This is a genomic window from Undibacterium sp. Tian12W (assembly GCF_049339405.1).
Taxonomy (GTDB): Bacteria; Pseudomonadota; Gammaproteobacteria; order Burkholderiales; family Burkholderiaceae_D; genus Undibacterium.
Genome location: NZ_JBMPPK010000003.1, coordinates 288,358 through 346,028, shown reverse-complemented (window position 1 = coordinate 346,028; position 57,671 = coordinate 288,358). Strand labels below are relative to the sequence as shown.

46 protein-coding genes (2 of these 46 only partly in view) are annotated in these 57,671 nt (G+C 50.4%); 28 read left to right on the top strand and 18 right to left on the bottom strand.

Going from position 1 to position 57,671, the window contains the following annotated elements; all coding sequences use genetic code 11:
* Positions 1-1,613, top strand: the 3' portion of a protein-coding gene (locus tag ACO0LI_RS05505; RefSeq protein ID WP_423031469.1) for an alpha/beta fold hydrolase. The gene continues 409 nt to the left of window position 1, outside the view; only the last 1,613 of its 2,022 coding nucleotides appear in the window; its start codon lies off the left edge, out of view; its stop codon occupies positions 1,611-1,613.
* On the opposite strand, the gene ACO0LI_RS05500 is transcribed toward ACO0LI_RS05505, so the two are convergent.
* Complete coding sequence (locus tag ACO0LI_RS05500; RefSeq protein WP_422953166.1) at positions 1,596-2,489, bottom strand: LysR family transcriptional regulator; 894 nt, start codon at positions 2,487-2,489, stop codon at positions 1,596-1,598. The two genes, ACO0LI_RS05505 and ACO0LI_RS05500, sit on opposite strands and share 18 nt — an antisense overlap.
* Before the next feature lie 166 nt (positions 2,490-2,655).
* Here ACO0LI_RS05500 and ACO0LI_RS05495 point away from each other — a divergent pair, with 166 nt between their 5' ends.
* Entirely contained in the window at positions 2,656-3,669 is a 1,014-nt protein-coding gene (locus ACO0LI_RS05495) for an NADP-dependent oxidoreductase (protein ID WP_422953167.1), read from the top strand.
* Positions 3,670-3,735: 66 nt separating this feature from the next.
* On the opposite strand, the gene ACO0LI_RS05490 is transcribed toward ACO0LI_RS05495, so the two are convergent.
* Positions 3,736-5,517 (bottom strand): glycoside hydrolase family 44 protein, encoded by a 1,782-nt coding sequence (locus ACO0LI_RS05490; protein WP_422953168.1) that lies wholly within the window; start codon positions 5,515-5,517, stop codon positions 3,736-3,738.
* A gap of 330 nt (positions 5,518-5,847) precedes the next feature.
* Here ACO0LI_RS05490 and ACO0LI_RS05485 point away from each other — a divergent pair, with 330 nt between their 5' ends.
* Positions 5,848-9,192, top strand: a complete 3,345-nt coding sequence (locus ACO0LI_RS05485; RefSeq protein WP_423031467.1) for a S41 family peptidase — start codon at positions 5,848-5,850, stop codon at positions 9,190-9,192.
* Positions 9,193-9,389: 197 nt separating this feature from the next.
* A complete protein-coding gene (locus tag ACO0LI_RS05480) occupies positions 9,390-11,435 on the top strand; it encodes a hypothetical protein (protein WP_423031465.1) in 2,046 nt (681 codons plus the stop codon).
* 5 nt (positions 11,436-11,440) lie between these two features.
* On the opposite strand, the gene ACO0LI_RS05475 is transcribed toward ACO0LI_RS05480, so the two are convergent.
* From ACO0LI_RS05475 to ACO0LI_RS05465, 3 genes are all read right to left on the bottom strand, one after another.
* Positions 11,441-12,481, bottom strand: a complete 1,041-nt coding sequence (locus tag ACO0LI_RS05475; protein WP_422953171.1) for an alpha/beta hydrolase family protein — start codon at positions 12,479-12,481, stop codon at positions 11,441-11,443.
* Between the two features lie 5 nt (positions 12,482-12,486).
* The gene (locus ACO0LI_RS05470) at positions 12,487-13,071 is read right to left on the bottom strand and encodes a TMEM175 family protein (RefSeq protein ID WP_422953226.1); all 585 of its coding nucleotides are present in this window, start codon (positions 13,069-13,071) and stop codon (positions 12,487-12,489) included.
* A 120-nt stretch (positions 13,072-13,191) separates the two neighbouring features.
* Complete coding sequence (locus ACO0LI_RS05465) at positions 13,192-13,572, bottom strand: tautomerase family protein (protein WP_422978289.1); 381 nt, start codon at positions 13,570-13,572, stop codon at positions 13,192-13,194.
* 304 nt (positions 13,573-13,876) lie between these two features.
* Between ACO0LI_RS05465 and ACO0LI_RS05460 the strand changes: the two genes are divergently transcribed.
* Complete coding sequence (locus ACO0LI_RS05460) at positions 13,877-14,590, top strand: substrate-binding periplasmic protein (protein WP_423031463.1); 714 nt, start codon at positions 13,877-13,879, stop codon at positions 14,588-14,590.
* Here ACO0LI_RS05460 and ACO0LI_RS05455 read toward each other — a convergent pair.
* Positions 14,587-15,711, bottom strand: coding sequence for a DUF2855 family protein (locus ACO0LI_RS05455; RefSeq protein WP_423031461.1), 1,125 nt, complete (start codon positions 15,709-15,711; stop codon positions 14,587-14,589). The genes ACO0LI_RS05460 and ACO0LI_RS05455 overlap by 4 nt on opposite strands.
* Before the next feature lie 266 nt (positions 15,712-15,977).
* Here ACO0LI_RS05455 and ACO0LI_RS05450 point away from each other — a divergent pair, with 266 nt between their 5' ends.
* The 6 genes from ACO0LI_RS05450 to ACO0LI_RS05425 all read left to right on the top strand — a co-directional run bounded on the left by ACO0LI_RS05450 (position 15,978) and on the right by ACO0LI_RS05425 (position 21,230).
* Entirely contained in the window at positions 15,978-16,625 is a 648-nt protein-coding gene (locus ACO0LI_RS05450) for a hypothetical protein (RefSeq protein WP_423031459.1), read from the top strand.
* A complete protein-coding gene (locus ACO0LI_RS05445) occupies positions 16,622-17,299 on the top strand; it encodes an ABC transporter ATP-binding protein (protein WP_423031457.1) in 678 nt (225 codons plus the stop codon). Before ACO0LI_RS05450 ends, ACO0LI_RS05445 begins: the two co-directional genes overlap by 4 nt.
* Entirely contained in the window at positions 17,296-18,513 is a 1,218-nt protein-coding gene (locus ACO0LI_RS05440) for an ABC transporter permease (RefSeq protein ID WP_423031455.1), read from the top strand. Before ACO0LI_RS05445 ends, ACO0LI_RS05440 begins: the two co-directional genes overlap by 4 nt.
* A gap of 13 nt (positions 18,514-18,526) precedes the next feature.
* Entirely contained in the window at positions 18,527-19,267 is a 741-nt protein-coding gene (locus tag ACO0LI_RS05435) for an outer membrane lipoprotein-sorting protein (RefSeq protein ID WP_423031453.1), read from the top strand.
* Between the two features lie 2 nt (positions 19,268-19,269).
* Complete coding sequence (locus tag ACO0LI_RS05430; protein WP_422953179.1) at positions 19,270-20,523, top strand: hypothetical protein; 1,254 nt, start codon at positions 19,270-19,272, stop codon at positions 20,521-20,523.
* Between the two features lie 86 nt (positions 20,524-20,609).
* Positions 20,610-21,230, top strand: a complete 621-nt coding sequence (locus ACO0LI_RS05425; RefSeq protein ID WP_423031451.1) for a hypothetical protein — start codon at positions 20,610-20,612, stop codon at positions 21,228-21,230.
* Positions 21,231-21,239: 9 nt separating this feature from the next.
* On the opposite strand, the gene ACO0LI_RS05420 is transcribed toward ACO0LI_RS05425, so the two are convergent.
* The 3 genes from ACO0LI_RS05420 to ACO0LI_RS05410 form a co-directional block, all read right to left on the bottom strand.
* Positions 21,240-22,217 (bottom strand): GGDEF domain-containing protein, encoded by a 978-nt coding sequence (locus ACO0LI_RS05420; RefSeq protein ID WP_422953180.1) that lies wholly within the window; start codon positions 22,215-22,217, stop codon positions 21,240-21,242.
* A 156-nt stretch (positions 22,218-22,373) separates the two neighbouring features.
* Entirely contained in the window at positions 22,374-22,916 is a 543-nt protein-coding gene (locus ACO0LI_RS05415) for a GNAT family N-acetyltransferase (protein ID WP_423031449.1), read from the bottom strand.
* Positions 22,917-22,937: 21 nt separating this feature from the next.
* Positions 22,938-24,044 (bottom strand): HD-GYP domain-containing protein, encoded by a 1,107-nt coding sequence (locus tag ACO0LI_RS05410; RefSeq protein WP_423031447.1) that lies wholly within the window; start codon positions 24,042-24,044, stop codon positions 22,938-22,940.
* A 300-nt stretch (positions 24,045-24,344) separates the two neighbouring features.
* On the opposite strand from ACO0LI_RS05410, the gene ACO0LI_RS05405 reads away from it, so the two are divergent.
* On the top strand, positions 24,345-25,394 hold the full coding sequence (locus ACO0LI_RS05405) for an SAM-dependent methyltransferase (protein ID WP_423031445.1): 1,050 nt from the start codon (positions 24,345-24,347) through the stop codon (positions 25,392-25,394).
* Positions 25,395-25,485: 91 nt separating this feature from the next.
* Here ACO0LI_RS05405 and ACO0LI_RS05400 read toward each other — a convergent pair whose 3' ends face one another.
* The 6 genes from ACO0LI_RS05400 to ACO0LI_RS05375 all read right to left on the bottom strand — a co-directional run bounded on the left by ACO0LI_RS05400 (position 25,486) and on the right by ACO0LI_RS05375 (position 38,856).
* Positions 25,486-28,380, bottom strand: coding sequence for a M16 family metallopeptidase (locus tag ACO0LI_RS05400; protein ID WP_423031443.1), 2,895 nt, complete (start codon positions 28,378-28,380; stop codon positions 25,486-25,488).
* A 207-nt stretch (positions 28,381-28,587) separates the two neighbouring features.
* Complete coding sequence (gene lpdA / locus ACO0LI_RS05395; RefSeq protein WP_423031441.1) at positions 28,588-30,699, bottom strand: dihydrolipoyl dehydrogenase; 2,112 nt, start codon at positions 30,697-30,699, stop codon at positions 28,588-28,590.
* A 14-nt stretch (positions 30,700-30,713) separates the two neighbouring features.
* Entirely contained in the window at positions 30,714-32,054 is a 1,341-nt protein-coding gene (gene aceF / locus ACO0LI_RS05390) for a dihydrolipoyllysine-residue acetyltransferase (RefSeq protein ID WP_423031439.1), read from the bottom strand.
* A 133-nt stretch (positions 32,055-32,187) separates the two neighbouring features.
* Positions 32,188-34,884, bottom strand: a complete 2,697-nt coding sequence (aceE, locus tag ACO0LI_RS05385; protein WP_423031437.1) for a pyruvate dehydrogenase (acetyl-transferring), homodimeric type — start codon at positions 34,882-34,884, stop codon at positions 32,188-32,190.
* Positions 34,885-35,333: 449 nt separating this feature from the next.
* Complete coding sequence (locus ACO0LI_RS05380) at positions 35,334-35,804, bottom strand: DUF4265 domain-containing protein (protein ID WP_423031435.1); 471 nt, start codon at positions 35,802-35,804, stop codon at positions 35,334-35,336.
* Between the two features lie 262 nt (positions 35,805-36,066).
* On the bottom strand, positions 36,067-38,856 hold the full coding sequence (locus ACO0LI_RS05375; RefSeq protein WP_422953191.1) for a TonB-dependent receptor: 2,790 nt from the start codon (positions 38,854-38,856) through the stop codon (positions 36,067-36,069).
* 381 nt (positions 38,857-39,237) lie between these two features.
* Here ACO0LI_RS05375 and folD point away from each other — a divergent pair, with 381 nt between their 5' ends.
* From folD to ACO0LI_RS05345, 6 genes are all read left to right on the top strand, one after another.
* Positions 39,238-40,083 (top strand): bifunctional methylenetetrahydrofolate dehydrogenase/methenyltetrahydrofolate cyclohydrolase FolD, encoded by an 846-nt coding sequence (folD, locus tag ACO0LI_RS05370; protein WP_422953192.1) that lies wholly within the window; start codon positions 39,238-39,240, stop codon positions 40,081-40,083.
* A gap of 1 nt (position 40,084) precedes the next feature.
* A complete protein-coding gene (locus tag ACO0LI_RS05365) occupies positions 40,085-42,148 on the top strand; it encodes a M3 family metallopeptidase (protein ID WP_423031433.1) in 2,064 nt (687 codons plus the stop codon).
* Between the two features lie 17 nt (positions 42,149-42,165).
* A complete protein-coding gene (locus ACO0LI_RS05360; RefSeq protein ID WP_423031431.1) occupies positions 42,166-42,771 on the top strand; it encodes a glutaredoxin family protein in 606 nt (201 codons plus the stop codon).
* 6 nt (positions 42,772-42,777) lie between these two features.
* Positions 42,778-43,197 carry a DNA polymerase III subunit chi gene (locus ACO0LI_RS05355; RefSeq protein ID WP_422978329.1) on the top strand — a complete coding sequence of 140 codons (420 nt, stop codon included), beginning with the start codon at positions 42,778-42,780 and terminating at the stop codon, positions 43,195-43,197.
* Between the two features lies 1 nt (position 43,198).
* Positions 43,199-43,600 carry a hypothetical protein gene (locus ACO0LI_RS05350; RefSeq protein WP_423031429.1) on the top strand — a complete coding sequence of 134 codons (402 nt, stop codon included), beginning with the start codon at positions 43,199-43,201 and terminating at the stop codon, positions 43,598-43,600.
* Positions 43,601-43,764: 164 nt separating this feature from the next.
* Entirely contained in the window at positions 43,765-45,069 is a 1,305-nt protein-coding gene (locus ACO0LI_RS05345) for a D-amino acid dehydrogenase (protein WP_423031427.1), read from the top strand.
* A 242-nt stretch (positions 45,070-45,311) separates the two neighbouring features.
* On the opposite strand, the gene ACO0LI_RS05340 is transcribed toward ACO0LI_RS05345, so the two are convergent.
* Positions 45,312-45,824 carry an Lrp/AsnC family transcriptional regulator gene (locus ACO0LI_RS05340; protein ID WP_162040309.1) on the bottom strand — a complete coding sequence of 171 codons (513 nt, stop codon included), beginning with the start codon at positions 45,822-45,824 and terminating at the stop codon, positions 45,312-45,314.
* A 145-nt stretch (positions 45,825-45,969) separates the two neighbouring features.
* Here ACO0LI_RS05340 and ACO0LI_RS05335 point away from each other — a divergent pair, with 145 nt between their 5' ends.
* Positions 45,970-47,115: a branched-chain amino acid ABC transporter substrate-binding protein gene (locus tag ACO0LI_RS05335; RefSeq protein ID WP_422953198.1), complete on the top strand. Its 1,146-nt coding sequence runs from the start codon at positions 45,970-45,972 to the stop codon at positions 47,113-47,115.
* A gap of 192 nt (positions 47,116-47,307) precedes the next feature.
* Here the strand turns inward: ACO0LI_RS05335 and ACO0LI_RS05330 are convergent, their stop codons facing one another.
* Positions 47,308-47,616, bottom strand: a complete 309-nt coding sequence (locus ACO0LI_RS05330) for a c-type cytochrome (protein ID WP_422953199.1) — start codon at positions 47,614-47,616, stop codon at positions 47,308-47,310.
* Between the two features lie 154 nt (positions 47,617-47,770).
* Here ACO0LI_RS05330 and ACO0LI_RS05325 point away from each other — a divergent pair, with 154 nt between their 5' ends.
* The 4 genes from ACO0LI_RS05325 (at position 47,771) to leuA (ending at position 52,150) form a co-directional block, all read left to right on the top strand.
* Positions 47,771-48,001 (top strand): TIGR04438 family Trp-rich protein, encoded by a 231-nt coding sequence (locus ACO0LI_RS05325; RefSeq protein ID WP_162040306.1) that lies wholly within the window; start codon positions 47,771-47,773, stop codon positions 47,999-48,001.
* An 83-nt stretch (positions 48,002-48,084) separates the two neighbouring features.
* Entirely contained in the window at positions 48,085-49,002 is a 918-nt protein-coding gene (locus ACO0LI_RS05320; protein ID WP_422953200.1) for a LysR family transcriptional regulator, read from the top strand.
* Complete coding sequence (gene lgt / locus ACO0LI_RS05315; protein WP_423031425.1) at positions 48,996-49,799, top strand: prolipoprotein diacylglyceryl transferase; 804 nt, start codon at positions 48,996-48,998, stop codon at positions 49,797-49,799. The genes ACO0LI_RS05320 and lgt overlap by 7 nt, the downstream gene beginning before the upstream one ends.
* Positions 49,800-50,437: 638 nt before the next feature.
* Positions 50,438-52,150: a 2-isopropylmalate synthase gene (leuA, locus tag ACO0LI_RS05310; RefSeq protein WP_423031534.1), complete on the top strand. Its 1,713-nt coding sequence runs from the start codon at positions 50,438-50,440 to the stop codon at positions 52,148-52,150.
* A 3-nt stretch (positions 52,151-52,153) separates the two neighbouring features.
* On the opposite strand, the gene ACO0LI_RS05305 is transcribed toward leuA, so the two are convergent.
* Positions 52,154-53,653 carry a PLP-dependent aminotransferase family protein gene (locus tag ACO0LI_RS05305; protein WP_423031423.1) on the bottom strand — a complete coding sequence of 500 codons (1,500 nt, stop codon included), beginning with the start codon at positions 53,651-53,653 and terminating at the stop codon, positions 52,154-52,156.
* A gap of 104 nt (positions 53,654-53,757) precedes the next feature.
* Between ACO0LI_RS05305 and ACO0LI_RS05300 the strand changes: the two genes are divergently transcribed.
* The 5 genes from ACO0LI_RS05300 to ACO0LI_RS05280 all read left to right on the top strand — a co-directional run.
* Positions 53,758-54,219: an OsmC family protein gene (locus ACO0LI_RS05300; protein WP_422953203.1), complete on the top strand. Its 462-nt coding sequence runs from the start codon at positions 53,758-53,760 to the stop codon at positions 54,217-54,219.
* A 3-nt stretch (positions 54,220-54,222) separates the two neighbouring features.
* Entirely contained in the window at positions 54,223-54,873 is a 651-nt protein-coding gene (locus tag ACO0LI_RS05295; protein ID WP_422953204.1) for an FMN-binding negative transcriptional regulator, read from the top strand.
* Between the two features lie 22 nt (positions 54,874-54,895).
* Positions 54,896-55,360, top strand: a complete 465-nt coding sequence (locus ACO0LI_RS05290; protein WP_422953205.1) for a GNAT family N-acetyltransferase — start codon at positions 54,896-54,898, stop codon at positions 55,358-55,360.
* 106 nt (positions 55,361-55,466) lie between these two features.
* A complete protein-coding gene (locus tag ACO0LI_RS05285; protein WP_422953206.1) occupies positions 55,467-55,847 on the top strand; it encodes a hypothetical protein in 381 nt (126 codons plus the stop codon).
* Positions 55,848-55,959: 112 nt separating this feature from the next.
* On the top strand, positions 55,960-57,671 hold the 5' portion of the coding sequence (locus ACO0LI_RS05280) for a M13 family metallopeptidase (RefSeq protein ID WP_422953207.1). Its footprint extends 364 nt past the window's final position; only the first 1,712 of its 2,076 coding nucleotides appear in the window; the start codon lies at positions 55,960-55,962; its stop codon lies off the right edge, out of view.

Sequence of the window (57,671 nt, the reverse complement as noted above, 5' to 3'; positions counted from 1 at the left end):
TCACGCACCAGTTCACCGGTGTACGTACCAAGGTGGAAGGTAATGAATTGCCGTGGTACACCCATTACCTCGACATTGCCCATGGTTCCAGCTCACCTGATATCTATGTCACGCAAGCTGTGGAAGCAGGCTCCAGCATCTATGACCTGTATCGCCTGAACACCATCACGGGCAATACCGAATTGATACCGCGTCCTGGCAAGGTCAATTCGTGGCTGATAGACAAGGCTGGTGTTGCACGCATTGCAGTCACGACGGAAGAAGACAAATCTGTCATTAACTATAAAGACCCGAAGACAAATGCCTGGCGCAAACTGGCGACATCCAGCTGGACATCGGATGACAGGATTACCCCTATGTTTTTTAGCCCCGAAGGTGATTTATATGTACGCGCCAATAATGGCAAAGACCTGAGTTCCTTGTATCGCTTTGACTTGGAAAAGAATCAGCTCGAAACAGAACCTGTCATTTCATTGAAAGGCTATGACTTTACCGGTCAGTTGATTTACAACGGCCCACAAAAGAAAGTATTGGGTTTGCGCTATGAAATGAGCAGACCTGCGACCGTATGGTTCGACGAGTCCATGGCAGAAAAACAAAAGCAGATTGATGCACTTTTGCCAGACACCCATAACTCCCTGCATTTCCCTTCAGATCTGAAAACCAATATCGCCCTGGTTTACTCTCATTCAGATATCGCACCTGGCACATGGCAACTGTTTGACTTCAGCTCAAAAAAATTGGTACGCCTGGGTGTCAGCAAACCTGACATCAAACCTGAGCAGATGGCAGAAAAACAGATGCTGAATTATGCAGCGCGTGACGGCCTGCAAATCCCGGTCAACCTGACCCTGCCTCCAAACAGCACGGGCAAAAATCTGCCAGCCGTAGTACTGGTGCATGGTGGCCCCTATTTGCGTGGCAATCACTGGAACTGGAATCCGCAAGCACAATTCCTGGCCTCACGCGGTTATGTTGTGATCGAGCCGGATTATCGCGGCAGTACAGGCTATGGTGCAAAACACTTCCGTGCAGGTATCAAGCAATGGGGCCTGGCCATGCAGGACGATGTTGCCGACGCCGCCAAATGGGCAGCCGCTCAGGGTTATGCAGACCCAAAACGTATCTGCATAGCGGGTGCTAGCTATGGTGGTTATGCAACCCTGATGGGTCTGATCAAAGACCCCGACATCTTCCGCTGCGGCATAGAATGGGTGGGCGTGACCGATATCAATCTCATGTACGACATCCACTGGAGCGATTTTTCAGACGAATGGAAATGGTTCGGCATGCCAGTGCTGATTGGTGACCAGGTCAAGGATGCAGCCCAGTTGAAGGTGACTTCACCTTTGCAAAACACCGACAAGCTGACACGTCCCTTGTTGATGGCTTATGGCAAGCGTGACCGTCGCGTTCCCATCGACCATGGTACTCAATTCTATAAAGCCATCAAGGGAAAAAATCCCAATGTCGAATGGGTAGAATACGCAGAAGAAGGCCATGGATTCTTCCTGCTCAAAAACAATATCGATTTTTGGGGTCGGGTAGAAAAATTCCTTAAGCAAAATATAGGTAAAGGCCAGCCGCTGGCAATATCAGACGCCGGTAAATAATCTTTCCTGCAAAAAGGCCACGAAAGTGGCCGTCTTCAAAGCCAGCCAGTCACGCGCTGGATACACTGCATACACTGGTGAGCCGCTGGGCAATTGATAATTGTCCAGCACTGCCACCAACTCACCACTTTGTAAGTGCTTGCTGACGATGAGTTTATCGATCAGCACTATGCCAGCGCCTGAGCAGGCGGCAGCGACCAGAGCAAGACCATTATTGGATTGGAAGTGGCTGCTCACTCTGACCTTTTTCACCTCGCCATCCTGCAGCAAAGTCCATTCATCATTGGCGCGACCCGCATAGATATACAACAGGCAGGCATGTTGTGCCAGGTCCTCTGCCACAACAGGATATCCAGCGCTGGCCAGATAGGCAGGTGATGCGCAAAGTATGCGCTGACTATCGACAAGCTTGCGCGCTATCAGGCTGGAGTCTTCCAGGTGAGAAACACGGATGGCAACATCAATCTGTTCGGCAATCAGATCAACGAGCCGGTCCTCGACTTGCAGGGCAAAATCAATTTGCGGATAGCGCCTGCAGAATTCCATCATGACTGGCACCAGCCTTGACACCGCCGGAATGGGACAAGTAACACGTAAGCGCCCTTTGACTTCTTGCTGGTGTTGCCCCGCCATTTGTTCTATGTTGGCTAAAGCGGTATCGATGCGCTGAGCCTCGTGCAGGACTTGTTCGCCTATCTCGGTCAGGGTCAGCTTGCGGGTGGAGCGCTGTATCAGCCGTGCGCCCAGATCCTGCTCAAGCTTGGCCAGTTGCCGCGATAACAAGGACTTGCCACAGCCCAGCTGTAATGCGGCTTTGCTGATGCTGCCAGCACGGATAATGGTGGCAAATACGGCCAGGTGTTGTGGATTCAGCATGGATATCCTCTTTTTGCTTCGACATTGTCCTGATTAAGACAACAATATTATGCAATATACCTGACTTATCAAGCAACAATAAGTAACCTATACTGCTTTCCATGGTCAGCAGCGTGCTGCCACAATAAATTCCCAGTAAGTCCTCACTAGCCGACAAGGAAAAAACATGAACGCCATCAACTCTCAATTCAAACTTGCAGCCCGCCCACAAGGCAGCGTCAAAGCCAGCGATTTCAATCATGTCACAGAACAGTTGCGTGACTTGCAAGCAGGCGAAGTGCTGATCAAGAACCTGTATATCTCGCTTGACCCTGCCATGCGCGGCTGGATGAATGAGAGCAAAAATTCTTATATGCCACCAGTTGCTATTGGTGAAGTCATGCGCGCGCTGGCCGTTGGTCAGGTGGTTGAATCAAACAATCCTAAATTCGCTGCCGGTGAGCATGTCAGCGGCATACTGGGCATGCAGGAATATGCCTACTCTGATGGCAATGGCATCAGCAAGATAGACCCAAAACTGGCCCCTCTGCCACTGTACCTGAGTACTCTGGGCATGCCGGGCATGACTGCCTACTTTGGTTTGCTCGAAGTCGGCCAACCCAAGGAAGGTGATACGGTCGTGATATCCGGCGCAGCAGGCGCGGTCGGCACCATCGTTGGTCAGATTGCCAAGATCAAGGGCGCACGTGTTGTTGGTATCGCCGGTGGCGCAGACAAGGTTCGCTACCTGACAGAAGAACTGGGTTTTGATGCCGCAATCGATTACAAGAGCGAAGACGTCAGCGCCGCCTTGAAGCAGCATTGCCCTAAAGGTATAGATGTGTATTTTGATAATGTTGGTGGCGATATTCTGGACGCAGCGCTGGCGCAACTGGCCTTTGGTGCCCGCGTGGTGATTTGCGGTGCGATCTCCCAATACAATAATACGACCCCTATCAAGGGCCCATCAAATTACCTGAACCTGATGGTCAAACGCGCCACCATGAAAGGCGTGATGGTATCCGACTTTTACCCACGCGCCATGGAAGCGGCGATGGTCATGGGTGGCTGGATCATGTCTGGCAAACTGAAAAGCCGTGAAGACATCGTCGAGGGTCTGGAAAATTTCCCTGAGACTTTCCAAAAACTGTTCACCGGTGAAAACAATGGCAAACTTATTTTGAAAGTAGCTGCTGCCTAAGTCAGATTGTGCGTCAAATGAAAAGCCACCAGCATGCTGGTGGCTTTTTTGCTTAAGCCTAATTACTTAAGGCTTCAGTACAAAATGCAGCACAGACAAGGCTGGCAATGTATAACTGAACTTGTTCTTGGAGATATTGCTGAGCCCGCTCCTGGCAGTGATATTGCTGCTGCTGCCACTGACACCCCAGACCTGCGCATATTTCAAATTCACAGGGTGGCTGAGTTGAAAGCTGCTCGTGACATTGCTGCTCTGACGGTTAATGGCAATGACGTGGATGACATTAGGGTCATTGAGATCGACCGCTGCATACACTGCCGCATTGCTATTATTGCTGGAAACCGCTTTCACTGAAGTCGCTGGGAAAACAGATTTATTACCGTCATAATTTCTGTAAATTTTAAAACCGGAAGCAATGTACTGCTCTGCATCACCAAAATAAGTCGCCAGATACACGCCTTGTTTGCCAAAAGCACCCAGCGCATCTGCCTGGGCAATGGCACCGGTTATATCGCTCTTGCCACCGAAATCATATTCGGTCACCGCCAGTTTGGTACCAGGATAAAAATCATTGACGGCTTGTTGCAGCTTGGGCAGCATTTGCAGAGAACGTCCATCAGTAAAACCGTTGCCGGATTGAGTAATCCAGCTAGGCTCTACATAAGTTGCATCCCACAGACTGCGTGCAGCCTGCACCCGGTCAGTGGCATTGTAAGAAGCCTGTGGATAGTAATGGAAAGAAAACACGTCGAGCAAACGGCGGCCAGCGCTTTGCGAAGCCTGGTTCATTTTTGCCAGATAGGCATTCGCCATGGCCATGCCGTTGTAACGATAACGGTCACCAGTATTATTGCTGTAATAAGGCTCAACATTGTATTGCGCCCAGTCAGATGGTTGATGCGAGGCTGAACCATCCCACACTGCCCACAGGCTGAACAGACCAAGGTAGCCGCTGATTGCGGGCCCAAAAGTTTCTGCGCTGGCGTCCATGCGTTTGACTGTTGTTGCAAGGCTGATATTTCTCTGCAAGACATCGGTGACCGTGGTCAGCGTTGGATACAGATTCGCATGCGTACCGCTTTCTCCGCTGTTGGTGGTCCAGTGATGCCAGAGATCAGGCTCATTATCGAGCTCATAGCCTTTAACACCATTTGCGGATGCACCATTGCCATATTTCTGGACAAGAAAATTGATTTCTTCATCTATATAAACCACGCCATCATTCAGACCAGGTGCCAGAGTCAGGCCACCAGCCGCAGCCGGTTTGTCATTGACGATATTGACCCAGCGCGCGGTATCCACATTCGATGGCCCGGCAGTGCTCTGCCAAAGCTGGGAACCCATGCAAGTGCTTGGAGGATTGAGGTTGATGATGTCTTTAGGCAGCTTGCCAGCGGCAGGCAATTGCAGCAAGGAATACGTGCCCAGCACCAGCGACTGGTCCTGGAAACTTTGTAAGGCCGCACCAGGCGTGTAGTAGGCCAAGCCATTATTTGAATTGGGATTGCCCGCTCCTGCAGTAGCACTGACGCCAGCATTGGATGAATGGCACCAATCATTACCAGAATTGCTGACGCCGTTTTCCCAGTTATAGCTGGTCATGTTATTGCCACCCAGGCGACGCGAGCGCAGGTTCAGGTTTTGCAAACTGGCTTGCCCGCCCTGATTGGCCCAGCCAGCACGGCCTGTTCCATCGGCATAAGCGTTATAACCATAGATCAAGGGGCTGATGGTCTTGCGCTCTGCCTGGGTATCAATGGAGAATGTGACATTCTGTGCCGACGTTGTCGAAATTTCTGCCGAAATGCCCAGAATTAAAAGAACTTTGCACAAGCTGACTTGTCTCATGAGGCACCCTTGGTCTGCTCGTCAATAAATTATTTCCAAGTGGAAATTTAATATTCAGGGTACTTCATAGTTTTTAACAATTCAAGAAATATCCGACGGGTAAATGTAACCGTAAGACACATTACCCAGGGGCTTGCTTGGTAACAGCGAAAAACTACTTACAGAATGTTGCAAATCCCGTTGTTGATATAACTTTTACCCCAGCCTTTGTATGTACTTGAGGCTGTTTTTGTTTGCAGTACCACTTTGTCATTTGTCTTTTAATTTGTACAAGTATTAATTTGTACAAGTATTTATAAAAACCATCCAAATCCATTTTCGAGAATAACAATGAGACTAAGCAAACTCGCCCTCGCTCTTAGCCTGACCAGTCTGGCAACAACTGTATTTGCCGCACCAGCCTACTATCGTTTCCCCAGCATACGTGGCGATGCTGTGGTATTTACTGCAGAAGGCGATTTATGGAAAGTTGCAAGCAGCGGTGGCCAGGCGCAAAGACTGACCAGCCATCCTGCGGCAGAAACCTTGCCCGCCATTTCACAAGATGGCAAATGGCTGGCGTTTTCTGCGGCTTACGAGGGGGCAACCGAAGCTTATGTCATGCCCATGGCAGGTGGTGTGCCAAAGCGTATCAGTTTTGAAAATGACCAGGTATCCGTATTGGGCTGGACTGCCAATGGTGAAGTACTGTTAACCACACTCAACAGTACAGGCCCGGCATCGCACCGCATCATCGCCGCCATCAATCCACAAAGCCTGACGCGCAGGGTTTTCCCGGTGGCAGATGCGAATGAAGCTGTGCTCGATGATAGCGGCAAGTATTTGTACTTCACCCGCTTTGGCCTGCACATGACCAATGACAACGCCAAGCAATATCGCGGTGGCGCCACTGCACAAGTCTGGCGTTATGACGTACAGGCCAAGACTGAAGCCACGCAATTATTTGCCGACGACAAAAGCAACAACCGCCGCCCCATGCTATGGAAGGGCAAACTCTACTTTATCAGTGACCGCAATGGCGCCTTCAATATCTGGAGCGCCAATCCTGATGGCACAGATGCCCGCGTCCTGACCCAGCACAAGGAATGGGAAGTACGCAACCCCAGCATAGCCGATGGCAAGATAGCCTATCAACTGGGCGCAGATTTGCATGTACTCGACATCAGCAGTGCCAAAGACCAGACCCTGACCATAGACCTGGTGTCTGACTTTGATCAGCAGCGCAAGCGCCAGATCAAAAACCCTATGGAATATGTGTCGAATATAGAAATCGCTGGCAAGGAAGAACGCCTGCTATTCACTGCGCGCGGACGCCTGAGCATAGCGGGCTCTGGCCCGCAAAGACGCATAGATCTACCGGTGCCGGAAAACGCCCGCGCACGCGAAGCCGTGTTTTCGCATGACGACAAATCCGTTTATGCCATCGTCGATACTACCGGTGAAAATGAAATCTGGAAATTCCCGGCCAATGGCCTCGGTAAACCAGAAGTCTTGACGAGCAACGGCGACGTCCACCGCTACCGCATCATCCCCTCGCCTGATGGCAAATGGCTGGCGCATACCGACAAGCGCGGCAGGCTGTGGTTGCTGGATCTGGCGACCAAGACCAATCAGGTCATTGATGATGCAGGCAAGATAGGTGCTGAGAGACAGGAAGAAGTCATCTGGTCACCTGATAGTAAAACCATCGCCGTCGTCAGGGCAGACAACAAATTGCAAAGGCCGCAGATAGGTCTGTACGCTGTCGACAGCAAGCAAATACACTTTGTCACCAGCGACCGTTATAACTCGCACGCACCAGTGTTCTCTCCCGATGGACGCTGGCTGTATTTTTACTCGGAACGCAATTTTCAGGTCAGCAACCGTGCCCCCTGGGGTGACCGCAATATGGGGCCGCATTTCGAGAAGCGTACCGGCCTGTATGCGCTTGCTCTGCAGGTAGGGAACCGCTTTCCCTTCAAGGCAGATGACGAGTTGAGCAAGTCCGGTGACAAGGCAACTGACAAGCCGTCAGATAAAGATAAAGATAAAGAGAAAACTGACGACAAGAGCGCAGACAAGTCAAAAGACAAGCCAGCCGATAAAACTGAAGAAGCCAAGAAACCTGCCAAGCCTGCGCTACCCGCCATCCAGTACGCCGGTCTGGCAGAACGCTTGTATCAAGTGCCTCTGGCTTATGGCAATTACCGTGACCTGGCCATTGATGACAAACGCCTGTATTTCACTGAAGCAGAAGGCACGGATGGTAAGTCCACGTTGAAAACCCTGGCGATCAGCAAGACTTCACCACAACCCGACATTTTTGCTGGCAACATACGCCAGTTTGATTTGTCTGCCGACAAAAAACATGTGTTTTATCGTCAGCAAATTGGCACTGGGCCACAGGAATTCTTTGTTGTCGAAGCCGGAGCAAAACAACCGGGCGATGTCAGCAAATCCAAAGTCAATATGAATGACTGGACTTTCTTCCTGAGCCCCAAACTTGAATGGCAGCAAATGTATGCCGATGCCTGGCGCATGCACAGGGACTTTTTGTTTGACGACAAAATGCGTGGGGTAGATTGGAACAAGGTACGTACCAAGTATGCACCATTGGTAGAGCGTATCACCGACAGGGCAGAGTTGAATGATGTATTGGGCATGATGGCCAGCGAAGTCAGCACCCTGCATTCACAAAGCCGCCCTGGCGATATACGACGTGCAGCGCCGGAAGGGCAAGCTGCCTCACTCGGTGCGGTCCTGAGCCGCAGCAATGGTGGATACCGCATCGACCATATTTATCATACCGAAGCAGAATTGCCATCCGAGCGTACCCCTCTGTCACAACCGGATCTGGACATCAAGGAAGGCGACGTCATCACCGCCATCAATGGTCAGCCTGTGATGGAAGCACGTGATATTTCAGACCTGCTGATCAACCAGGCAGACAAGCAGGTATTAATGCATGTCAAACGTGGCGACCAGGCAGCCCGTGCCGTCATCGTCACGCCTGTCAATATGATGAAGCATGCAAATCTGCGTTACAGCGACTGGGAACAAAGCCGTAGCGAGGAAGTCAACAAGGCATCACAAGGCCGTATTGGTTACCTGCATCTGCGTGCCATGGGTGCACAAGACATCAACAGCTTTGCCCGTGACTTTTACAGCAATATAGAGCGCGATGGACTCATCATCGACGTGCGCCGCAACCGTGGTGGCAATATCGATAGCTGGATCATAGAAAAACTCTTGCGCAAGGCATGGGCTTACTGGGCATCGCCAACCTCTGCGCCTTACACTAATATGCAGCAAACCTTCCGTGGTCACCTGGTGGTACTGGTGGATGAATTGACTTACTCTGATGGCGAAACCTTTGCCGCCGGTATCAAGGCCCTGAAGCTGGGCCCACTGGTAGGCAAACGCACCGCAGGTGCCGGCGTCTGGCTGTCTGACAATAACTCACTGTCAGACAACGGCATGATCAGGGCTGCAGAAAACGCACAATTTGGCATGGATGGCCGCTGGCTGGTAGAAGGTGTAGGTGTAGCACCCGATGTCGAAGTGGAAAATCTGCCACATGCCACCTTCAACGGCAAAGACCAGCAACTGGAGGCTGCAATTCAATTGCTGGAGAAGAAATTGAAAGAGCAGCCGATCAAGGCCATGGTGCCGCAAGTCATTCCACCATTGAAATAAATGACAAGTAAGTAGTTTTTCTTGCTGCATAAAATATCCTCATAGCTAAACACTATGAGGATATTTTTTTGCCTTAAGTGAGGCAACGTACAGAGTATTTACGAAGGCAGAGATAAACTTTAAAGCGTAAAAAAGTAAAAAATAAGATGTATAGAAGTAAGTCGTACAAAAAGAAGTTTATGGAAAGCAGGTATCACATGATCATCTCGCCCATCACTCCAGTAAGCCCATCGGCATTGCAGGTGGTATCAGCAATCAATGCCGGTACGATCAATCCGCTGTCACCCATAATAAGTAGCAATCCAAGCAGCAATCCCGGTTTGCTTGATTCGATACGCAGCGATAACATCACTGTCGATGTTTCTCCCTTGGGTGAATTGCTGGCCTATACCGCACGCCTGCAAAGCAGGCAGGCGGCCAATATTTCAGCAACTTCAGCAAGCTCAGCAACTGCTGATGCAGCAAATCAGACAGAGACAACGCCAGCCAAGGCAGACATTGCCCAGCTCACTGCGATTGCCACTTCATTTGTCGATGCATTCAATCAACTGCAAGCCAGCAATTCCAATCTGACTGAAAACCCCTTGATACCTGACAGCAGCGACAATCTCTTGCAGGTAATGAATGCAGGTGCAAAAAATGCAAATGACAGCAGCCTGTTCGAGCAGTTAGCCGACATAGGAATCAATTTGCAAAATCCCGCCCAGCCAGACAGCAATAGCTTGCTGACGCTGGATGTAAATACTTTTCAAAACGCACTCACTGCAAACCCTGAAGAAACGACAACATTATTGACGCAGGCATTACAGGTATTGGCCAGTGCGGAGAGCACCGTCCTTACACAGAATCAGGAACTGGCTTCTGGCAATCTGCTGGCTACTGTCGCTGCTGATACTACTAATGCGAGTGCGACTGAAAACACTGATGTGGCAAATTCAATTTCAACCAGCAATGCCAATACCACTGATGTCAGCACCACTACCCCATCAGACACTTTGAATGAAGTAGCAGTGAATACACCCGCCACTACATCCACTAATACATCCACGACTTCAGGTACTAACGCAAACACTGCCGCCGATATACAACTGCAACAGACCCTGGAAGATGAAGCATTGCGTGCTGCCATTGATATCACCAGAAATTCGCAGGCAGTAGGCACCAGTGCAAAAACTGAATTCACAAACAATGTAACGCAGGCAGCGCCTGGCATACCGCCAACACCAGCAACAAGTACCGCAGATTTGTCCGCGACCAATAATGTTGCAGCTAGCATTCAATCCAATACAGAGACAACAGATACCCCTGCTGAGGCAACAACGATTATTCCAGCCCCGGATACGAGCACCGCTGCCTCAAGTGCGGCATTGAATACGCAAGCAATAGCTGAGGACACAAGTACAAGTACAAGTACAAATGCGACTGCAACAGCGACAACAGATGCCACTGACCTTGCTGCCAACGCGTCTTCACAGGCACTGAATTCACAAAGCACAACACAAACCACCACGCAAGCCGCCACGCCAACAGCAACACAAACATCGCCATCAGATAATCTGGATAGCACCACTCCGCCGGGTACCCTGGCTGCTGAAAACAAGCTCGCCGCCAACTCCACGACACCATCATCACTGCTGACAGAAAGTCAGCTGGAGAGTCAGGTAGCTGCAAATTCGACAAAATTAAATGAGAGCGCTGCTTCTGACGTAGACAGTAGTGCAACGATAAATAATGGCAAGGCAATGGCTGCCACACCTTCCACATTTGATGAAGTCAGCAAGACGCTGGATACCATCAACCAGGCCACGGCCGCGGCGAATAATATTGCGGCGAACAGTCAGGCGGCATCAGCCAGCCCGGTATCAACAACAGTTGTCACCCCTGTAGCCAACGCTACTACCATTGAACAAGCCACGCCTGTCAGCAATAGCGCAGTAATCACAGCCAATGCGACCACCAGCATACAGGCCAGCATCAATCCTCTGATTTCTGCCGCAGTAGCTGCCTACAGGGTCAAGGACGGCATACAGGCCGACAGTATTGACAAGCCGCGGTCGGCAGAGAGCGACGAAGTCACAGCGCCTGAGCCGGTCACGGTGGTAGAACCCGTCACCCTCGATCTGCATGAACATGCGCAAAGCCAGCGTCATGATGCCGAGGCTGACGCAGCTTATCACCAGGCAGAAGAACTGGGTGAGCCAGAGAAAGAAGATGCGGCCGGTAACATCAACGTCAATATCTGAACAAATCAAGGCATTGCTTTATACGGCAAGCGACTGGTCATGAGATTGCTTTTGACATTGCTTCTGAGATTGCTTTTGAGCCTGTCAAGCAAAAAGGAATTCAGGCCTTTAGTCAATTCAGGGGCCAGTGGCAAGGCCGGATCAGTATAACTAGCCATTTGCTGCGTAGTATCATTGACTATGATTTTCAGCACATGGTTCATATTGTGTATCAACAGGCTTTCGGCATCTGGTTTGGCAAGTTTCAACGCAGTCAATTGCGCCGTATCTACCTGTATGTCTTTGTCGCCCTGTATTAGCAAGACCGGGCAAGTCAATTTGGCTATCTCTTTTTCCGGCGTGTAACGGAACCATGAAATCAGATATGGCTGCACGCTGGCGCGGTACAGTATCTTTAATTCTGGCGGTACTTCAGCATAGGTTTTACCTGCTTGCAAAGCGCTCAGGATTTCTTCATTACTGGCAGCCAGCGCCGGTGACAATTTGCCTTGCAACTGCCACCGCAAGACATCGGCAGCATTTTTCGCCGGGCCTGCCACAGAGATGTATGCTTTGACGGCTTCTTGTTGCGCAGCCAGCATGGCGATCAGCGAGCCCTCGCTATGACCGAGCATGGCCACACCAGAAAACCGTACATCTGCTTTTAGCAGTCTTATCCAGGCCACGGCGTCCTGCACATAGGTTTCAAAACGCAGATCCGCTTCAGATGCTGCAGATGTTACAGCTTCTGCACTGCCGGCGATGCCACGCTTGTCAAAGCGTACCGACGCTACCCCAGCCTGTGCCATGGATGCTGCCAGCATTTTCAGTGAATCATTCTTGCCTTTCAGGCCGACCGTATTGCCATCTCTGTCAGTGGCACCTGAACCTGCAATAATCAATACAACAGGCGGCTTCACCCCATTGGCGGGCATGAGCAGGCTGCCCTCAATCTTGCCACCCGTGGTAGTAAGTACGATATCCTGATCATAATCGGCTTGTCTTGCGATAGCCGATGTGCAAAAAATGACTACCACCAGAGCCACGGCAAATATCATCATGCGCATGGGATTTACTCTTCGTGGTTTTTGAGAACTTTTTCTATGCGGCGGTCAGGTATCAACCATATCAGTGCCATCGCAACATACATTGCCATCGCCAACAGAGGATACCAGCAGGCCAGCATCATGCCTGTAGCATAGACCACTGGCGAGAGCTTGCCCTTCCAGTCTGCGCCCACTGCTTTTTTCAGTAATGAATCTTCACCCTGAGTAGCAATGATCTGCTGTTGCAGTATGAAATAGGCAATCGCCGACATCAGCAAAACCGCACCATACAAGGCTGCCGGGATAGGGGCGAAATGATTTTCACCTACCCAGCCGGTAGCGAATGGAATAAGTGAAAGCCAGAACAGCAAATGCAGGTTGGCCCATAAAATCCCGCCAGTCACCCTGCGGCAGGTGTGCATCATGTGATGATGGTTATTCCAGTAGATGCCAACATAAACAAAGCTCAGTATATAACTGAGAAATACCGGCCATACAGGCAGCAGGATTTCCAGTGTGCCGCCATGCGGTACTTTCATTTCCAGCACCATGATGGTGATCAGGATGGCGATCACGCCGTCGCTGAATGCTTCCAGTCTGGTTTTGCCCATCATGCTTGCTCCGTCTTGTTAAACTTTAATTATTCTGACGGATATGTTTGTCCAGCGCCAGCAAAAAGCTTTGTGACGCCAGAGTAAGCGTGCAGATGCCTGCCTAATGTGGTCAGCGCCTCAGGTGTGCAATAGTCTGCCACCAGCGAACGACCAGTTCTCCCAGGCAGTTTCCCTGAAGCAGACCATGATGTTTTCTGGATTCATGCTCTTGTCGCAAAGACGCTTCATCAGAGTGTCCAGTAACTTTTTCTTGATCTGTACACTGCGCCCGACTGACCACAGTATCTCGATCAGGACAAAGTCCTGGTTCCTGTCCTTGTGCAGATCAGGGTAATGAGTATCAAAGCGGAAGTTTTCTGTATCAAGTTCCAGTATGCGCTGGAACTTGTCTTTCTCTGGCACACCCGCTTCTATCAATGCCGCGTGCACGGCATTCAGGACAGTCTCTTTGAACAGCAGGGACTTGGGTTTGCAGACGGTAATTGTAACGAGGGGCATGATGTCTCCTTTTCTACAAAAACTGCGATTTCTTAAAGAAGCTTATTTCCATCTTAGCAAATTAAATAGCTCTTTTGAAATTCTTTATACTTATTTTAGTTAGGCTTCCCGACATTTAGGTTATGTCAGGCTCCGCTTAACAAATCCTTACCTAAGACAGCTATGCAAGCGCATATCAGCGAAGGTATCATCGCACATCATTTCCGCACGAAAACATTGCATGTCAGATAAGCACCACGCCGTTTTGCTGAAGGCCTCCCGGTTTATAGGGATGTTGCTCTGTATGTGCTGTCTGCAATCAAAAGTGCATGCTGAAACTGTCGTGCCTTTGCTACTCGCAGAAACCCGCGATGAAAATGGTGAAATTGCACCCATCCGGCCAGAGAACCAAAAAATCATTGCCTATTTTGAACGCGCCATGGAGGTGAAATTTGAGGTGCGTCGCTATCCCCTGCCCCGCGTCATAGAAAACATAGGCAAGGGTGAAGGGCTGGGATTTGGTTTATCAAAAAATACTGAACGGCTGAAGACCATGCGCTATTCAGAAGCTGTTTTTTCAGATTTTGTCTGGGTCGTGGCAAGAGACGATACGCACATGAAATATGCTGGCATCAGTGATTTGCAAGGCAAATCAGTCGGCATAGTCAGGGGCATACGCTTTGGCGATGATATCGACAAATTACGCAATGTCATGTTTCGCGTAGAAGAAGATCAGCCACAAAACAGCTCACGTCTGAAAAAACTTTTATCAGGCCGCATGGATGTCATGCTTGTCAATTCACGCATGCCAAATGCCAAAGACCTGGAAGCAGAACTGAATCTTTATCTGGATGAAAAAAACCTGCGCAACGAGACGCAGATGAACTATGGCGTCAAAGTATTTGCCAAGCCCTTGCTGGTCGATCCTATCCATTTCACGACTGGCATCAATACCAGATCAGATGTCATCAACAAGATCAACGCAGCCATCATCAAGGGCAGGAAGTCAGGCGACTTGCCCGCCCTCTGGAAAAATTAATCAGTGTCACCGCTGAGCAGTGTCAGCACATTGCCCTGATCAGGCCGAGCGGCCCCACCCAGCATATCATCATAAACTTGCCTTACTGCAGCCTCACCCTGTCCTTGGATAACCTGCATCCATGGTTTTTCTGCTGACATCACTGGCTGCATAAAAGCTTGCCAAGCTAGTGCCAAACGGGATTGCACACCATTTGGACCCCAGTCTGTCATACGCTTCTTGATTTGCGCCGGTGCAAAGAACAAAGTCGGTTTTGCGCCGGGCAAATTTGATCCACCGCTCAACTCTTCCCAATGCGTACCACCAACTGCACAACTGTATTTCATATTGTCGTTGAAATGATGATGCAACTGGCTGCGTAGTTGCCCATTGCCAGCCATGTCCACATACACAACGCCCTGGTCAGTTGTCAGCTCAGTCACTTGTTCGTAGCTGATAACGTCATCATAGATAGCCATATTCCGCACAAATTCCAGATTACCCGGCGAAGTCAGACCTATGATCTTGCAAGCTTTGTCCTTGCGCAGCGACAGCATGAATGCCAGGCCATAAGCAGTCTTGCTGGAGGCACTGGAGATCAACACTGTCTGTGCACCAAAGAACTGATTGTCATCAAGAAAATCATCGATCATGAATGAGGTGATGAATAAGGGGCGCAGCAAGACCTGCACATCTTCAGACTCTTTGGTGTAGCCAGGATCGGTAGTAGTCCTGACATAATGATTGTACAGACCATGCATGGCCTGCCTGTGTTCTGCACCATCGACAAAACCGCCAGGTGAAACCCGTGTAGCCTGCACTGTCAGATGAGTAGCCATGGGGTAGTAGCCATAAAAGCGCTCGCCCACTGCCACGCCTTCGGCTTTCGAGGCCAGCACATCACCAAAACCCCAGACCGGGATATTGCCCCAGCCTTCATCGGTAGGAAAAAAATTCCAGTAATGCATGGCTGTGCCAAAGGCTGCATAAGTCACGTTATTTGACGTGAAGGCAAAACGCTCTACCTGCAACACGACTTGCCCATCCTGCAATTCAGCTTCCGCAGGTACATGCAGAGGCTTGAATCTGGACTCCAATAAATTGCTTTTATTGACAATAAATTCTTTGGCTGGATTTTTCATGGTCTCGTCGTTTTTATTAAAGAATGTGCATTTAAAATCTAGTATCACATGATTCAGGAAATTTTTCTTGTCTCGTCGATATTTCATTATTGACAAAACATCCTCGCGCAATACTCCTTCCATTCGCGCCGTTTTCACTACCGTTCACGGCAAACTTCTCTGCCTCGTCGCATCTGCATTGAGGGTAATGCTGCCTCTCTTTAATCTCCGTCCTGTCGCAACATCCGAACAAGTACTACCCATATTTAATTTAACAAGAGATCCACATGCGCGCATTTCACATTCCTACTGGCAAAAAAATTCTACTGGCGAGCAGCCTGCTACTGGCATTCACGACTCAGGCCATGGCATTTTCTGAGCCACAGTTTCAAACTGCCTTCCAGCATTTTACCCAGTCTGCCAAGGGTAGTGAAGAAGCTGCGGCGAATGCCTTCAGTGAATTGCTCAAGCAAGACCCGGCCAGCCCCTTGATCATGGCCTATGCTGGGGCCAGCACGAGCAAACTGGCGGTGACCACGATGTTCCCGTGGAAGAAAATGTCTTATGCAGAAGATGGTATGGCCATGCTGGAAAAAGCCCTGCAACTCGCAGCCGCCAATGAAAACGCCCAGGGCCATGGCAGCACCCCAGTGACACTAGAAGTCAAATATGTCGCCGCCAGCACTTTTTTGGCTGTGCCGGCTTTCATGAACCGTGGCCCGCGTGGTGCGAAGCTCTTGAATGAAGTGCTCGAACACAAGCAATTCGACAAGGCAGAGCCAGGCTTTCGTGGTTCGGTGTTGATGCGCGCTGCCAGTCTGGCGAATGAGCAAAAACGCCCTGAAGATGCCAAGCGCTACCTGAATGAAGTGGTCAAACAAAATGCACCACAGGCAGAAGCCGCCAGGGCCATGTTGAAAGGTATTCCATCATGAGCCTGGCACCTTCCATAGAACTGCATGCAGTTCATAAAACTTACCAACTCGGTGCCCACGTCGTCAAGGCCTTGCAAGGTGTAGATCTGACATTACAGCGTGGTGAATTGCTAGCCCTGACCGGCCCGTCCGGCAGTGGCAAGAGCACGATACTAAACCTATGCGGCCTGATAGACCATGCCGATGCTGGCGACATCCTGCTCAACGGCGTCAACATCAATGAATACAATGAAACACAAAAAACCTTGCAAAGACGCGACACTATAGGTTTTATCTTCCAGAGTTTTAACCTCGTGCCTGTCATGACAGTGGCTGAGAATGTCGATTACCCGCTATTTCTGACCGGTGTACCGGCAGCAGAACGACGGGAGCGGGTGGCAGCACAACTGAAGGCCGTTGGCCTGCATGAACATGCCCAGCATTTGCCAGACGCCTTGTCTGGCGGCCAGCGCCAAAGAGTTGCTATCGCCCGTGCACTTATCAAACGCCCCAGCCTGGTGATTGCTGATGAACCCACGGCCAGCCTGGATTCACATACCGCCGACCAGGTACTGGATCTGATGCGTGAACGCGGCCATGCCGAAGGCGTGGCCTTCATCATCGCCAGCCATGATAACCGCCTGACTAGCCGCAGCGACCGCATCGTGTCACTGCTGGATGGGAGATTGCAATGAAACTCAGTTGGCTCAAATTTGCCTTTTACAATACCCTGCGCAACCGCCGCCGTTCTGCCATTACCGTGGTCATCGCAGCGCTAGGTACAGCGGCCATACTGCTGGCCGGTGGTTTTGCCTATTCGACTTATGAAGGCCTGGCGCAGATATCTGCACGCAGCACTGGTCACCTGACCATAGGCAAACCCCAGCACTTTACCAGTGACCAGGATGTGCCCCTGCAATATGGCCTGGAAAATGCAGCAGCCCTGCAAAGCAAGCTCTTGGCTGATCCGGCAGTGCGTTATGTCTTGCCACGCATAGAATATAGCGGCCTGATCAGCAATGGCGACAAATCCACCATCATGATGGCAGTGGGTATAGACCCTGATGCTGAGTTTTCGGTCAAAGGCCCTACCCTGACATTGAAAGAAGGCGAGCTACTGCAAACCGAATCAGCAGAGGCAGAAATCGTCCTGGGTGACGCACTGGCACGCAGCCTGAAAGCCAAACCCGGCAGCAGCCTGACGCTAATGGCCAGCACCACTGACGGTGCACTGAATGCGGTTGATGTCACAGTCAAGGGCCTGGTATCTACCGGTGTGCCTGACCTGGATAAACGCCTGGTGTATTCAAATATCAAGACTGCGCAAAAGCTCTTGAATACCCAGCGTATTTCCAGCCTCGGTGTATTCCTGAACTCCATGGATGCGACCCTGCCTGCGCAGGCCAGACTGGCAAAAGTCTTTCCTGAACTGACGGTACAAAACTGGCTGGAGCAAGCCTTCTTTTATAAATCTGTACGTGATTTATATAACCGCATCTTTGGTGCACTCGGTGCCATCATCAGTGTCATCGTGGTGTTCGTGGTTGCCAATGCCATGGCCATGGCCATCATAGAACGCACCCGTGAAGTCGGCACGCTGCGTGCGATGGGTACCTTGCCAGGGCAACTGATACGCAGTTTTTCTTTTGAAGGAATGATACTGGGCGGCACAGGTGCCATTGCCGGTGCCTTGCTGGCGATCACCGTTGCGTTGCTGCTCATGGTGTTCCCGGTTGAAATGCCACCGCCACCAGGGCGCTCCAGCGGTTACCCCTTACTGATCACGATAGATGCTGCCATGTATGCCATCACCGTGTTCATGATGATTGCCCTGTCCATGCTGTCGTCAGCCTTCATCGCCCGCAAAACCCTGCGTCAACCTATCGTCGATGCACTGGCACATAACTAAGACAGGAAGAAAAATGAAAACAACTATACATATTGCTGCTTTACTGCTGGCAGCAACAACAAGTCTCGCCAGGGCAGATGAAGTCAGTGACTACCTGAAAGCGGCCGATCAGTTCAGGGTCGGTACAGAAAACATGCAGGTAGAAACCGAGATCACTACTTTTGCCAAGGACGGCAGCAAGGAAAAAGAAAGAAATTACCTGGTGTTTTCACAGGTCAATCATCAATCTCTGGTACTCATGAAAAGCCCTGCAGAAAAAGGGCAAAAGGTCTTGATGCTGGGTGATGATTTCTGGATGCTCTTGCCAGGCAGCCAGCGCCCGCTGCGCATCACGCCCATGCAAAAATTACTGGGTGATGCTTCTATCGGCGATATCGCCACCATGAGCTGGTCGCAAGACTACACAGGCAAAATCATAGGCGAAGAAAAATGCGATGACAAACCCTGTGTGCATCTGAGTTTGAATGCCGTGCGTAAATCCGTCGCTTACCAGCGCATAGAGCTGTGGCTGGGTAAGACGCGCCACGAACCTATCAAGGCAGATTTGTATGTGCAATCAGAAAAACTCGCCAAGCAGGCCAGCTTTGTATTGGACAAGCCGCAAGCACCAACTGCGGTGTCTGAAATGATCTTGCTGGATCAATTGAGCAGCCACAAAGAAACACGTGTGCGCTATCTCAGCCGCAAACAAAAGACCGTGCCTGAACAGTGGCTAAACCCCATGTTTCTGGCCAAGAACCCCAGCCTGGAGTAATCATGCGTGATTTGAAAACCCCAGCCTTGGCAAGCTTGCTGGCTACCCTGGTCTGCACGCCTGCTTTTGTCATGGCTGAAGATACAGACTTCAGCGGTCAGGTGCGTGGCCTGGTCAATAGTTACACCAGCAATGGTGCCAGTCCTTTGGCAATTGCCAATCAACTTGTTCCTGGCTTATCCAGCAAGAATTCGCAACTGGGCGTAATGGAAACCGAATTGCGCGCCGGTGGCAAAGGCATTAATGCGGTTGCTACCTTGCAGGGGCAGATCAATGATGGCGGGCGTACCCAGGCCACGGCATGGCTCAATGAACTGTATGGCAGCCTGGGCGATGGCGCATGGCAATTCAGTGCTGGCAAAAAAACCATTGCCTGGGATGTGGGGTATGGCTTTCGCCCGAATGATGTAGTTGCGCAGGAAAAGCGCCGCTCACTGATCAGCACGACTGTCATAGGTAAACCTTTGGCCAGTATTGATTACTTCACTGCGAATACTTCAGCAACTTTGGTGTGGGTCAATCCTGGCCATGCTGCAACGACGGATACAGCAGATGAACAGGCGCTGGCAGCGCGGGTTTATCACCGTGCTGGCGGTGTGGATTTGCATGGCTTTGGCCGTTATGGTCAAAAGAATGGAGGCAGTCTTGGAGCTGCCGCGTCCTGGGTGGCGACAGATGAAATGGAGATACATGGCTCTGTACGTTTCATGCAAAAAAATACAGGCTTGCGCATGAATACAGATCCTGCACTGCTACAGCATAACAACCCCTGGCAAAACAATACACAAAACAATGTCGTACAAGCCATGCTGGGTGCAAACTACACGACAGAGTCGCAGCACAGTTTTTTCCTCGAAGCCTGGTGGGATGGCACTGCCTTGTCAGACCGCGAATGGCAAAACTGGAACAAGCGCAACCTGACTTTGCAGGGCAGCGTCAATTATTTGCCGCAAATGCAGCAAATAATTGGCTATAACCTGGCCTGGCAAAACCAGGCATTGTCTGCCTCTGGCAATATTCGCCGCAAGAATGTGTTCGCGCGCTGGAGCTGGCAAAAGAATGACTGGCAACCCTCGCTGGATATACTCTGGACGCCAGAAGACCATGGCCGCATCATCACGGCTGCACTGGGCTGGCAGGGTGACCGCATCAGCATCAATGGCGGCTTGCGTATTTATGGCGGCCCGAGCAAGGCAATACTGGCGCAACTGCCAGATAGCAAAACGGCATATGTTTCTGCTACCTGGGCATTTTGAATGTAGTGACAGGCAGTTTCAGCATGAATTTCAGCGACGATTTAAGCGATAATGGCGGCTTGCTCCAAATAGCTGAAAGCCGCCCCATGTCAAAATCTCATGTTGATGCCAATTACCGTTTCATCGCCGCCAACCAGGAAGTCAATACCCGCATAGCACAAAGACATCAGGCACTGGCCCTGTATGTGACCCTGGTAGTCAGCCTGCTGGCCGCCCTGGTGGCCTTGAAACCGGGTGAGCCCAGCAGCAAGCTGCCAGTAGAGTGGCTGGTCATGGGTTTTCCTGTCGCATCGATTTGCCTGACATTTTTGAATTACAAGGCAGAACGCTCGATCACCAATTTGCGCCATTTCCTGGCCACACTGGAAAGACTGGAAGATGCCCACCTGCACCTGCCCAGCTACAACACTGATCCACGCTGGGCCAAAAGTGCCAACAAGGCCAGGCGTTTTCAGGATTATGCCTGTGCAGTACTGGTGGCAGCCGCGAATGCCATAGGCCTGGGTGCTGTCATCCATATCTATCCTGAGCGTATTGCAGCGAATCAGTTTGTCATCTGGATCAGTGTCATTACGGCACTGGCTTCGCTGTTTGTATTGCTGTTCATGCCAGCATGGAGTTATCGCCCTGACAGTGAGCTGGAAAAACAGATTGTCGTCGCCAATGACATTACTGCTTCCACCGATCAGCCTGACCAGCAAGCTTGAGCTTGTAGTTCAAACGTTGTCATTGCCAGCCACGCGCACGGCATTGCGCCCGGCCAGTTTTGCTTCATAAAGCATGGTATCAGCACGCTGGAACCATGCCTGGCCATCTTCCCCTGCGATTTTCTTTGCCACCCCTATGGATACAGTAACCGGATAATCACGCAGCAATTGCGCCTTTTCTACCAGGGTGCGCAATTCCTCGGCAAACCTGGCTGCGGCAATATCATCTGCCCCCATGGCAATGACAACAAACTCCTCACCGCCATAGCGGAAGAAACAGTCTGCCGTGCGTATGCGTGAACGCAGCAGTGCGCAAAACTGTATGAGGACCTGGTCACCCACCATATGACCAAACTGGTCATTGATTTTTTTGAAGTGGTCAAGATCAAGTATCAGGATGCAAACATCGGTATGCACTTCATCTTTGGCGCAAATAGTCTGTAGCTGCTTGTCAAACGCACGGCGGTTGCCAGCCCCGGTTAAAAAGTCTTTTTCTGCCTGCTGGTTCAATTCAAAATGCTGGAGGCTGGTGCGGTCAGAAAAAATATAAGAAAACAGATTGATCAACACCAGCGTGACAACCAGGCTGGACAAATCCAGCAACAGCATGGCATTGCGCAAGATCACGACCAGCACGATCAATGAAACGCTATTGATGATCAGCGCTTCTTTCGCCCTGAGTATAAAGAAGGCAGCGATCATCGTGGGATATACCCAATACGCGATAGGCACGCCCTTGACGTACACTGCGGCCAGCATGCCCATGGAGTAAAACACGGTAACGGCAATACCCGCCAGGCGTACCTTGCGCGTACGCCAGACAAAAACAATGATGCACAGCATGCCCAGCACGATCAACAGATCGACTGTCGCCATTAAAAAATTACCCTGGAACAGACGCACTATACCAAAAGGGAGGATGCTCGGTATGCTCAGGCCGCAAAGCATGAGCAAGACTACTTCTTCTTTTGAGCGTTTTAACAACATGCTGTTTTCCCGGCTATTGCCCCTGCAAGGCAGGGATCTGTTCAATGCCAGCCTAACTCAAGCGACAAGCATATGTCCAACACTATGCAACAGGCTTTGCATGAAAAAAACAGTCTTGTTAATTCGGTGTAAAGATTTGTTTATCTGGCGGCAATATCAGGCAATATCAGGATGTAAACATGCATACATCCAGAAATTACCAGGGCTACCGCGCACCATGCGAAAAGCCCGCAGATAACCTTCGCGTTCAAAGCCCATGCGCTCCAGCAGTTGTATGGAATGGGAATTGGTTTCCAGCACAGTCGCCTGGATGCGGTTAAAGCCAGCCTGCTGAAAGCCCCATTGACACAGTGCGATTGCCGCAACTTGCATGACGCCCTTGCCCCAGTATTCTGGCGCTAGGTCATAGGCAATTTCTGCACTGCGATTGATACTGGAGATAGTATGAAAACCGACCGTACCTACCAGTCGGTCTTCTTCCCTGATGGCGATGGCAAGACGAATAGGGGTATCTGGCGCATTGCTTTCATATGCATCGAACTGAGGCAACAGATCTTTTGCCGCACTGAGGTTCCAACTGGTATGCCTGATCACCTCAGGATTTTTGAGATAGTCATACCATGCTGCAGCATCACTGCGGCGAATGTTGCGCAAGCTTGCATCCTTATGTGAAATTTCAGGTACTTTACTTATCTGCATACCGTCTGCATGGTGAAAGAATTATTGTCTGGCGATCAGTTTGCGCACTACATCATTGAACATCTCTACCATGGCAGGATCGAACTGGCTTTCAATATTGGCATTGATCTCGGAAATCGCACTCAGCAAACTACGTTTGTAGCTGCGGTCAGAACGTTCGTTGGTGACTGAACAGAAAGTATCGACTATCGCCAGTATGCGTGCGCCAGGATGTATCTGTTCAGCTTTCAAGCCATTTGGGTAACCTGAACCGTCATAGCGCTCATGATGATCCAGCACTATGCGCGCCGCTTCATCCCAGCCGCCGAAGCGCAAAAGAATCTGGCTGGCCGTCACCACATGTTCCTGCACGATTTTTAACTCTTCCCTGGATAAACCGGCTTCCTTATTGAAGATGCTATGCGGTATAAATCCCATGCCAATATCATGCATCAAGGAAGCCGCCTTCAATTGCTGCGCATTGACTGGCAAACCCAGGGCCTCATTCAGTGCCTCTGTTAATTGTGCAGCTTGTTCACTGCGATTTTTTCTATAGATGCTGAGATTATCGATTTGCTGGGCAAACTTGTACATCATTGCCATATCATCTGATAATTCCAGCAACACACGCGGTGCCTTGACGACATTTTCCTTATTGGCGACTTTGCCATCCAGCGCCGCAATCGCGTCCTTGAATTGCTGGGACTGAAAGCCGCCACCAACGGTTTTTTGCAAGGCATCGCATAGTTCATACAGCTTCTTGCGCCTGACATCGCTGGTACTTCCATTGGCGATCAAGTCATTGAGTAAATCCTCGACTTCATCAATGGCCAGCAGCAAGAACTCACCCAGTTCACGAAAATAAGGATCCTGCTCTGCCCTGACCCTGGCGACGATCTCTTCCAGCCTGTGCAATAACTCAACAAAGGGAATCAGCCCCACCATCTGGCAATTGCCCTTGAGCGAATGCATGGCGCGGAACAGGCGGTGTACATAGGCCGTACCGCCCTGGTTATTGAGCTCTTTGACACAGGCCTCGGCCTCTTCACAAGCTTCACGGGTGCAATCGACAAAGTCATCGATGATGCTGCGTTCCATGGCAAGAAATTCAGGACAAGTGAAACTATCGACACTACTGGCTGTATTCATCTTGAGCTTTCCTGATTGTCTTAGGTCAATATTACTAAAAATTATAGTTCAAAGCAGGCTTCCTATATGGCGTTCATGAATTAATTTGAGTTTCCACCAGGGATATCTGCAAAATCTCAGCGTCTTGATTACTTTATCTACTGTTAGCTGCTTGCAATTAAGTGATGACTGTGTCAATTGAAAAATTTAATAGTCAGACTGGCAAATCAATTGTTATTATAGGAAGCATGGCAGCAAGCTCTCTACTTGGCTGGAAACAGCATAAGTGCAGTTTATTCATTTAAAGCTAAGATTTACCCCATGAAATCCAGTATCTTGAAATTGGTTTTGCCGGTATGGCGAGTACTTCCTACAGAATTTCGCCAATCCAGCCTGGCCGCAAAAATCCGGCAGCAATTCATAGCTCCGGTAGCAGTACCGGCCCCTGTCGTCGTCCAGGTTGAACCCGCACCACCAGTGGCCGCCGAAGTTGAAGACCCGCTTGTCCCTGTACGTGCGTGGCAAGATGGTTTCAAGCCGGTTCACAATTATCTGCAGTCCCCACCACCTGCACGTACAGAGCCGCTGAAATCATCCATGTGTACAGAACAGATGATGCGCACCGAGGTTTTTCAATATTGGACTGCACGCATGGGTGACAGGCCTGGCCATATGCACAGAAAAATCTGGGAATGGGCTTTCATCACCCAGGCGTTAAAAGAGCGCGGCATGCTGCAAGAAGGGCAGCTTGGCCTGGGATTTGCTATCGGCACTGAACCATTGACTGCTATCTTCGCAGCACATGGTGCCAGCATCATCGCCACGGATTTGTTCACTGAAGAAGCACAAGCGAAAGGCTGGGTTGACTCGACCCAGCATGCAAATGGTTTTGAAGCCATCAACCAGCGTAATCTCTGTGATGAAAAAGAATTGCGCAGGCTGGTCGAATTCAAGTTTGCCGACATGAACAATATCAGTGAAGAGCTGCATGGCAAATTCGACTTCCTGTGGTCATCCTGCGCTTTTGAACATCTGGGCTCCATCGAGCATGGCAAGCAATTTGTCTATAATGCCATGCATTGCCTGAAGCCTGGTGGCATCGCCGTGCACACGACAGAATTCAATATGTCTTCCAATGATGATACTGTCGATACTGGCGCTACCGTCTTGTTCCGCAAGCGCGATATCGAAGAAATCATCACCACCCTGCAATCACAAGGCCACCATATAGAAATAGACTGGGATGAGGGAGATGGCTATGCAGATGGCCATGTCGACATGGCACCCTATATACAAGATACGCATCTGCGTTTGCAGATAGAAAAATACGTAGTGACATCGATAGGTTTGATCGTACAAAAAGCGGCTTAATTTTTAGCAATATCCGCATATTAAAAAGCCCTGCAATCTTCAACGACTGCAGGGCTTTTTAACTATCTGGCGATCTGACTATCTGGCTGGCTTAATCAGCAAACACCTTGCTTGCAGGTGTGATGCTGACAGCATCAGCCTTGATGTTGAGCTTGCGCTTGCCGATGACCTGATCTTCATCTAGCAATTCCTTGGGTTTGTCGGAATTGTATTTGATCGGTGATTCGGCATCGGCCACCAGCTTTGCCTTCAAGTCGGCAGCATCTTTGGCGATGATGACGACAGACAGGTTTTCTGCCGACAAATGCTTTTTGATGGCCGCGTTGACATCTGCCAGGCTCAGCTTGCTCAGGTTATCACGCATCATCTTGGTGAATTCAGGCGTATGGTGCCATTGTGAATCCATGGCATAACCCAATTGCTGGTCCTGAGTAGCCGTCATCATGAAAACATTCTTCATCAGATAAGCACGGGTGATCTCGAACTCTTCCTTGCTCAGGCCCTTGTTGACCATTCTGTCGAACTCGGTAATCGCAACACGCATGGCCATCTGGGCATTTTCCGGTGCGACCGGGCGTATCCAGATTTCAAACAATTGCGACTGACGCGCCCTGTTGGCAGTCGGGAAGAACTGGAACATGCCGCCAGGGAAGGCTTCGATATACGCATAGTCGCCATAATTCATGCCACGTACTTCGCGTATACGCTGGTACAAATGAGATGAGCTGGCACGGTGTTCGCCCAGCCAGGTCTTGGCCAGCCACAAGGCGGCAAAGTCAGGATGCGCACGCGTCACCGTGATAGGCTGCCCCAAGGAGATGGCGGTTGCCCGCGTATTTTTTTCTATGATCTCTACTTCCAGCCCCTTGCTGACCTTGCCGACAGGTGCGGCAATGCGCGCAATGCCTGCACCTTCTGGCAATTTTGCCAGGGCCTGCTGCAAGGAGGCCTGCATTGCTTCTGTCACATCGCCAGAAATACCGACCTTCAGCGCACCCTTGGTATAAGCCTGTTTCCAGAACTGTTTGACATCATCCAGTGTAATCGCATCTATGCCCTTGATCGTACCCAGCACAGGGTGGGCATAGGGTGATGCTGCAAACACATTGGTTTGCAGGCGTTCTTTAGCGAGTTCTTCTTCGTTGTTGTCTTTCAAATCCAGTGTCAGGGCATTCTTTTGCGCATCCTTGAGACGGCGAAAATCTTCTTCGCGGAAGCCGGGTTCCAGCAATTGCGGCAAGGCGATATTGATCAGATCATCCCATTTGTCTTTATGGACGGAGCCACTGAAGGTCGTCATTTCCTTGTCGGTCAGGCCATTGAAGCTGGCTGCCAGCGGGAACAAGGCCTTCTTGATTTCATCAATCTTGCGCTCTTTGGAACCTGCCGCATCGACCATGGCTGCAGTCAGGGCTGCCAGACCTTCCTTGCCTGCCGGATCATTGGCAGCACCGGCATTGAACACCAGCTTGAAGCGTATCTGTGGCAAAGCTGATTTTTGTACCAGCATGTCGAGCTTGCTGCCTGTGCTCTTGTCGGCAAAACTGGCCAGCTTGGGCAACTGGCTGACCTCGGCAGGCAAAGCTGTATTTGACAGCGTGGTGACGATCATGCTGTCATCGCTCAGGTATTTCTTCGCCGCTGCCTGCAAGTCGGCTGGAGTCAAACTATCTATGAGCTGATAGAACTGGTTCATGGTCGCGTAAGAACGCTTGTAATGGACAAAGCGTACCAGGGTGGAGGCGATTTGCTCGGTATTGTCGAGTGAGCGTATCACGCCGTATTTAAGTGCAGACTTGGCGTCGGCCAGTTCTTTGTCAGACAGAGGTTTGGCTGTGATGCCAGCAACAGTTTTGAGGATGGCATCGCGCACATACACCACGTCTTCCGGCTTCTTGACGCGCGCACCTATGGTCGCCAGGCCAGGATCGACATTGTCTGGCGTAAAGTCAAATAACTGATCGACCTTTTGCTCATCCTGTTGTAAGCGCTTGTTCAGGGCTGAGGTAGAACCGAAGGACAGGTTCAGCAGCAGACGCAGGGCAGCATGTTCCTTGTTCACTTCAGAAAAAGCTGGCGCATGGAAAGCCACCGTCACATACGGCAAGGTAGGGCTAGGCCATGGCACATGTTTGTAAATCGCACCTGTCGCTGCTGGTTCTGCTGGAACAGCAGGCTGCACCTTGCCGCGCTGCCATTTACCCCAGTATTTCTCGACCAGGGCGATGGCTTTCTGCGGCTCTACATCACCAGCGATGATGACGGTGGTGCGCTCAGGGCGGTACCAGCGGTCAAAGAATACCTTGGAATAGGCATATTGATTGGGCATGTCCTCAATGTCCTTAAGAAAGCCCATCGTGGTGTGTTTGTAGGTATGTTTCTGGTAAGCCGCATCGCGCATAACTTCAAACAGCTTGCTGATGGGGTTGGCGCTATTTTTATTGTATTCACCCAGTACCGCGCGCGATTCTGTCTTGAAGTCTGCTTCGCTATAGGACAGGTTCTGGAAACGGTCTGCTTCTATCCTCAGCATGGTTTCCAGGTCTTCCTTGGAAAATGTCGTATGATAGTTGGTCAGATCATCGCTGGTATACGCGTTTTGTCTCGCGCCCGTGGCGGTCAAGATGTCTTTGTACTTGTCTGCCGGGATTTCCTTGGTGCCGCGAAACATCATGTGCTCAAAGAAATGGGCAAAACCGGACTTACCCTCTTCTATCTCATTTCGCGAACCAGTCTGTACTGGGATATGCAGAGAGATGATGTTAGGCAAGCCAGTCGGCACGATGATGATTTTCAGGCCATTGGGCAAAAGCTTTTCTGTTGCGTGAAATGGCAGCAGGTCTGCGGTTTTTTGTCCTGGTCCGGCTGCTTTGGCAGCCGTAGTTATCTGGGCAGGGGCAGCTTTATCCTGTGCATGAACAGAAATAGCCGGGAGAAAGGCAGTTGCCAGCGCAAGGGCCAGCGTGCTGCGTACAAAGGTTTTCATGGTTGCACCACCTGTAATATTTTATTGTAAGGGAGCTTGATCAGATTGTATGGAGCTACGTTTGACCAACACGCAAAGATAGCTCAAAAAGCAGCGTTTTGACTACAGTTTGCAGAACAAGTTCAGAAAACCAGAGTTCACTGGCAATGGATACAAAAAAGCCCTGATGCTTTTTATGCATCAGGGCTATCTTTACAGCAATTTCACTTATTTCTTGCGCTGCGGTGGCAAGTCAGTACAAACGCCTTTATACACTTCAGCCGCCATGCCTATCGATTCACCCAGGGTAGGATGTGGATGGATGGTTTTGCCGATATCAACTGCATCAGCACCCATCTCTATCGCCAGGGCGATCTCGCCTATCATGTCACCGGCATGCGTGCCGACGATGCCGCCGCCGACGATGCGCTTGGTTTCTGCATCGAACAGCAACTTGGTGAAGCCTTCGTCACGGCCATTGGCTACGGCACGGCCAGATGCAGCCCATGGGAAATGACCTTTTTCAAGCTTGACGCCTTTGGCCTTGGCTTCGTCTTCTGTCATACCTACCCATGCGACTTCAGGGTCGGTGTAGGCAACCGATGGAATCACGCTGGCATCAAAGTAAGCTCTTTCACCGGAAGCTGCTTCTGCTGCGACGTGGGCTTCATGCACAGCCTTGTGTGCCAGCATGGGTTGGCCAACCAGGTCACCAATCGCAAAGATATGCGGCACGTTAGTCCGCATTTGCTTGTCGACATTGATGAAGCCACGGTCAGTCACGGCCACGCCTGCCTTGTCAGCGGCAATTTTCTTGCCGTTGGGGCTGCGGCCTACTGCAACCAGTACCAGATCATAGATTTGTGGTGCTGGTGCTGTTGCGCCAGCTTCGGCGGCTTCGAACGTGACCTTGATGCCTTCTGGCAGAGCTTCAACAGCAACCGTTTTGGTTTTCAACATGATGTTGTCAAAACGTTTTTCATTGAATTTTTGCCAGACCTTGACCATGTCACGGTCTGCGCCCTGCATCAGGCCGTCCAGCATTTCTACAACATCAATGCGTGAACCCAGAGTGGAATATACAGTCGCCATTTCCAGGCCGATGATGCCGCCACCGATGACCAGCATACGCTTTGGTATCTGGCGCAATTCCAGCGCGCCTGTACTATCGACAATGCGCGGATCTGCCGGTACGAAAGGCAGGTTCACAACAGAAGAACCAGCGGCAATAATCGCCTGCTTGAACTGTACGGTTTTCTTGCTGCCATCTGCTGCTGTGACTTCGATATGGTTAGGGCTCAGGAACTGGCCCACGCCCTGCACTACATTGACCTTGCGGGCTTTTGCCATGCCATTCAGTCCAGTCGTCATTTTCTTGATGACGCTTTCCTTGTAGCCGCGCAATTTATCGATATCGATTTCTGGCTTGGCAAATGTCACGCCATGCACTGCCATGGATGCGGTTTCATCAATCACTGCTGCCACGTGCAGCAATGCCTTAGATGGAATGCAACCCACATTCAGGCAAACGCCACCAAGCGTGGAATAACGTTCGACCAGTACTGTATTCATGCCCAGATCGGCAGAACGGAAGGCAGCAGAATAACCGCCAGGACCCGCGCCCAATACCATCATGTCGCATTCGACATCGACCTTGCCGGTGTAACCGGAAGCGACCGGCGCAGGTGCGGCAGGGGCGGCCTGAGCAGCTGGAGCAGAAGCAGTCGCGGCAGCAGGAGCAGATGCTGCCTGGCCTGCGGCCTCAACCAGCAACAGCAAGCTGCCTTCGGCAACCTTGTCACCGACCTTGACCTTGATTTCTTTTACCGTACCGGCATGGCTGGATGGAATCTCCATACTGGCCTTGTCGGATTCAACTGTGATCAGCGACTGATCGACTTTGATGCTGTCGCCCACCTTGACCATGACTTCGATGACTTCAACTTCCTTGAAATCACCAATATCAGGCACTTTGACTTCGACGATACCGACTGGCCCGGCAGGTGCTGCTGCCACGGGAGCGGGAGCAACAGGAGCCGGTGCTGGGGCAGCCGCAACGGCGGGAGCGGCCTGAGCCGCTGGTGCTGCACTTGCCGCAGCGCCTTCCGCTTCTATCACCAGCAACAAACTGCCTTCGGCAATCTTGTCACCGAGTTTGACTTTCAATTCCTTGATGACACCGGCGTGGCTGGATGGGATTTCCATGCTGGCCTTGTCGGATTCCACTGTCACTAGTGATTGATCAACCTTGATGGTGTCACCCACCTTGACCAGCAATTCTATGACTTCAACTTCCTTGAAATCACCGATATCGGGTACTTTGACTTCGATAGTGCTCATAGTCTGGTCTCCGTTCACAGCAGGGTTTTACGCAGATCAGCCAGTACATCAGCCAGATAAGCGGTGAACTTGGCAGCCATGGCACCGTCAATGACGCGGTGGTCATACGACAGCGACAAAGGCAACATCAGGCGTGGCTGGAATTGCTTGCCATCCCAGACTGGTTTGATGCTGGATTTGGACAAGCCCAGGATCGCCACTTCAGGTGCATTGATGATAGGCGTGAATGCCGTGCCACCGATACCGCCGAGTGAAGAGATCGTGAAGGTTGCACCCTGCATGTCAGCAGGTTTCAACTTGCCATCGCGTGCCTGGGCAGACAACTCACCCATTTCGACCGCGATTTGCGACAGGGTTTTCTGGTCTGCGTTTTTAACGACAGGCACGACCAGGCCATTCGGCGTATCTGCTGCAAAGCCGACGTTGTAATACTGCTTCAGAATCAGGTTTTCACCTGTCGCATCGAGCGAAGAATTAAATGCCGGGAATTTTTTGAGTGCGGCAACGCTGGCCTTGATGACGAAAGCCAGCATCGTCAGTTTGACGCCGGATTTAACCAGGGCTTCGTTCGAAGACTTACGGAATTCTTCGAGGTCGCTGATATCGGCTTCATCAAATTGCGTGACGTGCGGGATCATGACCCAGTTGCGGTGCAGGTTCGGGCCGCTGAGTTTTTTGATGCGTGACAAAGGCGATGTCGTGGTCGCGCCAAACTTGCTGAAATCCAGCGATGGCCATGGCAATACATCGAGGCCAACACCACTGCCATTTTTTGCCGGAGCAGAAACCGCAGCAACAGCTGTGCTGCCAGCCATGATGCCCTTGACGAAGTTTTGTACGTCTTCTTGTGTGATACGGCCTTTTTGGCCGGAACCGGCAACGCGACTCAGATCAACACCGAGTTCACGCGCGAATTTGCGTATGGATGGTGAGGCGTGCGCTTTGCCTGCGCTGGCTGTTGCTACCGGTGCTGCCGTAGCAGCTACAGGAGCGGCAGCAGGTGCTGGAGCCGCTGGTGCAGGCGTTGCCGCTACTGGCGCGGGGGCTGCTGCCGGAGCTGCCGGAGCAGCCGCAGGCGCAGGTGCCGTAGGTGCCGCCGCCGGTGCCGCTGCACTTGCCGCAGCATCAACCACGACCAGCAAAGAACCTTCAGCAACCTTGTCGCCGACCTTGACTTTAATTTCTGTAACCACACCGGCATGGCTGGATGGAATCTCCATGCTGGCTTTATCTGATTCTACGGTGATCAGTGACTGATCAACCTTGATGGTGTCGCCGACTTTGACCATCAGCTCAATGACTTCAACTTCCTTGAAATCACCAATATCCGGTACTTTGACTTCTACGCTACTCATAGTTTTCTCCATTGTCGCCCTGCGTTGTCACAGGGCGGTTGGGGTGAAGCCAGTTTTTTACTCTGGCTTCACGCTCATCCTGTCTCTCTAAAATGAGAGAGACAGGAAATGTTAGTGGGTGTCAGACGTAAAATTACACAGTAACCGGATTAGGTTTATCTGCATCGATACCGTATTTGGCAATTGCCTGCGCTACCACGGAAGCAGACAAGGCACCTTCATCAGCCAGTGTTTTCAAGGCAGCGATGACGACGAAGTAACGATTGACCTCAAAGAACTCACGCAGTTTGGCGCGAGAATCAGAACGGCCAAAACCATCTGTACCCAACACTTTATAGCTACGGTTTTTAGGTATGAACGCACGTACCTGTTCAGCAAAGGTGCGCATATAATCGGTTGCGACAACGATAGGGCCAGCCGTGTCTTTCAGGCATTGAGCGATGTAAGGTACGCGTGGTTCTGCAGTCGGGTGTAGCATATTCCAGCGTTCAGCATCCTGGCCGTCACGGGCCAGCAAAGTGAATGAAGGTGCAGACCAGACATCAGCAGCGATACCCCAGTCGTTTTGCAGCAACTCAGCACCGGCAATAACTTCACGCAAGATTGTGCCAGAGCCCATCAGCTGCACGCGGTGCTTGGTGGTTTGCTCTGATTTTTGCAACTGGTACAGGCCCTTGATAATGCCCTCTTCCTGACCGGCCTTCAAACCCGGGTGGCTATAGTTTTCATTCATCAGGGTGATGTAGTAGAACACATCCTCCTGATCGGTCACCATGCGGCGCAGGCCGTCATGCATGATGACTGCCACTTCGTGCGCGAAGGTCGGGTCGTAAGGAATACAGTTAGGGATGGTGGATGCCAGTACATGGCTGTGACCATCTTCATGCTGCAAGCCTTCGCCATTCAGTGTCGTGCGACCGGCAGTACCACCAAGCAGGAAGCCACGTGCGCGCATATCGCCAGCAGCCCAGGCCAGATCGCCGATACGCTGCAGACCAAACATAGAGTAATAGGTATAGAACGGGATCATGACGCGGTTATTGGTCGAGTAGGAAGTCGCCGCAGCGATCCATGAACTCATACCACCGGCTTCATTGATACCCTCTTGCAAAATCTGACCGGCCTTGTCTTCGCGGTAGTACATGACCTGGTCTTTATCGACCGGTTCATACAACTGACCCACCTGGCTAAAGATACCGATCTGACGGAACAGACCTTCCATACCAAAAGTACGGGATTCATCCACCATGATAGGCACCACGCGCTGACCCAGGCTGGCGTCGCGCAGCAAGGCTGTCAGGATACGCACATAAGCGGCTGTCGTGGAAATTTCACGGCCTTCCGCAGTTGGTTCCAGCATCGCCTGGAAGGCTGTCAGTTCTGGCACCACCAAAGCCTCGTCGGCTTTTTGACGACGTTGCGGCAGGTAGCCACCGAGTTCTTTACGGCGCGCATGCAGGTATTGCATTTCTGGCGTGTCGTCAGCCGGTTTGAAGAATGGGATTGCTGGCAGTTCAGCATCCGCAATCGGCAACTGGAAGCGGTCACGCATGGCCTTGATGGCTTCATCGTCGAGCTTCTTGGTATTGTGCGCAGTGTTGCGTGCTTCGCCGGATTTGCCAAAGCCAAAGCCCTTGATACTCTTCGCCAGAATGACGGTAGGCTGGCCCTTGTTTTCCTGGGCGACTTTGAATGCAGCATAAATCTTGTGTGGGTCATGGCCACCACGGGTCAGGCGCCAGATGTCGTCATCCGACATTTTACTGACCATTTCCAGCAATTTTGGATGCTTGCCAAAGAAGTGGCTGCGTACATAGGCACCATCCTTGGCTTTGTAATTCTGGTATTCACCATCAACGGTTTCCATCATCACTTTTTGCAGGATGCCGTCTTTGTCTTTCGCCAGCAATTCATCCCAGCCGCTGCCCCAGATGACTTTGACGACATTCCAGCCAGCACCACGGAAATCAGATTCCAGTTCCTGGATGATCTTGCCATTTCCACGTACCGGGCCGTCCAGGCGTTGCAGATTACAGTTGACAACCATCACCAGGTTGTCGAGCTGTTCACGACCAGCCATGCCGATTGCGCCCATGGATTCTGGTTCATCCATCTCGCCATCACCACAGAAGGCCCAGACCTTACGTTTTTCAGTGTCAGCAATACCGCGAGCGTGCAAATATTTCAGGAAACGAGCCTGATAAATCGCCATCAACGGGCCCAGACCCATGGACACAGTAGGGAATTGCCAGAAGTCAGGCATCAGTTTCGGATGCGGGTAAGAAGACAGACCCTTGCCATCGACTTCGCGACGGAAATGCAGCAACTGGTCTTCAGTCAGACGGCCTTCAAGGAAGGCGCGTGCATAGATACCAGGAGAAGAATGGCCTTGTATGTACAGCAGATCACCACCGTGATCTTCCGTCGGCGCATGCCAGAAATGATTGAAGCCTATGCCCAGCATATTCGCCAGTGAGGCAAAGCTGGACAAGTGACCACCAAGGTCGCCATCAACGCGATTAGCCTTGACCACCATGGCCATGGCATTCCAGCGCATATAAGAGCGCAGGCGCTCTTCAATTTCCAGGTTGCCCGGGCAATGCTCGCCCTGGTCAGCCGGAATGGTATTTACATAAGCAGTATTGCTGGAAAACGGGATATGGGCGCCACGACGACGCGCCAGATCTACCATGCGCTCCATCAGATAATGTGCGCGTTCAGGGCCTTCGGCCTCTATGACGGATTCGAGCGCATCGAGCCACTCATTTGTTTCAACTACATCTGGATCATTGACGGCCTGGGCCAGCACCTGGTCTATCTGGGGTGACATAGAGTGGGTCTCCTGTTATTGCGCGCTTGGATGAAACGCGCGTGGGCGAATCGACAAATTACGGCTAGTTTTTTGTTCTCGCAAGTATTTTAACAGGACTTTTTAATTTTTCAAATAGCGATATATGATTTCACAATGTGGAATTTACGCCGCATCGCAGCAATTAAACTACGAAATTCTTTTACTTTATTCATAAGCTCTCTATTAAAACTTAGCTCATGATGCTTGGTGTGCAGTGCAAAATCCTTTAAATACATGATGAGCATGCTTATTGCTTGCAGCACTCGCCCTTTTATTAATCCACTGATAAGTTATTGCAAGTTGCCGACAACTTTTCTAAAGGTAACAAAAAAGGGCGATGAATAAATCATCGCCCATTCAATCACCTTTTGATAAAACTTATTATTTGAATCGATATTTCAGGCCGCATTTAAAATATCACCATCACTTCAAGGTCTTATCGATTCATAAATCAAGCACTGTTGACTATGCTGATGCGACAAGTATTTCAACACATTGCCATTAATCTCTTTACTTGCCGCACTAACAGCAAGCAAATTCCTGGAAGACCACTCTACTTCTGCGCCTAAATTCTGCAAAGTCTGAGCCACCTCCCCAGTATCCGTGCCCAGAGAATTACCAAACCAGATACGGTGAGTTTTATATCCCGATGGCCTTAGGACACGGCTAAATACATAGTCATTTGTAGTTTCTACTTCATCACCCAAATCCATATCCCAGGTAAAAAAGGGAATGCAACATATAACAAATTTATACGCATCAATTTTCTTGGTCCATAGCTGCTCCCATTTTTGGGACTCTCCATCGTCATCGACTCTAGCCATTATTAAAAAATTAGCTTCTGCACGCCATACTGGGGATTGATGTGTTCGATACAAATCATCAGCTTTAGCAGTCATGTATCTCCATTTTTATTCAAGATATGATTCGGCAATAATAAGGCATCTTAATTCAGTAGTCGCCCCAATTAAAATCCAAGGCCGTGTCCCTGCAGTTTGCGAGGTTGACTTGTCTGATACGGGTGGGTGTGGAGCCTATCTGAAACTACAGCACTTTGGTAACTTGCGGGGCGATTTTGGCATAAGAATAAAAAAAGGCGATGAATAAATCATCGCCCTCTCAATCGCCTTAAATAGCGCTACTACTTATTACAACTACTTATTATTTAAATTGATATTTCAGGCCAACTTTGAAGTAACGGCCAATTGCGCCGCTGCCGTCCATAGGGTTGAAGCCCATAGCACCGTAAGTCAGAGGATCCAGTGGTGCAACCTTGTCAAACAGATTGGCGATGGAACCGAAGACTTCCAGGTTTTTCATCGCCTTGTAGCGGAAAGACACATCCAGAGTCGTGAAGGAAGCCAGTGTGCAACCTGCCGGCGCATCAGTGCCGTCAGCAAACTTGTTGGCGCAAGGCTGGCCTTCTTCTGGGATGTTTTTCATGGAACCACGATAGCTGACTACGCCAGTGATGTTCAATGGACCTTTGTCCCAACCCAGTACAAAGTTGACTTTGTCTTTTGGTGTACCTGCGCAGTTTGAAGTATCGCAGTTACCGTGTGTGCCAGCATATTGGTGCTGTACAGCACCATCAACACGCAACCAGGAATTAACGTGTGTCCAGTTGACGTCAGCAGTCAGTTTGCCGTATTCACCCAGATTGATACGCTGTTTGGCGTTCAGATCCACGCCCTTGACTTCAGTGTAGCTGGAGTTCGCATAAGGAGCTGCTCCACCGATGATGGTACCTGTACCTGGTGTCACCACGCCGTTGATGGTCAGGTTGTTATCCTGACGCAATACGCCTGGCAAGGCAGCTGCTTGCTGGAAGGACATGGAGTTGATTTCGTTATTACGACGAATCTTCCATGCGTCAATCGCGAAGCTTGTGTCTGGCAATGGATCCCAGACCATACCCAAAGTGTAACCTTTGGATTTTTCTGGCTGCAGGTTAGGGTTACCAACTTTGAAGCCTGTGAAAGTTGCAGCGCAATCAGAAGCCTGTGCGCCTGGCAATGGTGTGCCGTTAGGGCAGCGTACTGGATCACGGACGGAAGCCGTACCTGCACTGAAGCTTTCTGTACCAGATTCAGGAGCACTTGGTGCACGGAAGCCTTCAGAATAAGTACCGCGCAGAGCAAATGTCTTCACTGGTGTCCATTTGGCACCGACTTTTGGTGTCACAGAAGAGAAGTGAGAATATTTGTCGTAACGCAGCGCGCCGGACAATTCAAGAGACTTGATGACCGGAGCCAACAACTCAGCATAGATCGCAGATACTGTTTCATCGCCCTTAGCCGCTACATAGCTGGCATTGATGGAACCATCTTTGCTGCCGTCCAGCGAAGGCATGTCATAGGATTCACGGCGGTATTCAGCACCGACCGCCAGACCCATCATACCGCCCGGCAAAGCGAACAATTCACGGGAAGCCTTGAAGTCGATGATGTCCATTTTGGTAGGCGCATCGATAGTCGCTGTCTTGACCATGGCTGCATACAAAGCCGGATTGTTTTTGCTGGCCTGAGTACCTATGTAGTATGGGAAGTATGGGCTCTTAGGATCGCCCAGAGCAGCCTTCAACACAGCCATGTTGATGGTGTTGGTGTAATCCAGATGCAGCTTGGATTCAGAATGCAAAATAGCGGTATCGAAATCCCAACCAGCCATCGTACCTTTCAAACCTGCAACGGCGCGGTAGAAGGAGTTGTCAGCAATACGGCGATTAGCACCTACGTCAAACATGGAATAACGCAGACGAACATCAGCACCATACGGATTTTGCGGATGCGAAGCCGACATCAGAATGGTGTTGCCGTAGTTGATGTTACCGTTCAAATTGGTAGCATTTGAAGGGAAGAACACGTTGGCAGATGTAGAAGGTGGCGTTACTGTGAACGCTGCCTTGCGCTGGGAATAACCAAATTCAGCATAGGCTTGCAAATCATCATTCAACTGCCATGTACCACGGGCAAACAGGTTCACACCGTCGATTTGTGGCAGCATGGTACGGAACTGATCTGCGTACCACAGACAGCCACCATTCGGGTCCTGATTTTTTGTTGCCGACAAAGTAGAGCAACCTGGCAGGGACACGTAGTTCAGTGTCTTGGGGTCGCGCAGGGAACCGGCAGGATTTGGTTGCGCGCTGTTGTTACCAGCGATGTAACCGGAAGTGAAAGAGCCCACAGTCACCATAGGGTAACCCCAGCGACGCCAGTCGCCTGTGCCTATCCAGTCGCGGTCAGAACGCTGACTATTCATCAACTCATTGGATTTATAAGCCTCGGCATTGAGGATGATGTTGTATTTGTCTTTGTCCAGGTTACCAAAACCGGCAGTGATAGAGCCTTTGATCTGGTTGGCATCGCGGGAACCGGAAGTGCCTGCAGTCGCGCTGACAGTGATGCCTTCATAGTTCTTTTTGAGAATGATATTGACGACACCGGCAATCGCATCAGCACCGTAGATGGAAGAAGCGCCATCTTTCAGGATTTCGATACGCTCAACCACTTCCATAGGGATAGTGGAGATATCTGTAAATGCTTTTTGACCATCATCAGCACGGCCAAACTGCGCCATGCGGCGGCCATTCAGCAATACCAGTGTGGAAGTGGCGCCCAGGCCACGCAGAGAGATGGCTGTAGAACCTGCAGCAAAACCATTACCGAAGCTGGTTGGCAAAGAACCGGCGCCATCGGAAGTCAGTGTTTGCAGGTATTCGGCAACGGTCGTCTTACCAGACTTGTCGATATCTGCACGGCTGATGATTTGTATCGGCGATGCAGTTTCAGCTTCAGCACGTTTGATACTGGTACCTGTTACTTCTACGCGCTGTATCTTGGCGTCATCCTGCGCAAATGCAGGTTGTGCCAGCATACCTGCTGTCATCATCAAGCCGCCTGAAAACATCACGCGCAGCGATCTTGAAATTACCTTTTCCTTCAGCATATCTCTCTCCTAGGGGGTTTGTTTCTGGTGTTACATCGCGGCGAAGCCAAGCAATCAACCACGATGAAAAATATTTTGAAAATTAATTTTCACAATATGTATGAAGCCATTCTTGAAATTTGAAGTCAATGAATACGCAGAGAATGCGGACAGAAAACAACAAAGCGATACAATTCCATAACCAATTGACACAAAAGACTTACATAAAGGTAATTCAAAACTGAAAATTGATTATTAATTACATAATTTTTCACTATGAAAAACAATGTTAAATGGCCGGAATTGAAGTCAACAGTGCGAGCTTGATTTGCAGACATGCTCCATGCGCCGCCATCCCTTATAATCCTGCCTTATCTATCACTAACATAGCCCTATAAAACCATGACTGCCCAAATCATCAGTGGTACCCAGCTTTCTGTACAAATCCGTGCCGATGTAACACAACGTGCCGCCAAACTGACCGCGGCAGGCAAACAGCCTGGCCTGGCTGTCATCCTGGTTGGTGAAAATCCGGCGTCGCAGGTGTATGTGCGCAACAAGGTTAAGGCTTGTGAAGACTGCGGTTTTTACTCAGTTTTGGAAAAATATGATGCAAATTTGACCGAAGAAGCATTGCTTGAGCACATTGCCCGCCTGAACAATGATCCAAAGATCAATGGCATCCTGGTGCAACTCCCGCTGCCTGCCCACATCAATGCCAACAAGGTCATCGAAGCGATTGCGGCAGAAAAAGACGTCGATGGTTTCCATATCAGCAATGCGGGCTTGTTGATGACGGGCCAGCCATTGTTCCGCCCCTGCACGCCTTATGGCGTCATGAAGATGCTGGAATCGATAGATTATCCTGTGCGCGGTGCCAATGCTGTGGTGGTCGGTGCCTCGAATATTGTCGGCAAACCGCAGGCCATGTTGCTCTTGCAAGCTGGCGCTACTGTCACCATCTGTAATTCCAAGACCCGTGACCTGGCAGCGCACACGCGCAATGCCGACATTCTGGTAGTTGCTACCGGCAAGCGCAATATCGTCACGGCAGACATGATCAAACCTGGCGCAGTTGTCATTGACGTAGGCATGAACCGCGACGACGAAGGCAAACTCTGCGGTGACGTTGATTATCTGCCAAGCACAGAAGTCGCGGGTTATATTACGCCAGTACCAGGCGGCGTCGGTCCCATGACGATCACCATGCTGCTGGTCAACACCATAGAAGCCGCTGAAAGAATTTAATATGACCCAAGACAATCCCCTGCTCGACTTTAGCGATTTACCGCGTTTTTCTGACATCCAGGCCCAGCACATAGGTCCGGCCATTGGCACCCTGCTGGAAGAAAACCGTGCGGTGATTGCAGAACTCGAAAAAAACACTGGCCCGGTTACCTGGGACAGGTTTGTAGAGCCACTGGAAAACGCCACAGAAAAACTGGGCCGTGCCTGGGGGATAGTCGGTCATTTGAATGCGGTTGTCGATACGCCAGAAATGCGCGCCGCCTACAATGAAAACCAGCCAGCCATTACTGAGTTCTGGACAGAACTGGGGCAAAATCTCGCCCTGTTTGCCGGCTATAAAGCCTTGCAGCAAGCACCTGAATTTGCCAGCCTGCCGCAAGCAAGAAAAACCATCATCCAGAATGCGATACGCGACTTCCAGTTGAGTGGTGCAGAACTGGCCGAGGACAAGAAGCTGCGCTATGCAGAGATACAAGAAAAACAGGCTGCCCTGTCGACCAAATTTTCTGAAAACCTGCTTGATGCAACCAATGACTATGGCCTCTTGATCGAAGATGTGGCCGAGCTCAAAGGCTTGCCAGAAGATGTCTTGCAGGCCGCCAAATCAGCGGCAGAAGCCGATAGCAAAACCGGCTATAAATTCACCCTGCACTTCCCTTCGTATTTCCCGTTATTACAATACGCAGAAAACCGTCATATCCGCGAAACCATTTACCGCGCAAACGCGACCAAGGCTTCAGAGCTTGGCAGCAAGGCGGAATGGGATAATAGCGACATCATGGCCGAACTGCTGCGTCTGCGTAAAGAAGAAGCCCTGTTGCTGGGTTATCAAAATTTCGCCGAAGTATCATTGGTCAGCAAGATGGCTGAGTCACCGGCGCAAGTCAGCCAGTTCCTGGAAGACCTGGCAAAACGCGCCCGCCCTTATGCAGAAAAAGACCTGGCAGAATTGCGCGCCTTTGCGGCAGACGAACTGGGCATCAGCGACATGCAAGCCTGGGATACTGCCTATGCATCCGAAAAACTGCGCCAGCAACGCTATGCCTTTTCTGAGCAAGAAGTGAAAGAATACTTCCCAGAGCATAAGGTTGTCGATGGCTTGTTCCGCGTCATCCAGACTCTGTTTGCAGTCGATATCAAACCAGATGAGGCAACTGTCTGGCACAAGGATGTAAAATTTTACCGGCTTGAAAAAAATGGCGCGCTGATAGGTCAGTTTTATCTTGACCTGTATGCCCGCAATGGCAAACGTGGCGGTGCCTGGATGGACGACGCACGCGGTCGCAGATTGACAGCGCAAGGAGTACAAACACCAGTCGCTTATCTGACCTGCAATTTCAGCGCCCCCGTCACCATGAATGGCGTCGCAAAACCTGCCCTGTTCAGCCATGACGAAGTGATTACCCTGTTCCATGAATTTGGCCATGGCTTGCACCATTTGCTGACCAAGGTCGATGATCTGTCCGTCTCTGGCATCTCTGGTGTCGAGTGGGATGCAGTGGAATTGCCTTCACAATTCATGGAGAATTTTTGCTGGGAATGGGATGTGCTGCAACACATGACTTCTCATGTGGATACCGGTGCCGCATTGCCACGTGCACTGTACGACAAGATGATTGCAGCTAAAAACTTCCAGTCTGGTTTGCAAACTCTGCGCCAGGTTGAGTTTTCCCTGTTTGATATGCGTTTGCATGATGCCTTTGAACCAAATGGTAGTCAAAGCGTGCAAGATATTGTCAAGGAAGTGCGTGCCCAGGTGGCAGTCATGCAGCCGCCAGAATTCAATCGCTTCCAGCATTCTTTCAGCCATATTTTTTCTGGCGGCTATGCGGCAGGTTATTATAGTTACAAGTGGGCAGAGGTTTTATCGGCTGATGCCTACGCCGCCTTTGAAGAGCATGCAGGACAAGCGGGCAGCACCTTATCCCGTGCTGTCGGTGAAAAATTTCAAACCGAAGTCCTGGAAGCTGGCGGTTCCCGCCCTGCCCTGGCTTCATTCAAGGCATTCCGTGGTCGCGAGCCGGTCATCGATGCCTTGTTACGTCACAATGGCATGAGTGCCTGAGTCTTGAGGAGAAAAATATGACATTCAATAAAAAGGTCCTGATCTGCAGCATGCTTTCCAGCATTTTTATGGCGACCGCAGCGCAGGCACAATTATATAAATCGGTAGGGCCAGACGGCAAAGTCACTTATAGCGATCAACCGCCAGCAGCCAATCAAAAGGTAGAAAAGAAAAAACTGCCCGATACTCTGGAAGGCGGTAACCTGCCACAGGAACTGGCAATCGTTGTTGCAAAAAATCCGGTCACCCTGTACTCAGCCAATGGCTGTTCACCATGCAATGATGGCCGCAATCTGCTCAAAAGCCTGGGTATACCATTTAACGAAAAAACCGTTAACACGGCAGCAGACCAGGAAAAAATGAAGCAGGTCAGTGGCGACTTGCAAATGCCACTGCTGGTGATTTCCAATGTCAAATTCCGTGGCTATAGCATGGATGAATGGAAAGATGCTTTGAGCAAAGCGGGCTACCCTGCTACCAGCAAACTGCCCAAGGATTACCGCTACGCAGCGGCTGAACCTGCAGCCCCGCCACCGCCGCCAGTCGCCCCCAAAGCGCCAGATGCAGCAAGGCAAGCCGCTACTCCCCAGCCCAAGAAGCCGGATGATGGCTTTAAGTTTTGAGTTCGCATGACACGCATCGATTTTCATAGCAATGTGGCGGACAAACTGAACTACTCTTGCCGCCTGATACGCAAGGCCCACGCTGCCAACTGCAAGATGGTGGTCTATCACCACGACCGTGCCTGGTTGCAGCGCTTGAATGAGACCTTGTGGACGCTGACAGAAGCTGATTTTTTACCGCATGTGATGCTCAGCGATCCATTATCTGCCATGACCCCCATCGTGCTCAGCCACGATGAGCATGCTGCTTGCCCGCATTATGAATTGCTGATCAATCTGACCGCTGCTACCCCTGCCAACTTTACTCAGTTTCAGCGCATGATAGAAGTCATCTCTGCCGATGATGCAGACAAACTGGCCGGGCGTGAGCGCTATCGCCACTACCAGCAACAAGGTCATACTCTTACCCACTCCGTGGCGAAATAAAATGAATAATCAAATAGACGCCAGCATTCCTGTGTTGACTGAAGTCATCAAGCCGGAAGAACTCCTCACGCCACCTGCCAAAGCAGTTGCAACAACTGATAATGCAGGCGCCGATGGCACGGCACAAACTGCCTATGAAACGGCTAGCAATCATTATCCAGGTAAGACAGAAGAAGACTGGCAGGCACTGGAACAAAGCCTGCGTGAAAATGTCTTGCGCCAGGTGCTGACCCGCATTGATTTTGTCCTCGAACACAGGATCAGGGACAACCTGGCCGATGTTTTGCAGATTGCCGTAGCCAATTTATCAACAGAAATACGCTCTGGCTTGCATAAAACCCTGGAAGAAGTCATCACCCGGGCAGTGACTCAGGAAATCACCAAGGCAAAGTCGCCTAAATAATCAAAATAATTAATAATATTTTTATTTTTAAACACAAAGACTTCATCCGCGTTTAAAAATAAAAATCTGAAGTAGCTTTCTGATTACCTGAGAAAGCAAAGTATTTCTACAATCTCCTGCATCGCATACAAAATGCAACACAGATGAAACACAGGAGATTCCCCATGAAAGTCATCGTTCTCGGTTCCGGCATAGTTGGCACTTCGTCTGCCTGGTTTTTAAAAAAACAGGGTCACGAGGTCACCGTCATTGATCGCCAGCCTGGTGCTGCACAAGAAACCAGCTTTGCCAATGGCGGTCAGATTTCTGTTTCACATGCTGAACCATGGGCCAATCCCTCAGCGCCGATGAAGGTCTTGAAATGGCTGGGAAAGGAAGATGCGCCTCTGTTGTTCCGCCCGCGTGCAGAATGGCTGCAATGGCTGTGGGGCCTGAATTTTCTGCGTGAATGCACACCTGGCCGCACGGCAGAAAACATCCGTCAGATCGTCGCCATCTCTGAATACAGCCGCTTGGCTTTGCGCAGCCTGCGTGAAGAAACCGGCATACAGTATGACAACCTGAGCAAGGGCATACTGCACTTCTACACCGATCAAAAAGAGTTCGACATCTCCCTGCCTGCAGCAAAACTCATGCGTGACCTCGGTTGCCCGCGCGATTCTATCGATGCCGATGAAGTGGTACGCAGGGAACCTGCGCTGGCAGGCATACGCGATAAAATCGTTGGTGGAGATTACACCGAAACCGATGAGTCAGGTGACGTCTATCAATTCACGACAGGTTTGGCTGACAAGGCCGCAGCAGCAGGCGTGCAGTTCCAGTTTAATACAACGGTCACACGCTTGTTATCTGAGGGCACTGGTGCCAGCGCCAAAATTACTGGCGTGGAGATCATCGATGCAGCCGGACGTCACAAGACCTTGCATGCGGATGCTTTTGTGGTTGCCATGGGCAGCCACTCACAAGCCCTGTTAAAACCTTTGGGTATCTCCCTGATGATTTATCCGGGCAAAGGCTACTCAGCTACTTATCAAATTACCAATCCTGAGCAGGCTCCTGTTATTTCGCTGACAGATGACGGCTATAAACTCGTGGTGTCGCGCCTGGGCAACCGCCTGCGTGTTGCAGGCACCTGTGAAATCAATGGCTACGGCAGAGACCTCAATACTGCCCGTTGCGAAGCTATTACCAGGCGCACGCGGGAACTGTTTCCGACTGCCTGCGATTACGATAACCCGGTTTACTGGACAGGTTTGCGGCCACTGACGCCTTCTAATGTTCCTTATATAGGCAAATCCCGCATCAGTAATCTTTACCTCAATACTGGCCACGGTACGCTGGGCTGGACCATGGGCGCTGGTTCTGGCCGTGCTATTGCAGACATCGTCTCGGGCGTACAGCCAGACGTGGATTTTGCGTTCACTGGCATGGAACACAAGGCGGGAAAAACCATCCTGCTGCCTGCCTGAGACAAACAAGTTTTATCTCAAGAACTACTCTGATACAGGCAGGGTGTGCTCAGGTGCATCCCTGTCCTGCATGCTAAGCGCCCGCTGAAGCGGGCGTACAAAACAAGTTTCCCCTCACGCAAGTTGCCAGATGGAATCTCTATCTGCAACAGCTTGCGTTCTTTTTGTCATCCAAATACAAGATCCCGGCGTTTACTGGAAAACAGGCTGAATCATTTAGCTTTATGTTGTTTTATCTGGCTTTACTTGCCTTTAATACGTACAGGTAGCTCTTCGGCTTTTTCATCAAAGGCAATACGTGTCGTAAATTTGGCACGCTTCATGGGGAAACGGGAATGGAAATGCCGCACATTGCCAGAGCCGGAAATGGCGCGCCGCACAAATTGGTAATAAGCGTCCATGTCTATCACATGCACCACCAGGAAATAGTCATACTCCCCAGACACAAAATAACATTGCATGACCTCGGCTTCCTTGTTCATGCGGGTCTCAAATTCACGCATGAATTCATCCGACTGATTGATCAGCGATACCTCCAGAAAAGCCAGCATGCCATAGCCAAGGGCGAAGCTATCGACCATCGCTACTTCAGCGCTGATGACGCCCGCTTCACGCAGTTCCCGTATGCGGCGCAGGCAGGTGGGTTGGGAGATATGCAGCTTGTCTGCCAGTACCCTGGTCGGGGTTTGGTTGTCTTTTTGCAGGAGGTTCAGGAGCTTGCGATCAAGCTTGTCAAGGGTGCGATATTGGGGCATATAAAAAACGTCAGTTTGGAGAAAAAACCACACAAAATAGCTTTGCGAAATATTTTTTCTGTTGTACCTTCTTGCTGTTCAGTTATCTGAATAAGTCAGAGATGCAGTACTGTTATCCTACTTTTTAATCCTTAGGAGTATGTTCATGTCGTTCAAAACTAAAATGATTCCACTGGCTGGCGCAATTGCTTTCGCTTTCGCTGGTGCTGCGGCAGCTCAAGATCTGGTTGTAAAAATTGGTCACGTTGGCCCTATCTCCGGCGCGATCGCCCACTTGGGTAAAGACAATGAAAACGGCGCCAAAATGGCGATCGAAGAACTGAACGCCAAAGGCGTGATGATCGGCGGCAAAAAAGCCAAATTCGAATTGCTGACTGAAGATGACGCTGGCGATCCAAAACAAGGCACAACCGTAGCACAAAAACTGGTTGACGCGAAAGTAAACGGCGTTATCGGTCACTTGAACTCCGGTACAACTATCCCTGCCTCCAAAATCTACAACGATGCTGGCATCGTTCAAATCTCCCCATCAGCAACTAACGTTGACTACACCAAACAAGGTTTCAAAGGTGCATTCCGCGTGGTAGCGAATGACGGCCAGCTGGGTGGCACACTGGGTCGTTTTGCTGTGCAAATCAACCACGCTAAAAAAGTCGCTGTGATTGATGATAAAACTGCATACGGCGAAGGCGTGGCAAAAGAATTTATCAAAGGCGCCAAAGGCAAGGGTGCTGACATTGTTGTGCAAGAGCATACAACAGATAAATCTACAGATTTCAGCGCCATCCTGACCACAATCAAAGCTAAAAACCCAGACGTCATCTTCTTCGGTGGTATGGATGCGGTTGCAGGTCCTATGCTGCGTCAGATGAAAGCACTGGGCATCACAGCCAAATTCATGGGCGGCGACGGTATCTGTACAGCTGACTTGGTTAAACTGGCTGACAACGGCATCGGCGAAGGCCAGGTAGTTTGCGCTGAAGCTGGCGGTGTTCTGGATGCACAGAAGAAAGTCAATGACGACTGGAAAGCTGCATTCAAGAAAAAATTTGGTGTAGAAGTCCAGATTTATGCACCATATGTCTATGACTCCGTCATGGTCATGGTAGAAGCAATGAAAAAAGCTGGTTCTGCTGACCCAGCCAAATACCTGCCAGAGTTGAAGAAAATCCATTACAAAGGCGTAACAGGCGACATCGCATTTGATGACAAAGGCGATATCAAAGACGGCACACTGACTTTGTACACATACAAAGGCGGCAAACGTGATCTGCTGCGCGTAGTCAAGTAAGTTAGCGGCTTATTTAGCGGCTTAAATAATATTTGCGCCAAACAAGGGCTTGCAGCGACAAACTGCAAGCCCTTGCGAAACTGAAACAGTTCAGCAAGCAGATATGATGAACAATAAAAAACCTGGCTTATGCCAGGTTTTTTATTGTTCATCAGTTTGATACAGATCAATTTATCCATATCAAACCAGAATTCATTTCAAACTCAACACCCATTTAACCAGGGTTTTTGCTTCTGCATCACTTACCTGGGCATTTGGTGGCATGGCAACCGGGCCCCATGTACCTGAACCACCCTTTAATACCTTTTGTATCAGTTTGGCTTCAGCAGTCTTGTCGCCGGCGTATTTCTTGGCCACATCCTTAAAAGCAGGACCCACAACCTTGTTATCGACTGCGTGACAGGCCATGCAGTTTTTTGCTTTTGCCAGATCAGCATTCGCCCAAGCCGAGCCAGAAACCATCATTGCCAATACCGAACCTACCAATAAAGAATATTTCATTGCTTTCTCCAGGTTAAAAACTCACTTATTCTACCGCCTTTTGACAATTTTAACGTTTATCTACATACCGGGGTTGACCTGCAGTAAAATTAAGGAAACTCTGTGATCTGTAACAAAGAGTTTGAAAGTTTTTCCCAGAAAAAGGATGTATCCCATGTTCATCATCATCGTTTTATTCATCATGCTCGTATTGAAGCTGGCAGATGTATGGATTTTTGCCACCATGTCATGGTGGTGGATTATTGGTGGTGCTGGTGCAGCATTTGCCTGGTTTGAAGTTCTTGAACGTATGCTGGGTCTGGACAAACGCAAAGATCATGCACATTTTGAAAAAATCCAGAAAGAACGCGTCAAACGCGCTTTTGACAAAAACACCCGCCGCTAATGACAGCACCTGGATCTTTCCCGGATTATTTTTGCGTATCTGCAGCATTCTGACACAACATAAAATACCGGCTGAGCTGCCAGATGTCTTTACCTGAATTACGAAATCTAGAACTACGCCAGTTACGCTACTTCCTGGCTGTGGCGGAAGAAATGCACTTTGGCAGGGCAGCTGCGCGCCTGCACATGACCCAGCCACCTCTGTCGCAAGCCATACAGGCACTCGAAGCCATCCTTGGGGCAGAACTGTTTATCCGCAATACGCGCAATATCTCGCTGTCGTCTGCCGGGATGGCGCTACTGCCGGAAGTCAGGCGCTTGCTGGCACAGGCGCAATCCCTGCCTGAACTGGCACAGAGAGCCGCCAGCGGCACTTATGGTCACTTATCCCTGGCGTTTGTATCTATCGCTGATTACAGCGTACTGCCGCCTGCTCTGCGGGAATTTCGCCGCCATCATGCCGATGTCCACATAGAATTACGAGAAGCAACCACAGACGTACAATTGCAGGCACTGGAAAACGGCGAAATTGATGCAGGTTTTTTGATACCGCCACTTCCAGACAAGTTGCAAAACCTGTTCAATTATCAAAAAGTGCTGTCTGAACCATTAATGCTGGCAGTACCAGAAAACCACGCAAAAGGACGCCAGCAACTGCGCCTCAGCGATTGCACTGACTTGCCGTTGATACTGTTCCCTCGCAAAATTGCCCCGGCTTTGCATGATGCCATCCTCGGTTGCTTCCATGCTGCAGGCCTGACGCCTGCCATCGGCCAGGAAGCCATACAGATGCAAACCATCGTCGGTTTAGTCTCGGCTGGCATGGGAATCGCACTTGTGCCACAATCCGTCTCAAATTTGCAGCGCCCTGGCGTTTTGTATTTCGATTTGCCGGAAGCCAGCGCCACCGTTGAAATTGGCCTGGCCTGGCGCAAGGACAATCATTCTGCCGTGCTGGCCGCATTTGCGCACCTGTTTAACTTACCAAATCATCCATGCTGACTCATCCAAATCCTGATCCTGTCGCGTTCCACTTAGGCCCTGTTTCTGTCCACTGGTACGGCATCATGTACCTGATAGCCTTTGCCCAATTTATTGCCCTGGGCCGCGTCCGGCTCAAACAACCGCATATCGCCGCACAGGGATGGACACGCGAACATATCGACGACATGCTGTTTTTCGGTGTGCTGGGTGTGATACTCGGCGGCCGCCTCGGTGAAGTATTTTTCTATGGTTTTTCATATTACATGGAACACCCGCTGGAAATATTTGCGGTCTGGAAAGGCGGCATGTCTTTTCACGGTGGCTTCATTGGCGTACTGATTGCCATGTCGCTATGGGCACGCAAAGCCAAGTTTCATCTTGCAGACGTGTACGACTTCATCGCGCCGCTGGTGCCGCTGGGTTACGCTGCCGGTCGTTTAGGTAATTTCATCAACCATGAATTGCCAGGCCGCATCGCATCGGCAGATTTGCCGTGGGCGATGATCTGGCCAGGTATTGGCCACCCGGTTCACCCTTCACCCATTTATCAGGCATTGGTAGATGGTTTGCTGGCATTCGTCATACTGTGGATATATGCATCCAAGGCCAGACCGCGTCTGGCCGTAGGTGCCTTATACGTTACGCTGTATGGCTGCGCCCGCTTCTTCACGGAATATTTCCGCACCCCGGATTATGAAGTCAATATTCTCGGCGCGACAATTTCAGCCGGGCAGATGTTGTCATTCCCCATGATTATCGGCGGGCTGCTGCTATTGGGTTTCGCCTACAGGAACAATAAAAAATCAGGTTCGTGAGAAGCTGATTTTTGTATGGCTGTTAATCTGCCTGGACGGCATTTCATTGAGATTGCGTTGCGATGAAATGCCGTTCAGTCAGCGCATAGACAAGCAAACAAAAAATACTGCTTGACGTGCACAGGCAAAATCTTTTACAGTAATTGCATGAACTCTTTTTTGACATCGACATCTGCAAGAAAAACTGCTGACAGCGCCAAGCTGCAAGCAGCGCTGTCGTCTGTGTCTGCCTCTCTAGTTCTACTACCATCTATAGCAAGCTCGCTACTATAAGTAAGCAGCTTGTCCAGTTTTAATTGGCATACCTGCCAGATTAAAACATCAGTATCAAAAATTACCTTTATACCCCAGTAATACCCAGCACAGGCTTCCTGACATCAGGAAAAACAGCATGACACCATCAGGCACATCAGCAAAGAATTCAGCAGACGTAATCAGCGTCATGTCTGGCTTTGCCCGTCCACAGTCTGCGCTGCAAAGTCGTTACGGCCTGCTAGCGCTACGACTACTGATCGGTTAACCGGCCTCGCGTATCTCTGTGGCAGCCGGTTAGCTTAGCGTCGCCACATCCCCACGAATTCAACAAATTGAAAATATCAGCGCCTTGCTGAGGCACTGTGCCAGCCCAAGGAAAAAACATCATGATGAGTAATCCAGCAAAAAAATATCAAGCCTTCCCGACTATCGCTTTGCACGACAGGCAATGGCCCAGTCGCAGCATCAGCAAAGCACCGATATGGATGAGTACAGATTTGCGTGATGGTAACCAGGCGCTGATAGAACCCATGGACGCAAAGAAAAAACTCAGGTTCTTTGAAATGCTGGTCAAGATAGGTCTTAAAGAAATTGAAGTCGCCTTCCCTTCTGCATCAGAAACTGATTTTGCCTTTGTCCGCAAACTCATAGAAGAACAACGCATACCAGATGACGTGACGATAGAAGTATTGACGCAATCCCGCGAAGACCTGATACGCCGCACCATCGATTCCGTACGCGGAGCCAAGCGTGCGATCGTGCATTTGTATAACCCGATAGCACCCGCTTTCCGTCGCATCGTATTTGACAAATCGCGTGAAGAAGTCAAACAGATTGCCACTGATGGCACGCGCCTCATCAAGCAACTCACGGATGCCATGCCTGAGACAGAATGGGTGTTTGAATATTCACCAGAAACCTTCAGCATGGCCGAGCTGGATTTTTCCAAAGAGGTGTGTGACGCCGTTGCCGCCATCTGGCAACCTACCGTCGAACGCAAGATGATCATCAACCTGCCAACCACTGTCGAATGCGCAACGCCGAATGTGTATGCCGACCAGATAGAATGGATGGACAGGAATCTGGCGCGACGCGACGCCATTATCCTCAGCGTACATCCTCACAATGACAGGGGCACGGCAGTCGCCGCAGCAGAGCTTGCGGTCATGGCGGGCGCAGACAGGGTTGAAGGCTGCTTGTTTGGAAATGGTGAACGCACCGGCAATGTCGATCTTGTCACACTGGCCTTGAATTTATATACCCAGGGTGTAGATCCTGGCCTGGACTTTTCTGACATCAATAGCGTCAGGCAGTGCGTGGAAGAATGCAATCAATTACCTGTGCATCCGCGCCATCCTTATGTCGGCGATCTCGTCTTTACGGCATTTTCTGGCTCACATCAGGATGCCATCAAAAAAGGCTTTGCCCAGCAACAAAAAGACGCGATATGGGAAGTGCCTTACTTGCCGATAGACCCGGCTGACCTTGGCCGCAATTATGACGCCGTGATACGCGTGAATAGCCAGTCTGGCAAAGGCGGCATGGCATTTTTGCTGGAACAGGAATATGGCATCAGCATGCCAAGGCGCATGCAAATTGAATTCAGCCGTGTTGTGCAAACGGCTGCCGACGACAGCGGCAAGGAAATGACGGCACAACAGATACACCAGATTTTCAGCGACAGTTACCTTTCGCCAGCAGCGCCCATCAGTTATCAAGCTCATCATGCAAACCCGGTCCTGCATCACAGGACATCACCATCCGATCCGGCACAAGTATCCTTGCATGTCGATCTGCTGCACCATGGACAGCCACAAGCTATCCAGGGTACAGGTCATGGTATTGTTGAAGCGCAGATCAATGCCTGCCAGGCACTTGGATATCAAATCAGGATCATCGACAAGCAAGAACAGCAAGTGACGCAGCATGGCCGTTCACAGTACATCAGCATCATCGAAGCACGCGTCAATGATGGCAGCAGCCAGTATGGTGCAGGCATAGCTGACGATGCGACAACAGCTAGCATGCGCGCCATCATCAGTGTCATTAATCGCCATGCAAACGCAGATACGGCAGTGCAGATGATCGCCGCCTGATCCCTAATGAGCAGCTTTGAAGAGCGTAGCCAGCTTGCTGACGCTGCGCTCTATCTCTGCACAAGTCAGTGAAGCAAAGCCCAGTAACAGGCCGCCAGGACTTTCTGCTGGCCTGTTTGTTTTCCCGGGCACATCGGCATAGTGACCGAGGCCGCGCAATTCCAGTCCAATTTCTTGCCCTGCTTCTATGATCTGTTCTTCATCATAAGCCTGTTTGAAATACACAGCCAGATCCAGCCCACCATCTTGCGCACCGCAGACAAGTTCATCTGCCAATTGCTTTTCCAGACAACTCACTAAACATGCCTGTCGTTCTGCATAGACTTTTCTGGTGCGCTTGATATGCCTGCCGAAATGGCCTTTTGCAATAAAGTCTGCCAATGTCATTTGCGGCATGATGCTGGTATGTTTATCGATGACAGCCTTGGCTTGTATCATCGGCTCCAGCAATTTTTCTGGCAGCACCAGATAACCTAAACGCAGGCCAGGGAATAACACCTTGGAGAGAGTACCTACATAGATCACGCTCTGATGTGTATCCAGACTTTGCAGAGATGCCAGTGGTGAACTACCAAAACGGTATTCACTATCATAGTCGTCTTCCACTATCCATACCGCATTTGCCTGAGCCCATTCAAGCAAAGCCATGCGCCTTTGCAGGCTCATGGTCATGCCCAATGGCATCTGGTGAGAAGGTGTGACGACAGCGACTTTCGCATCGGGATAATGCATCGCTGCGTATGCGACATCCATGCCTTCATCATCCACGGGCACGGCACAGATATCAGCTTGTGACGCATGCAGTGCGGCTGTGGTACCGCGGTAGCATGGATATTCCACCACGGCCTTTTCACCCGGATCAAGCAACATGGTACTCAGCAAATACAGCGCCTGCTGCGAACCGGAAGTGATCAGGATTTGTTCCGGCGCGCAGTTCACACCACGTGCTGCCTTCAGATACACAGCCAGCAATTCACGCAAGGCCAGATGACCGGCAGGATCACCATAACCCAGTTGCCCTTTGGGATGGCGGCAATGCCGCGCTTCCAGCCGCGCCCATATATCAAATGGGAATAAATCCAGATCAGGCATGCTGACCCTGAACGCTTTTACACTGCCCTGATGAAAGCGCGTGCTGCCGCGTGGGTCTATATGCTGAAGTCCGCGTTTTGAAATCCTGTCCAGTAGCCGTGCCGCAGGTATATCGCCGGCCCTTGCCTTGGTGCGTTCTGCAATTGCAGGCAAATCTTCATTCACAAAAGTGCCTTGCCCTACCGAACCACGCAGATAACCTTCTGCCAGTAATTGATCATAGGCATTCAAGACCGTCTGCCGGGAAATATTCAGCACCTGACAAAACTCGCGGCTGGGTGGCAATTGCATACCTGGCAGCATCTGGCCTGTCAATATACTTTTTCGAATTTCGGCGTACAACTGCCTGTACAAGGGCTGGCTGTCTTGTCTGTCCAGGGCAATCCCGGCAATCATTTGAGAAATGTGCATGCGTTCACCAAAATTGGCATTCTTATTTTTTACAAAATTGGTACTTTTCAATAGCCAATACCAAGCATAAGATTAGCGTAATTTCAAGGCAAGGGAGTAAAAAAATGCATCAATACCAGGCAAAAATCTTATGGGAACGTGGTGAACAGGTTTTTAGCGACAATCGTTACAGCCGTGCACATGCATGGGAATTTGACGGCGGCCTGGTAGTGCCGGCATCGTCATCCCCTTTGTCTGTTCCAGTACCGATGTCGGAAGAAAAAAATGTCGATCCGGAAGAGGCGCTGGTTGCTGCGCTGGCATCTTGCCATATGCTGTTTTATTTATTCTTCGTTGCCAAACGTGGCTACGTGGTGGATCAATACAGTGACCTGGCGATAGGCATCATGGATAAAAATGCCAAAGGCAAGCAAGCGATTACCCGCATCCATCTACGTCCTCAGGAAAGCTATAGTGGTGATAAGCAACCCAATTTGCAGGAACGTGAAGAACTCCATCATATGGCACATGAACACTGTTATATCGCCAACTCCATTAACGCCGAAGTCATCATAGAAATCGAGTAAGCCATGTACATGCCCAGTCATTTTGCTGAAGAACGCATCGATGTTTTGCACACGCTGATACAGGCGCATCCACTGGCCGCGCTAGTCAGCTTGCTGGATGGTGAACTGGAGGCGAATCACATTCCCTTCATCGTTTCACCACCAAGCGCAGATACACCTTATGGCGTCTTGCGGGGCCATGTCGCCCGCAATAATCCAGTCTTGCAAAGCGCCAGTTCAGGCACGGATGCACTAGCGATTTTCCAGGGCCCACAAGCCTATATCAGCCCGCGCTGGTATGAAGAAAAGCAGCGCAGCGGTGCTGTCGTGCCGACCTACAACTACGCAGTCGTGCATGTGCACGGCCCCATGCGCATCGTCGAAGACCGGCAAGAATTTTTGTACCTGCTCAGCGAGCTTAGCGATAACTTTGAGCGCAAGTTCGACCAGCCATGGAAAGTCAGCGATGCGCCTGCAGAATATATAGACCGCATGATGGACATGATAGTTGGCATAGAAATCCCGGTACGCCGCATCAGCGGCAAATGGAAAACCAGCCAGAACAAAAGCACGCAAGACAGGGTGAATATGGTGGATGGATTACGCGAACAACATGACCCTGCCTCGCATGCACTGGCAAGTACCATGGAACAGCAATTGTTCGAAACCGAATAAAACGAAACGACAAGGAAAAGAGATGAGTAAAGTAGTAGTACGTGCCGTCACCAAAGAAGATTTCGCTAACTGGTCTGTGCTATGGGAAGGCTATAACCAGTTCTATGAACGCACTGGCCCAAATGCCTTGCCAGAAACCGTAACGCTCAGGACCTGGGAGAGGTTTTTTGACTGCTATGAACCGATATACGCTCTGGTCGCTGAGCAGGATGGGCAACTGGTCGGGCTCGCGCATTATCTGTATCACAGGACCACCAGCCGTATCGAAGCCAGTTGCTATCTGAATGACTTGTTCACCAGTTCTGATAAACGTGGTCAGGGTGTGGGCCGTGCCTTGATAGAAGCGGTGTATGAGCAGGCAAAACTGGCTGGTTCTACAGTTGTCTATTGGGGAACCCATGAAACCAATGAAACAGCGCAAAAACTATATCGTCAGGTGGCAGACCGGTCAGGATTTATTCTGTACAAAAAAATCCTGACGCCTTGAGTAAATCAGCAAATAAATAAAAGATATTCATTCATTTACAAGAACGGCGCGGGTAGGCAATATGTCTCTTCCCATTTAGAGAACCCCTATTCGCCCTGCTCTTTTCATGAAACTGATTTTCCTGCTCGTATGTGTACTTGGCCTGGCCTACGGATCAAGATTATTGCAAATCGCCCTTTGGCCAAAAGTACAGGTGCGTGTGGTCAGCAGTAGAGAAGAAGTCACTGGCAAGGATGAGGGCTTCACCACAGGCTGGCTGCATGCCGAGCTGGAATACTGGTATCAGTCACGACAATATCTGGTGCAATGGCGTGGTGACCTCATGCGTCACCGCCCCTTGCCGGATAGCTTATGGATGGTCGTGCCGCCTGCCAGACCTGGGCATCCCCGCTTTCCTGTTCCGGTAATCCGGCCAGTCATCGTGCTGGCCATCAGCCTGATTGGCCTGGCGAGCCAGTTGCCAGGCATCTTCCCTGGTATTTTTTAATCATCATATTTGCCGTTCTGCAGCATAAGTTTCTCTAAATTCTCTGAACTTTAGGGAAATTGAAGCATCTACCATTCTTTCCTCACAACAAGCTTCATAGCCAGGACATACCATGTCACGTACCCTTATTTCTCTTGCTCTTGCCAGCCTGTTTACCAATATGCTGGCAACGCCTGCTTATGCACAAAATGCAAGCACAAGTACTAATAGCACGATCGCTGCCCACAAACTACAATCGGGCATTGATTTGCAATGGATGGATAAAAACGTCAGGCCACAGGATGATTTTTACCAGCACATGTCGGGCAAATGGCTGGCGACTGCAGAAATACCGGCTGACCGTGGCCGCTTTGGTTCATTTGACCAGTTGCGTGAACTGTCAGAGCAAAGGTCTTACGACATCATCCAGGGTCTGGCTGCCAGCAAGCAATTGACGGCTGATTCCAACCAGAAAAAAATTGCTGACCTGTTTAACAGCTTCATGGATGAAGCCCGCGCCAACGCGCTTGATCTCAAACCGCTGCAAAGCCAGTTTGCCCGTATTGATGCCATTACCGATAAATCAAAACTGCCAGCCTTGATGGCAGAACTCAGCAAGCTTGGTGTCAACACGCCTGTTGTGGCGGGCATTAACCAGGATGCGCGTGACTCCAGCCGCTATGCGGTATATCTGAGCCAAAATGGCCTGACCATGCCTGATCCTGATTATTATCTGAAACAGGATGATGCGAAGTGGCAGGGTTTCCGCGACGCTTATCTCAAACATCTGGAAAAAATGCTGGGTATGAGCGGCCAAACCAAGCCGGAACAAGGCGCAGCCGCCGTCATGGCGCTGGAAACCGACATCGCCAAAATACAATGGACCAAGGTAGAAAACCGGAAACCGGTTAAAACCTATAACAAGATGGACCTGAAACAGCTTGAGCAATTAATGCCCGGCTTTGACTGGGGAACTTATTTCAATCAGACAGGCATGGCAGGCAAAATGGATGATGTCATTGTGCGTCAGCCTGATTTTTTCAGTAACCTGGCCAAGGTCATCGCTGACACCCCGCTAGATACATGGAAAACTTATCTTAAATGGCAAACCCTGACTGCCTATGCCCCCTTCCTTAGCCAGCGCTTTGTCGATCAGGATTTTGAATTCACCAGTAAAACTTTGCGCGGTGTCCCGGCCAATCAGGCGCGCTGGAAACGTGGCGTAGGCCGGGTGGAAGAGGCGCTGCCAGAAGCATTGGGGCAATTGTATGTGGAAAAATATTTCCCGCCAGAGAACAAGGCGCGCATGCAAACCATGGTCAGTAATTTGTTGCTGGCCTATAAGCAAAGCATAGAAACCCTGAGCTGGATGAGCCCGGAAACCAAGAAAGAAGCGCTGGCCAAACTGGCCAAATTCAATTCCAAGATAGGCTACCCTGATCAATGGCGCGACTACAGCAAACTGGCCATTGCCAAGGACGATCTGGTCGGCAATATCATACGTGGCCGTGAATATGAATATCAGCGCCAACTGGCAAAACTGGGCAAACCAGTCAGCCGTACTGACTGGGGCATGAGCCCGCAAACCGTGAATGCTTATTACAATGCACGCCAGAATGAAATCGTCTTCCCGGCAGCGATATTGCAGCCACCATTCTTTAATGCGGCAGCCGACGATGCCGTCAATTATGGCGGTATAGGTGCAGTCATAGGACATGAAATCAGCCACGGTTTTGATGACTCTGGCAGCGAATTCGACGGCGATGGCAATTTGCGTGTATGGTGGACCAAGGAAGACAAGGCCAACTTTGGCAAACTGACAGCAGCCATGATTGCACAGTACAG

Bases quoted from the DNA above. Each gene is read 5' to 3' on its own strand.
- ACO0LI_RS05500 (WP_422953166.1), bottom strand. From the start codon at position 2,489: ATGCTGAATCCACAACACCTGGCCGTATTTGCCACCATTATCCGTGCT.
- ACO0LI_RS05495 (WP_422953167.1), top strand. From the start codon at position 2,656: ATGAACGCCATCAACTCTCAATTCAAACTTGCAGCCCGCCCACAAGGC.
- ACO0LI_RS05490 (WP_422953168.1), bottom strand. From the start codon at position 5,517: ATGAGACAAGTCAGCTTGTGCAAAGTTCTTTTAATTCTGGGCATTTCG.
- ACO0LI_RS05485 (WP_423031467.1), top strand. From the start codon at position 5,848: ATGAGACTAAGCAAACTCGCCCTCGCTCTTAGCCTGACCAGTCTGGCA.
- ACO0LI_RS05480 (WP_423031465.1), top strand. From the start codon at position 9,390: ATGATCATCTCGCCCATCACTCCAGTAAGCCCATCGGCATTGCAGGTG.
- ACO0LI_RS05475 (WP_422953171.1), bottom strand. From the start codon at position 12,481: ATGCGCATGATGATATTTGCCGTGGCTCTGGTGGTAGTCATTTTTTGC.
- ACO0LI_RS05470 (WP_422953226.1), bottom strand. From the start codon at position 13,071: ATGGGCAAAACCAGACTGGAAGCATTCAGCGACGGCGTGATCGCCATC.
- ACO0LI_RS05465 (WP_422978289.1), bottom strand. From the start codon at position 13,572: ATGCCCCTCGTTACAATTACCGTCTGCAAACCCAAGTCCCTGCTGTTC.
- ACO0LI_RS05455 (WP_423031461.1), bottom strand. From the start codon at position 15,711: ATGAAAAATCCAGCCAAAGAATTTATTGTCAATAAAAGCAATTTATTG.
- ACO0LI_RS05450 (WP_423031459.1), top strand. From the start codon at position 15,978: ATGCGCGCATTTCACATTCCTACTGGCAAAAAAATTCTACTGGCGAGC.
- ACO0LI_RS05445 (WP_423031457.1), top strand. From the start codon at position 16,622: ATGAGCCTGGCACCTTCCATAGAACTGCATGCAGTTCATAAAACTTAC.
- ACO0LI_RS05440 (WP_423031455.1), top strand. From the start codon at position 17,296: ATGAAACTCAGTTGGCTCAAATTTGCCTTTTACAATACCCTGCGCAAC.
- ACO0LI_RS05435 (WP_423031453.1), top strand. From the start codon at position 18,527: ATGAAAACAACTATACATATTGCTGCTTTACTGCTGGCAGCAACAACA.
- ACO0LI_RS05430 (WP_422953179.1), top strand. From the start codon at position 19,270: ATGCGTGATTTGAAAACCCCAGCCTTGGCAAGCTTGCTGGCTACCCTG.
- ACO0LI_RS05425 (WP_423031451.1), top strand. From the start codon at position 20,610: ATGTCAAAATCTCATGTTGATGCCAATTACCGTTTCATCGCCGCCAAC.
- ACO0LI_RS05420 (WP_422953180.1), bottom strand. From the start codon at position 22,217: ATGTTGTTAAAACGCTCAAAAGAAGAAGTAGTCTTGCTCATGCTTTGC.
- ACO0LI_RS05415 (WP_423031449.1), bottom strand. From the start codon at position 22,916: ATGCAGATAAGTAAAGTACCTGAAATTTCACATAAGGATGCAAGCTTG.
- ACO0LI_RS05410 (WP_423031447.1), bottom strand. From the start codon at position 24,044: ATGAATACAGCCAGTAGTGTCGATAGTTTCACTTGTCCTGAATTTCTT.
- ACO0LI_RS05405 (WP_423031445.1), top strand. From the start codon at position 24,345: ATGAAATCCAGTATCTTGAAATTGGTTTTGCCGGTATGGCGAGTACTT.
- ACO0LI_RS05400 (WP_423031443.1), bottom strand. From the start codon at position 28,380: ATGAAAACCTTTGTACGCAGCACGCTGGCCCTTGCGCTGGCAACTGCC.
- lpdA (WP_423031441.1), bottom strand. From the start codon at position 30,699: ATGAGCACTATCGAAGTCAAAGTACCCGATATCGGTGATTTCAAGGAA.
- aceF (WP_423031439.1), bottom strand. From the start codon at position 32,054: ATGAGTAGCGTAGAAGTCAAAGTACCGGATATTGGTGATTTCAAGGAA.
- aceE (WP_423031437.1), bottom strand. From the start codon at position 34,884: ATGTCACCCCAGATAGACCAGGTGCTGGCCCAGGCCGTCAATGATCCA.
- ACO0LI_RS05380 (WP_423031435.1), bottom strand. From the start codon at position 35,804: ATGACTGCTAAAGCTGATGATTTGTATCGAACACATCAATCCCCAGTA.
- ACO0LI_RS05375 (WP_422953191.1), bottom strand. From the start codon at position 38,856: ATGCTGAAGGAAAAGGTAATTTCAAGATCGCTGCGCGTGATGTTTTCA.
- folD (WP_422953192.1), top strand. From the start codon at position 39,238: ATGACTGCCCAAATCATCAGTGGTACCCAGCTTTCTGTACAAATCCGT.
- ACO0LI_RS05365 (WP_423031433.1), top strand. From the start codon at position 40,085: ATGACCCAAGACAATCCCCTGCTCGACTTTAGCGATTTACCGCGTTTT.
- ACO0LI_RS05360 (WP_423031431.1), top strand. From the start codon at position 42,166: ATGACATTCAATAAAAAGGTCCTGATCTGCAGCATGCTTTCCAGCATT.
- ACO0LI_RS05355 (WP_422978329.1), top strand. From the start codon at position 42,778: ATGACACGCATCGATTTTCATAGCAATGTGGCGGACAAACTGAACTAC.
- ACO0LI_RS05350 (WP_423031429.1), top strand. From the start codon at position 43,199: ATGAATAATCAAATAGACGCCAGCATTCCTGTGTTGACTGAAGTCATC.
- ACO0LI_RS05345 (WP_423031427.1), top strand. From the start codon at position 43,765: ATGAAAGTCATCGTTCTCGGTTCCGGCATAGTTGGCACTTCGTCTGCC.
- ACO0LI_RS05340 (WP_162040309.1), bottom strand. From the start codon at position 45,824: ATGCCCCAATATCGCACCCTTGACAAGCTTGATCGCAAGCTCCTGAAC.
- ACO0LI_RS05335 (WP_422953198.1), top strand. From the start codon at position 45,970: ATGTCGTTCAAAACTAAAATGATTCCACTGGCTGGCGCAATTGCTTTC.
- ACO0LI_RS05330 (WP_422953199.1), bottom strand. From the start codon at position 47,616: ATGAAATATTCTTTATTGGTAGGTTCGGTATTGGCAATGATGGTTTCT.
- ACO0LI_RS05325 (WP_162040306.1), top strand. From the start codon at position 47,771: ATGTTCATCATCATCGTTTTATTCATCATGCTCGTATTGAAGCTGGCA.
- ACO0LI_RS05320 (WP_422953200.1), top strand. From the start codon at position 48,085: ATGTCTTTACCTGAATTACGAAATCTAGAACTACGCCAGTTACGCTAC.
- lgt (WP_423031425.1), top strand. From the start codon at position 48,996: ATGCTGACTCATCCAAATCCTGATCCTGTCGCGTTCCACTTAGGCCCT.
- ACO0LI_RS05305 (WP_423031423.1), bottom strand. From the start codon at position 53,653: ATGCACATTTCTCAAATGATTGCCGGGATTGCCCTGGACAGACAAGAC.
- ACO0LI_RS05300 (WP_422953203.1), top strand. From the start codon at position 53,758: ATGCATCAATACCAGGCAAAAATCTTATGGGAACGTGGTGAACAGGTT.
- ACO0LI_RS05295 (WP_422953204.1), top strand. From the start codon at position 54,223: ATGTACATGCCCAGTCATTTTGCTGAAGAACGCATCGATGTTTTGCAC.
- ACO0LI_RS05290 (WP_422953205.1), top strand. From the start codon at position 54,896: ATGAGTAAAGTAGTAGTACGTGCCGTCACCAAAGAAGATTTCGCTAAC.
- ACO0LI_RS05285 (WP_422953206.1), top strand. From the start codon at position 55,467: ATGAAACTGATTTTCCTGCTCGTATGTGTACTTGGCCTGGCCTACGGA.